The sequence below is a fragment of the Roseibium marinum genome, assembly GCF_002906165.1.
Taxonomy (GTDB): Bacteria; Pseudomonadota; Alphaproteobacteria; order Rhizobiales; family Stappiaceae; genus Roseibium; species Roseibium marinum.
On record NZ_PPCN01000001.1, the window covers coordinates 1197513 to 1254647 of the forward strand.

55 protein-coding genes (2 of these 55 running past the window's edge) are annotated in these 57135 nt (G+C 61.0%); 25 read left to right on the forward strand and 30 right to left on the reverse strand.

Annotation, left to right across the window (positions count from 1 at the left end; genetic code table 11):
- The 4 genes from groL to CLV41_RS05645 all read right to left on the reverse strand — a co-directional run.
- Positions 1-366: the 5' portion of a chaperonin GroEL gene (gene groL / locus CLV41_RS05630; RefSeq protein WP_103221213.1), read on the reverse strand. The gene continues 1278 nt to the left of window position 1, outside the view; the window shows 366 of its 1644 coding nt (coding positions 1-366); the start codon lies at positions 364-366; its stop codon lies off the left edge, out of view.
- Positions 367-422: 56 nt separating this feature from the next.
- Positions 423-710 (reverse strand): co-chaperone GroES, encoded by a 288-nt coding sequence (groES, locus tag CLV41_RS05635; protein ID WP_068407444.1) that lies wholly within the window; start codon positions 708-710, stop codon positions 423-425.
- A 293-nt stretch (positions 711-1003) separates the two neighbouring features.
- Entirely contained in the window at positions 1004-1570 is a 567-nt protein-coding gene (locus tag CLV41_RS05640; protein WP_146048514.1) for a hypothetical protein, read from the reverse strand.
- A 184-nt stretch (positions 1571-1754) separates the two neighbouring features.
- Complete coding sequence (locus tag CLV41_RS05645) at positions 1755-3260, reverse strand: sigma-54 dependent transcriptional regulator (RefSeq protein ID WP_103221215.1); 1506 nt, start codon at positions 3258-3260, stop codon at positions 1755-1757.
- Between the two features lie 690 nt (positions 3261-3950).
- Between CLV41_RS05645 and CLV41_RS28060 the strand changes: the two genes are divergently transcribed.
- The gene (locus tag CLV41_RS28060; protein ID WP_235867060.1) at positions 3951-5594 is read left to right on the forward strand and encodes an EAL domain-containing protein; all 1644 of its coding nucleotides are present in this window, start codon (positions 3951-3953) and stop codon (positions 5592-5594) included.
- Between the two features lie 269 nt (positions 5595-5863).
- Here the strand turns inward: CLV41_RS28060 and CLV41_RS05655 are convergent, their stop codons facing one another.
- The 8 genes from CLV41_RS05655 to CLV41_RS05690 form a co-directional block, all read right to left on the reverse strand.
- A complete protein-coding gene (locus tag CLV41_RS05655; RefSeq protein WP_208987286.1) occupies positions 5864-7204 on the reverse strand; it encodes a M16 family metallopeptidase in 1341 nt (446 codons plus the stop codon).
- Between the two features lie 3 nt (positions 7205-7207).
- The gene (locus CLV41_RS05660) at positions 7208-8632 is read right to left on the reverse strand and encodes a M16 family metallopeptidase (RefSeq protein WP_456238939.1); all 1425 of its coding nucleotides are present in this window, start codon (positions 8630-8632) and stop codon (positions 7208-7210) included.
- A 234-nt stretch (positions 8633-8866) separates the two neighbouring features.
- The gene (locus CLV41_RS05665; RefSeq protein ID WP_146048515.1) at positions 8867-9577 is read right to left on the reverse strand and encodes a hypothetical protein; all 711 of its coding nucleotides are present in this window, start codon (positions 9575-9577) and stop codon (positions 8867-8869) included.
- A gap of 89 nt (positions 9578-9666) precedes the next feature.
- Positions 9667-10224, reverse strand: coding sequence for a signal peptidase II (gene lspA / locus CLV41_RS05670; protein ID WP_235867061.1), 558 nt, complete (start codon positions 10222-10224; stop codon positions 9667-9669).
- Positions 10211-13171, reverse strand: a complete 2961-nt coding sequence (gene ileS / locus CLV41_RS05675) for an isoleucine--tRNA ligase (RefSeq protein ID WP_103221217.1) — start codon at positions 13169-13171, stop codon at positions 10211-10213. The genes lspA and ileS overlap by 14 nt, the downstream gene beginning before the upstream one ends.
- A gap of 296 nt (positions 13172-13467) precedes the next feature.
- On the reverse strand, positions 13468-14367 hold the full coding sequence (locus CLV41_RS05680) for a DMT family transporter (protein WP_208987287.1): 900 nt from the start codon (positions 14365-14367) through the stop codon (positions 13468-13470).
- A 23-nt stretch (positions 14368-14390) separates the two neighbouring features.
- Positions 14391-15389 (reverse strand): bifunctional riboflavin kinase/FAD synthetase, encoded by a 999-nt coding sequence (locus CLV41_RS05685; protein WP_103221218.1) that lies wholly within the window; start codon positions 15387-15389, stop codon positions 14391-14393.
- Between the two features lie 175 nt (positions 15390-15564).
- Positions 15565-16014, reverse strand: coding sequence for a MaoC family dehydratase (locus CLV41_RS05690; RefSeq protein WP_103221219.1), 450 nt, complete (start codon positions 16012-16014; stop codon positions 15565-15567).
- Between the two features lie 518 nt (positions 16015-16532).
- Between CLV41_RS05690 and CLV41_RS05695 the strand changes: the two genes are divergently transcribed.
- Both CLV41_RS05695 and CLV41_RS05700 read left to right on the forward strand, forming a co-directional pair.
- On the forward strand, positions 16533-16916 hold the full coding sequence (locus tag CLV41_RS05695) for a response regulator (protein WP_103221220.1): 384 nt from the start codon (positions 16533-16535) through the stop codon (positions 16914-16916).
- Between the two features lie 171 nt (positions 16917-17087).
- Positions 17088-17780, forward strand: coding sequence for a protein phosphatase CheZ (locus CLV41_RS05700; protein ID WP_208987288.1), 693 nt, complete (start codon positions 17088-17090; stop codon positions 17778-17780).
- A 57-nt stretch (positions 17781-17837) separates the two neighbouring features.
- Here CLV41_RS05700 and CLV41_RS05705 read toward each other — a convergent pair whose 3' ends face one another.
- Positions 17838-18713 carry a TIGR01459 family HAD-type hydrolase gene (locus tag CLV41_RS05705; protein WP_103221221.1) on the reverse strand — a complete coding sequence of 292 codons (876 nt, stop codon included), beginning with the start codon at positions 18711-18713 and terminating at the stop codon, positions 17838-17840.
- Positions 18714-18826: 113 nt separating this feature from the next.
- Here CLV41_RS05705 and mutL point away from each other — a divergent pair, with 113 nt between their 5' ends.
- Positions 18827-20713 carry a DNA mismatch repair endonuclease MutL gene (gene mutL / locus CLV41_RS05710; protein ID WP_103221222.1) on the forward strand — a complete coding sequence of 629 codons (1887 nt, stop codon included), beginning with the start codon at positions 18827-18829 and terminating at the stop codon, positions 20711-20713.
- A gap of 62 nt (positions 20714-20775) precedes the next feature.
- Positions 20776-21645 carry an alpha/beta hydrolase gene (locus CLV41_RS05715; RefSeq protein WP_103221575.1) on the forward strand — a complete coding sequence of 290 codons (870 nt, stop codon included), beginning with the start codon at positions 20776-20778 and terminating at the stop codon, positions 21643-21645.
- A gap of 88 nt (positions 21646-21733) precedes the next feature.
- Here CLV41_RS05715 and CLV41_RS05720 read toward each other — a convergent pair whose 3' ends face one another.
- Positions 21734-22921 (reverse strand): porin, encoded by a 1188-nt coding sequence (locus CLV41_RS05720; RefSeq protein WP_103221223.1) that lies wholly within the window; start codon positions 22919-22921, stop codon positions 21734-21736.
- A 224-nt stretch (positions 22922-23145) separates the two neighbouring features.
- Positions 23146-23613 carry a nucleoside deaminase gene (locus tag CLV41_RS05725; RefSeq protein ID WP_235867062.1) on the reverse strand — a complete coding sequence of 156 codons (468 nt, stop codon included), beginning with the start codon at positions 23611-23613 and terminating at the stop codon, positions 23146-23148.
- A gap of 193 nt (positions 23614-23806) precedes the next feature.
- Here CLV41_RS05725 and CLV41_RS05730 point away from each other — a divergent pair, with 193 nt between their 5' ends.
- Entirely contained in the window at positions 23807-25342 is a 1536-nt protein-coding gene (locus CLV41_RS05730) for a pseudouridine synthase (RefSeq protein WP_146048516.1), read from the forward strand.
- Positions 25339-25902, forward strand: a complete 564-nt coding sequence (rsmD, locus tag CLV41_RS05735) for a 16S rRNA (guanine(966)-N(2))-methyltransferase RsmD (protein WP_103221224.1) — start codon at positions 25339-25341, stop codon at positions 25900-25902. Before CLV41_RS05730 ends, rsmD begins: the two co-directional genes overlap by 4 nt.
- Before the next feature lie 10 nt (positions 25903-25912).
- On the opposite strand, the gene CLV41_RS05740 is transcribed toward rsmD, so the two are convergent.
- From CLV41_RS05740 to CLV41_RS05770, 7 genes are all read right to left on the reverse strand, one after another.
- Positions 25913-26773 carry an MBL fold metallo-hydrolase gene (locus tag CLV41_RS05740; RefSeq protein ID WP_208987289.1) on the reverse strand — a complete coding sequence of 287 codons (861 nt, stop codon included), beginning with the start codon at positions 26771-26773 and terminating at the stop codon, positions 25913-25915.
- A gap of 238 nt (positions 26774-27011) precedes the next feature.
- Positions 27012-27353: a hypothetical protein gene (locus CLV41_RS05745; RefSeq protein ID WP_208987290.1), complete on the reverse strand. Its 342-nt coding sequence runs from the start codon at positions 27351-27353 to the stop codon at positions 27012-27014.
- A gap of 114 nt (positions 27354-27467) precedes the next feature.
- Entirely contained in the window at positions 27468-28370 is a 903-nt protein-coding gene (locus CLV41_RS05750; protein ID WP_328590031.1) for a patatin-like phospholipase family protein, read from the reverse strand.
- A 74-nt stretch (positions 28371-28444) separates the two neighbouring features.
- Positions 28445-31648 (reverse strand): putative bifunctional diguanylate cyclase/phosphodiesterase, encoded by a 3204-nt coding sequence (locus tag CLV41_RS05755; RefSeq protein ID WP_208987291.1) that lies wholly within the window; start codon positions 31646-31648, stop codon positions 28445-28447.
- 276 nt (positions 31649-31924) lie between these two features.
- Complete coding sequence (locus CLV41_RS05760) at positions 31925-32830, reverse strand: alpha/beta fold hydrolase (protein ID WP_235867063.1); 906 nt, start codon at positions 32828-32830, stop codon at positions 31925-31927.
- 77 nt (positions 32831-32907) lie between these two features.
- Positions 32908-34185, reverse strand: coding sequence for a phosphoribosylamine--glycine ligase (purD, locus tag CLV41_RS05765; protein WP_103221228.1), 1278 nt, complete (start codon positions 34183-34185; stop codon positions 32908-32910).
- 176 nt (positions 34186-34361) lie between these two features.
- Positions 34362-35129, reverse strand: coding sequence for a hypothetical protein (locus tag CLV41_RS05770; RefSeq protein ID WP_208987292.1), 768 nt, complete (start codon positions 35127-35129; stop codon positions 34362-34364).
- A gap of 144 nt (positions 35130-35273) precedes the next feature.
- On the opposite strand from CLV41_RS05770, the gene ubiA reads away from it, so the two are divergent.
- Positions 35274-36218: a 4-hydroxybenzoate octaprenyltransferase gene (gene ubiA, locus CLV41_RS05775; protein WP_103221580.1), complete on the forward strand. Its 945-nt coding sequence runs from the start codon at positions 35274-35276 to the stop codon at positions 36216-36218.
- 315 nt (positions 36219-36533) lie between these two features.
- Here ubiA and CLV41_RS05780 read toward each other — a convergent pair whose 3' ends face one another.
- The 3 genes from CLV41_RS05780 to CLV41_RS05790 form a co-directional block, all read right to left on the reverse strand.
- The gene (locus CLV41_RS05780) at positions 36534-36896 is read right to left on the reverse strand and encodes a type II toxin-antitoxin system RelE/ParE family toxin (RefSeq protein WP_103221230.1); all 363 of its coding nucleotides are present in this window, start codon (positions 36894-36896) and stop codon (positions 36534-36536) included.
- Positions 36883-37158, reverse strand: a complete 276-nt coding sequence (locus tag CLV41_RS05785) for a ribbon-helix-helix domain-containing protein (RefSeq protein ID WP_103221231.1) — start codon at positions 37156-37158, stop codon at positions 36883-36885. Before CLV41_RS05785 ends, CLV41_RS05780 begins: the two co-directional genes overlap by 14 nt.
- 66 nt (positions 37159-37224) lie before the next feature.
- Positions 37225-37815, reverse strand: coding sequence for a DUF6101 family protein (locus tag CLV41_RS05790; protein WP_208987294.1), 591 nt, complete (start codon positions 37813-37815; stop codon positions 37225-37227).
- A gap of 421 nt (positions 37816-38236) precedes the next feature.
- Here CLV41_RS05790 and CLV41_RS05795 point away from each other — a divergent pair, with 421 nt between their 5' ends.
- The 6 genes from CLV41_RS05795 to lpxK all read left to right on the forward strand — a co-directional run bounded on the left by CLV41_RS05795 (position 38237) and on the right by lpxK (position 43843).
- On the forward strand, positions 38237-39580 hold the full coding sequence (locus CLV41_RS05795) for a TldD/PmbA family protein (protein ID WP_103221581.1): 1344 nt from the start codon (positions 38237-38239) through the stop codon (positions 39578-39580).
- Positions 39581-39608: 28 nt separating this feature from the next.
- Complete coding sequence (locus CLV41_RS05800) at positions 39609-40385, forward strand: 3'(2'),5'-bisphosphate nucleotidase CysQ (RefSeq protein WP_103221233.1); 777 nt, start codon at positions 39609-39611, stop codon at positions 40383-40385.
- 30 nt (positions 40386-40415) lie between these two features.
- Entirely contained in the window at positions 40416-40655 is a 240-nt protein-coding gene (locus CLV41_RS05805) for a DUF4170 domain-containing protein (RefSeq protein WP_103221234.1), read from the forward strand.
- A gap of 28 nt (positions 40656-40683) precedes the next feature.
- Entirely contained in the window at positions 40684-41391 is a 708-nt protein-coding gene (locus tag CLV41_RS05810) for a lysophospholipid acyltransferase family protein (protein WP_103221235.1), read from the forward strand.
- Between the two features lie 117 nt (positions 41392-41508).
- Positions 41509-42831: a 3-deoxy-D-manno-octulosonic acid transferase gene (locus tag CLV41_RS05815; protein WP_103221236.1), complete on the forward strand. Its 1323-nt coding sequence runs from the start codon at positions 41509-41511 to the stop codon at positions 42829-42831.
- Positions 42815-43843: a tetraacyldisaccharide 4'-kinase gene (gene lpxK / locus CLV41_RS05820; protein WP_103221582.1), complete on the forward strand. Its 1029-nt coding sequence runs from the start codon at positions 42815-42817 to the stop codon at positions 43841-43843. Before CLV41_RS05815 ends, lpxK begins: the two co-directional genes overlap by 17 nt.
- On the opposite strand, the gene CLV41_RS05825 is transcribed toward lpxK, so the two are convergent.
- Positions 43840-44061: a DUF2093 domain-containing protein gene (locus CLV41_RS05825; protein ID WP_103221237.1), complete on the reverse strand. Its 222-nt coding sequence runs from the start codon at positions 44059-44061 to the stop codon at positions 43840-43842. The two genes, lpxK and CLV41_RS05825, sit on opposite strands and share 4 nt — an antisense overlap.
- Before the next feature lie 133 nt (positions 44062-44194).
- Positions 44195-44572: a hypothetical protein gene (locus CLV41_RS27470; RefSeq protein ID WP_146048517.1), complete on the reverse strand. Its 378-nt coding sequence runs from the start codon at positions 44570-44572 to the stop codon at positions 44195-44197.
- A 166-nt stretch (positions 44573-44738) separates the two neighbouring features.
- On the opposite strand from CLV41_RS27470, the gene tldD reads away from it, so the two are divergent.
- From tldD to CLV41_RS05840, 3 genes are all read left to right on the forward strand, one after another.
- Entirely contained in the window at positions 44739-46163 is a 1425-nt protein-coding gene (tldD, locus tag CLV41_RS05835) for a metalloprotease TldD (protein WP_103221239.1), read from the forward strand.
- An 18-nt stretch (positions 46164-46181) separates the two neighbouring features.
- Complete coding sequence (locus CLV41_RS28280) at positions 46182-46316, forward strand: hypothetical protein (RefSeq protein WP_268952618.1); 135 nt, start codon at positions 46182-46184, stop codon at positions 46314-46316.
- A 248-nt stretch (positions 46317-46564) separates the two neighbouring features.
- Positions 46565-48352, forward strand: a complete 1788-nt coding sequence (locus CLV41_RS05840; RefSeq protein WP_103221240.1) for a monovalent cation:proton antiporter-2 (CPA2) family protein — start codon at positions 46565-46567, stop codon at positions 48350-48352.
- Between the two features lie 48 nt (positions 48353-48400).
- Here CLV41_RS05840 and CLV41_RS05845 read toward each other — a convergent pair whose 3' ends face one another.
- Positions 48401-48961 (reverse strand): invasion associated locus B family protein, encoded by a 561-nt coding sequence (locus CLV41_RS05845; RefSeq protein WP_408013548.1) that lies wholly within the window; start codon positions 48959-48961, stop codon positions 48401-48403.
- A gap of 518 nt (positions 48962-49479) precedes the next feature.
- Here CLV41_RS05845 and coxB point away from each other — a divergent pair.
- From coxB to CLV41_RS05880, 8 genes are all read left to right on the forward strand, one after another.
- Positions 49480-50406, forward strand: a complete 927-nt coding sequence (coxB, locus tag CLV41_RS05850) for a cytochrome c oxidase subunit II (RefSeq protein WP_408013550.1) — start codon at positions 49480-49482, stop codon at positions 50404-50406.
- Positions 50407-50482: 76 nt separating this feature from the next.
- Complete coding sequence (gene ctaD, locus CLV41_RS05855; protein ID WP_103221241.1) at positions 50483-52078, forward strand: cytochrome c oxidase subunit I; 1596 nt, start codon at positions 50483-50485, stop codon at positions 52076-52078.
- A gap of 155 nt (positions 52079-52233) precedes the next feature.
- On the forward strand, positions 52234-53169 hold the full coding sequence (locus CLV41_RS05860; protein WP_103221242.1) for a heme o synthase: 936 nt from the start codon (positions 52234-52236) through the stop codon (positions 53167-53169).
- Positions 53170-53173: 4 nt separating this feature from the next.
- The gene (locus CLV41_RS28065; protein ID WP_235867064.1) at positions 53174-53335 is read left to right on the forward strand and encodes a hypothetical protein; all 162 of its coding nucleotides are present in this window, start codon (positions 53174-53176) and stop codon (positions 53333-53335) included.
- A 10-nt stretch (positions 53336-53345) separates the two neighbouring features.
- On the forward strand, positions 53346-53951 hold the full coding sequence (locus tag CLV41_RS05865; protein WP_235867065.1) for a cytochrome c oxidase assembly protein: 606 nt from the start codon (positions 53346-53348) through the stop codon (positions 53949-53951).
- Positions 53952-54001: 50 nt separating this feature from the next.
- Positions 54002-54874 (forward strand): cytochrome c oxidase subunit 3, encoded by an 873-nt coding sequence (locus tag CLV41_RS05870; RefSeq protein ID WP_103221244.1) that lies wholly within the window; start codon positions 54002-54004, stop codon positions 54872-54874.
- 120 nt (positions 54875-54994) lie between these two features.
- Positions 54995-55384, forward strand: a complete 390-nt coding sequence (locus CLV41_RS05875; protein ID WP_103221585.1) for a DUF983 domain-containing protein — start codon at positions 54995-54997, stop codon at positions 55382-55384.
- 41 nt (positions 55385-55425) lie between these two features.
- Positions 55426-56190, forward strand: coding sequence for an SURF1 family protein (locus CLV41_RS05880; RefSeq protein WP_103221245.1), 765 nt, complete (start codon positions 55426-55428; stop codon positions 56188-56190).
- A gap of 97 nt (positions 56191-56287) precedes the next feature.
- Here CLV41_RS05880 and CLV41_RS05885 read toward each other — a convergent pair whose 3' ends face one another.
- Positions 56288-56776: a peroxiredoxin gene (locus tag CLV41_RS05885; RefSeq protein WP_103221246.1), complete on the reverse strand. Its 489-nt coding sequence runs from the start codon at positions 56774-56776 to the stop codon at positions 56288-56290.
- A 156-nt stretch (positions 56777-56932) separates the two neighbouring features.
- Positions 56933-57135, reverse strand: partial view of a protein-disulfide reductase DsbD domain-containing protein gene (locus CLV41_RS05890; protein WP_103221247.1) — the 3' portion only. 619 nt of this gene lie beyond the right edge of the window; only the last 203 of its 822 coding nucleotides appear in the window; its start codon lies off the right edge, out of view; it ends in the stop codon at positions 56933-56935.

Consider the following 57135-nt stretch of genomic DNA (forward strand, 5'->3'; position numbering starts at 1 on the left):
CATGTCGACGCCGCGCTTCAGGTCCATCGGGTTCATGCCGGCGGCAACTGCCTTGGCGCCTTCCTTGACGATGGACTGGGCCAGAACGGTTGCGGTGGTGGTGCCGTCACCGGCGATGTCGTTGGTCTTGGAAGCCACTTCGCGCACCATCTGGGCGCCCATGTTTTCGAACTTGTCTTCCAGTTCGATTTCCTTGGCAACGGAGACACCGTCCTTGGTGATGCGCGGTGCGCCGAATGCCTTGTCGAGAACGACGTTACGGCCTTTCGGGCCGAGGGTCACCTTGACGGCGTTTGCGAGCGTGTCCACGCCGCGCAGCATGCGCTCGCGGGCGTCGGAACCGAATTTTACTTCTTTAGCAGACATAGTATCGTCTCACTTGTTTGTGGAATTTGGTTGAGATCAGAAGCGGTTCGCTGGATTTAAGCGATCACGCCCATGATGTCGGATTCCTTCATGATCAGGAGGTCTTCACCATCGATCTTGACTTCGGTGCCGGACCATTTGCCGAACAGGACGCGGTCGCCTGCCTTGACGTCGAGCGGGATCAGCTCGCCGCTGTCCTTGCGGGCGCCGGTGCCGACGGCGATGATTTCACCTTCCTGCGGCTTTTCTTTCGCGGTGTCCGGAATGATGATTCCGCCTGCGGTCTTCGCTTCGGAGTCTACGCGGCGAACAACGACACGGTCGTGCAGTGGACGAAATGCCATAAGACTGTTTCCTCTCATGAGCGCGCCCCACGCATTTAGGCAGCGCGCGAGACATGATAATTAGGTTGAACTGCACGGGAGCAGGTTTGTCTCCCGTCGCCAATTAGCACTCCCTTGAGGCGAGTGCTAACAGCGCCTTGGATTTATGCATCCGCGCGCCTGTTGTCAATGCTTTGTGAGGAGAATTCATGCACCGATTGCCGCCGCGGCCGGCGAAATTGCCGATGGGACGTCGATCCGGCCACATTGCCTTCAAATGATGGCGGCAATGTGCGTGCTCCGGTTCGGCCGGGTCAGTTTGCCGCGGTGACGGAAAAGGGCAGGGTAAAGCCGGCCTGTTTGCCGCCGACGGTGTCGGTGAAGTTGGCTTCCAGCTTGTAGTCGCCTGCGGGCAGGCCGCTGAACTGGAAATTGAGTGAAGCGGAGAGTTCCCGCTTTTTCGAGCGGCCGCTGCCGGAGAAGGTCGCGAAATTGCCCTGTTCGGCCAGAACCTGACCCGAAAGGTTCAGGAGCTTGTAGCTCGCGGTCAACTCGTAGGCATAGCCGTCACCGGTCTCCCGAAAGCCGTAACCCACCGGTTCGGCATAAACGGAGAGGGTTTCGCCATCGGCATAGGCCGAACTGGCGCGCGGGGTGTATTGCCCGTAGCCCTGGCTGCTGCCGTCGGTGAGCGTCACCGTCTCGAACGCAAGGCCGGACGTTTCCCAGGCGGTGTCATAAGCGGCGCGGGCCTGAAGGAATGTTGGTGACGGGGCTGAGCCGGTTTCCGACTGGGCCTGCACGGACAGTATACCTGTCAGTGTTGCGATCACAAAGAGAACGGCGGATGCGATCCACCGTGGTGCAAATCTTCCAGCCAACAATGTCATCGTTCCCCGCACGCCCTTAAGTCTTATCTTTTCTTAGCGATTTTGCCGATATAGACAGAATTCGCACATATGACAAGGAAATGCGTGCGATGCGGTAAACGCCGTCGCGTCCGGCTGGCTGAAATTTATCCGTGAAAGCATTACGCCGGTGTTCCTGGTGGCGTCGATGAAAGTGTCAGGACATCAGCGGCAGCAGGCTGCGTTCCGTCCAGGACTGCCGCTTGCGGTAGATGGTGGACGGGCTGATCTCCAGCGCGGCGGCGGCCATGGCGATATTGCCGTCGAACGCGTCCAGCGCATCCTCGATGATCCGCCGTTCCTGGGCCCAGAGCGGTTCAATCGAACCGAAGGGCCGGCTCGGCGCCGCGGTGCGCGAGCGTTCGCGGGACAGATCGATGATGGCGTTCGGACGGCTGCTCTGGTCGCGGATGACCATCGGCAGCATGTCGAAGGTTATGGCGGCGCCGTCATTCATGACCACCATCTGCCGGATGGTGTTTTCAAGCTGGCGGACATTGCCCGGCCAGCCATAGGAAACGATCCGCGCCTCCGCATCGGCATCAAAGCCCTTGAAGCCGCGCCGTTCTTCCTTTGAATAGCGCTCCAGAAAGGTTTCCGCCAGGGGCAGAATGTCGTCGCGGCGTTCCCGCAGCGGTGGCAGGTGGATCGGCAGCACATGAAGCCGGTAGTAGAGATCCTCCCGGAACCGGCCGGCCGATATTTCGGCCACCGGATTGCGGTTGGTCGCACAGATGATGCGCGCATCCACTTTGCGTGACTGGGTATCGCCAAGGCGCTGGAACGTGCCGGTCTGCAGGAAACGCAGCAGCTTGCTCTGCAGCAGAAGGTCCATCTCGCCGATTTCATCCAGAAACAGCGTTCCGCCGTCCGCCTGCTCCGCGGCGCCGGCCCGGTTGTCCACCGCGCCGGTAAAGGCGCCCCGGACATAGCCGAAGATTTCGCTTTCAATCAGATCCCGGGGAATGGCGGCGCAATTCAGCGTCACGAAGCGGCTCGGGCGGCGCTCGGACAGGTCGTGAACCGCTTTTGCGCACAGTTCCTTGCCCGTACCGGATTCACCGGTGATGAAAACCGGCGCCTGTGACGGCGCCATGCGCCTGATCTGGTCGTGAATGTCGCGCATTTGCGCCGAGTGACCGACTAGACGGTTCATTCCCTCCGGCGCCGGGTCCACCGGATTGCTCGCTGGGAGCGGATCGGAAATTACGGAAGCCGACCGGAAATCCTGTGGCTCGGAGCGGGCAGGCGCCGCGGGGGCCGGAACGGGGCGGCGCTGTTCGAGCTGGAAGGTTATTTTCGAGGCAAGCGCGTCCAGTGAAAACGGCTTGGTCAGGAAATCATGCGCTCCGGCCCGCATGGCGCTGACGGCGCGCGAAACGGACCCCCTTGAAGAGACCGCCAGGATAACCGCCTTCGGGCACCTGACGGCGTAGGCTTCCAGAGCCTCGTCACCGCCTATGGTTTCCAGATCGATCACGAGTATGTCGGTCGATTTGTCTGCAAGATCCTGCAGACAGGAGGCTGATTCCGTATAGAGGATTGGGTCCGTGCAGGAGTGAGACAGTTTCGCACACACAGCGGATGTGCGGGCGGCTTCGGAAGCCGATGCATCCAATACGCGTACAATCACTGGCAAGGCATTGCCTTCATTACTCCCCATTGCTGGGTAACTCCCATCGCTCGACCGGTCATTCGGAAATCGAAAGATTCGTCAATCTGATAATTCTCCGAACAGGGTAAACAAAGCGTTGTCAGTTCGCGCATTTTGCATTTAGCCCAAAGAGAAAGCGCTGAACCGGCGAATTATAGCCCTGAATGTTGATATCGAACCTGCCAGGTAGCCGGTCAGCAGGCAGACAGCCGCGAAAGCCGCCAAGGCAGCCGCCATGACAGGCAGGGAAAGGCTCTGCGTCAGCGCGGCGTCCACAGTGCCGGCTCCCCCGGGGCGGGAACGGGAAATCGCAAGGGCAGGCGGTTCTTCGCATGGCGTGATGAAGGTTTGCGGTCGCCCGGCGCTTTGTGCCGGCCGGCATTCTTCATACCGGTCCCCCTTTATATTTCGATGCCCGCGACCTTATATTCCCTTACGGAAGATTATCGAAGCCTATGTCGAATGCAAAGCTGAAGAGGCAGCGGTGCAACCAGACAAGAACTCTATACGCAGGGGGATTTGAGCCATCGCGACCGGCCGCGACGGCATTTGAATTACCGTAAATGCGGATCTGACCGAGCATAGTAGGGGACAAGTCACGGATTCTACACTGCAAACTGGTTGCGGATTCGGAGGCCGCCGTTTCTTAAGGCATGATTAAACGGTAATTTTTGATTCGAGTTGGAACAGTCACGCTCCATGGGCCGCACAGGGACCATATTCGTAGCAATCTGCATGGGCGTTATCGCGCTGTCATCGGCAACGGTTCTGGTGTTCCAGTTTGGCCGTCCTTTCGGCGAGTCCATGTCCCTGTCGCTCGCCCTCATGTGCACCATGATCCTCGTACATCTCCTGATCGGCCGGGCACGCGACCGCAGCGCCGTCGGCGAGGCGGTTGACCGTCTGGAAGACAGAATGGCCGACCTCGATGAGGATGTCGGCAACCTGGAAGGCCGGCTGACCGGCATGGAACACGCGGTTCCCCGCCGCACCCGGGCGGAAATCGATCCCCTGTTCGCCGAAGTGGAGGTTCTGGGCACCCTGGTGAAACAGATGGCCGAAGCCATGGCCGATCTGGAAACCAAGGTGGAAGACCAGCAGGCCCTGACGCCGCCGCCCCGGATGCAGAGCCTGCCGCGCTATCCCCAGGGGCAGCAGCCCCAAGGATACCAGCCCCAAGGACACCAGCCCCAAGGACACCAGCCCCAGGTGCATCAGCCTGTGCAGGGTTATCCTGGCGAGTCTCAACCGGCTCATCAGCCCGGGTATCCGGCAGGACCCTATCCGGCGCCGGACCACATGGTGGAGCCGCAGCAGGGCTACGGACAGTTTCCGCCATCCGGTGACGGGCATGGCGGGCCGGCAGAGGCTTACTCGGGTAGCCGGGCGACGGGGCACAGCGACATGGCTGAACTGGACCGCCGCTACGGGGTCCATGCGCCCAGACACCCTGAGGACGCGATGCGCGCGCCGGATGTCTACGCCGCCGACCCGAAAGAACCGGGCAGGCTGTCCGGGGAGCGGGCCGTGACGCAGCCGAACCGGCCGGGACCGGATATGGCGATGCGGGAACTGGTTGCCTCGGCCCTGAACGCAAATCGCGTCGAACTGCATCTGCAGCCGATCGTCTCCCTGCCGCAGCGCCAGGTGAAATACTACGAGGCTTACACGCGTCTGCGCGATTCCGCCGGAAATCTTATCGAGGCCTCCAGGTTCCTGCCGGAAGCCGTTCAGTCAGGCCAGATTGCCCGCATCGACAATCTTTTGCTGTTCCGTTCGATCCAGGTTATCCGCAGGCTGACATCGCGCAATCGCAACGCGGTCCTGTTCTGCAATATCTCCGCGCTGTCGCTGGTCGACGAGACCTTCTTCCCGGGCTTCCTGGAATTCGTCAAGTCAAACCGGATTTTTGCCGACGCACTCGTTTTTGAGTTCTCCCAGTCCGATGTCGCCGATATGGGGCCGATGGAACTGGAAAGCCTCAGCGCGCTTTACGAAGCCGGTTTCCGCTTCTCCATCGACCAGATTTCCGACATGAAGATGGATTTCAACTCGCTGGCGGGACGCGGCTTCAAATACGGCAAGCTTCACGCGGACTATCTGATCGGCCGGCGGGAAGCCAAGCACGGCCATATCCATCCCTCCGATTTCGGCGATCTTCTGCACCGCTACGGCATGGAACTGATCACGGATCACGTGGAAACCGAGTCCCAGGTCCTGGAACTGCTCGACTATGACGTGAAGCTGGCTCAGGGAAACCTTTTCTCGCCGCCCCGGCCGGTCAAGGCGGAGGTCCTCCAGGGCACTCCCGCGCCGGGCCCGAGAAAATCAGCGGCGGGCTGAACAGCGGTTCGGCATGCCGGACGGCATGCCTCAATCCCTGTTGAAAATATAACCTCACGCTGAGAAAGGCTGAAGACCTCTCTCCAGGCATGGCACTTGCGCAGCAGCATGCGGCCCGACAAAGCAGGCGTCCGTCAGACACAAACCCTGAAAGGCCGGGCCGGTTTGGCCCAAAGCCTGCGGGCTTTGCCTCGACCGTGCGTAGGAATGAAATTGGAAGAGAGGCGGGCGGCGGGAAGAGCCCGCCGCTTCTGTCTTTCGAGCCGTTCTCAGCCCTGCTTCGGGCCGACCATCACGATTGTCGGTTTCTTTTCCGCGAGCAGCCGCTTTGCGACGCGTTTGACGTCGTCCAGCGTGACTGCCTCGATTTCGCTGTTGCGGCGGTCGAAATAGTCGATGCCGAGATCCGAATTCTGCAGGGCGACGAGCTGGCGGGCAATCTTGCCGGAACTGTCGAAGCGCAACGGATAGGATCCGGTGATGAACTGTTTCGCGGAGTTGAGCTCTTCCGCGCTCGGACCATCGGTGGCCATGCGCCGGAACTGGTCCAGCATCACTTCGACGGTCTCGCCGGCGCGGTCGGCCTTCGTGGCCGCCGAACCGATCAGCAGGCCCGCATGCCGGTAGGGTGAGAGCGATGTGCTGGCGCCGTAGGAAAGGCCGCGTTTTTCCCTCACTTCCTCATACATCCATGAGGTGAAGGTGCCGGCGCCGAGAATGTGGTTCATCACATAGGCGGCCTGATAGTCCGGATCGTCCCGCTTGAGGCCCGGCAGTCCCAGCAGAATCGTGGTCTGGGGAACCGGCAGCTCCTGGTAAACCTCCTTGCCGAACTCCGGCTCAAGGTCGGACACCGCGACGAGTTCGCCCGTTTCGGCAAGCGGTGCGAAAACATCGTCGAGAAGGGATTTCAGCGTCTGCGCATCGATCGCGCCGACAACACCGATAGTAAGACCGCTTCGGGCGACGATTTTGGCGTGCTGGACGGACAGGTCTCGGGCGCTGAGACCGTTGATCGTCTCGTCCGTGCCGAGGGTCGGCCGGGCATAAGGGTGGCTGGCGAACATCGACTCGGCTAGCGAGCGGCCGGCAATCGCATCCGGGTCGCTTTCGTTCCGTCTGGCCTGGGCCGAGAGCTGGGTTTTCATCCGCTCGACCGCGTCGGCATCGAACCGCGGCTCATTGACCGCCATCGCCAGCAACCGCGCGGCTTCAGTCAGGGTCGGGGTGAGCGTCCGCAGACTGCCGTAGAACCTGTCCTTGCCGGTGCTGAAACTAATGCTGACCGCCAGTTCCTCCATCCGTGCCTGGAAAGCCTCGGAGTCCAGGTCGCCTGCGCCTTCGTCCATCGTCGCGGCGAGCAGCCGTGTCAGGCCTTCCTTGCCTTCGGGGTCCTGGGCCGATCCGCCTTCGAAGGAAAAGTTCAGCGCAATGATGGGCACCGTGTGGTCTTCCACCAGCCAGGCTTCGATCCCCTTTTCGCTGGTGACCTTCTGGATCTCCACTGCACCCGCGAACCCGGTCAGCCCAAACGTGACAAACAGGACCATGACCAGGGGAAAAAAGACCAGGCTCGAGAAAAATTGCGGGAATATGGTTGTCTTGGTCATGGATCAGGACTTGCCTTTGAGGGGAGTGGTTTCGGTCAGGGCGGCGGCCGGTTCTTCCGGTGCCATCCGCAATTCCCCGACAACCGGCAGCGCCGTCAGATAGGCGCGTGCGGCATCGAGCACATCCTGCGGCGTCACGGCCTTGACCTGCGACGGCCAGCTTTGAACGTCCTCGATCGTCTGGCCTGTCGCCAGCGCTCCACCGAAAAGACGGGCCAGCCCGGACTGGCTGTCCTGGGCATAGATCGCGCTCGCGATCATGCTGTTTTTGGCGCGCTCGACCTCCGCTTCGCTCACACCCGTTTCCAGAAGCTGCTGAAGCTCCGCCGAAATGAGCTGCTCCAGCTCTTCCAGCGTGTGGCCCGGACGGGGGGTGGCGTAAACCCCGAACCGGCCGTCGTCCAGCGCGCTGCCCTGGTAGTATGCGCCGGCGCTGATGGCTGCTTCCAGGTCAAGGACCAGAGATTGGTGCAAGCGGCTCGAGGGGCCTTCACCCAGGATGTAGGCAAGGACGTCGAGAGCTTCCGGCGTATGCCCGGCGCCGGTGCTGCTGCTCGGGACGACCCAGTTTTCCGACAGGGACTCCTGCCGCACCCTTGCATCGGAAACCGCGATGCGCCGTTCGCCGGCTAGCGGCGGTTCGGCGGGCCGGACACGCTCGCCGGGTTCCGCCCGCCTGGTAACCTTGCCGTAGGTGTCGGCCGCCAGCCTGCGCACGTCGTCGATGCCGACATCTCCGGCAATGACCACCACGGCATTGTTGGGAGTGTAGAACCGGTCGTAGAACGCGATCGCCGCGTCCTTGTTCAGCGCTTCTATCTCGCTTTGCCAGCCGATGACCGGGGAACCGTAAGGGTGGTTGACGAAGGTGATGGCGTTCAGCGCCTCGCGCAGCCGGGAGCCGGGATTGCTGTCGACCCGCATGCGCCGCTCCTCGAGGACCACATCGCGTTCGGGAGAAACGACCGCGTCGCTCAGCACCAGATTCTCCATCCGGTCGGCTTCCAGTTCCATCATCAGTGGCAGGTGCTGTTTCGCGACCCGCTGGAAATAGGCCGTGTAGTCCGTGCTGGTGAAGGCGTTTTCCTGACCGCCGCGCTCGGAGACGATTTTCGAAAATTCACCGTTCGGATGTTTATCCGTGCCCTTGAACATCAGGTGTTCCAGGAAATGCGCGACGCCGGACTGGCCCTCCGGTTCGTCGGCCGACCCGGCCTTGTACCAGATCATATGGGTCACCACCGGCGCACGCCTGTCCGGAATGACAACGACCTGAAGCCCGTTGTCCAGCGTGAAGCTCTCCAGATTGGGGGCAATCGCCATGTCGCCGGCCGAAACGATTTCGGCGCGCGCCGTGTCCGCGGGCAGCAAGGATGCGGCCCCGAACACCAGCGCCGGCAGCAACAACAGACCGGCGGATTGTTTCAGCCGCGAGCGAAGGGATGGGCGACACTTCTTGATGGGCAGGTTCACGTGCAACTCCCGTTTTGGGTCTTTATGTGAGTATTTTCTCGTCCGCGAAGCCGGTTGATCCGAATTTCCTGTCTGCACGCGAAAGCTGGCCCAAGAGGTCCAAATGCAAAAAACCTCCGGGCATTCTCTTCCATATAGGAAGCGACGCCCGAAGGTCTCATTACAAATTCGTCATGGATGGCCGGAGCGTCAGTTGCAGTATTCGGTCTCGCCTTCCAGGCAACGCGGATGGAGCGGTTTGGAATCGTAGATATCACGATTGCCCGCACGCTTGCTTTTCTTCACCACCTCGGGCATCGGTGCATCCGGCGAGGGGGTGCTGTAGTCCGTCGGCGGCTCGGTCAGGAATTTGCGGGAGGCAATGCCATTCTGGTCAATCCCGGCCTGTTGCGCTTTCAGCTTCTGCAGGCGCTCCCATTCCGCGCTCTGTTCGGCGCGCGTCAGTTTGCTGCCTTCGGTGATGTCGCCGTCGCGGCGGTCAGCCAACACATCGCGCGGCTGACCGGTTACGCCGGTGATCTTGAAACCGCGCATCTGCTCGGGCGTCAGGGGCTCGCTGTTCATGCTGCCCGACTTGCCCGAACTGGCAAAGACTTCCTGGATCTCGGTGAGCTGCGGGTTTTCCCGCTGCTTCGGCCATTCGGCGGAATTGACGCCAGCGACATTTGTCTCCGGCGAGGGAAGTGTGGCCATCTCGGAGGGCATCGCCAAGGGCGCGCGTGGCTTGTAGTCGATCGGTTTTTCTTTCGGATCGACCGCGCCGAGCCCCTTCATCACCGAATTGACCAGGGCAATATCAGGTGCCTGGCTTGTTCCGTCCGCGGCCTGACAGGCGGCCAGTCCGGCGAGTATCGCCAGCACCGCAGATTTCTTCACCAAAGCAACACTCGTCCGCAGCACGGCAGACTCCCCGATTTCTCGATCACATACCGGCAGCGTCCTGCCCGCAATCCTTTAATCCTGCCATAAACCGCTATTTTGCGGCTGAATTAGGACCGGTTTCGGAAACTGTCATACAGGAGAGCGGCGACGCCCGCAACGATCCACACATCGGCGAGGTTGAAGACATACCAGGAAAAGCCGCCGGCGTGGAAATACACGAAGTCGACGACCGCGCCAAAAGCCAGCCGGTCGATCCCGTTGCCGAGGGCTCCGCCGATGATAAGTGCCAGGGCCAGGGCCACCAGTCTGGTTTGGCAGCGGGTGGACCAGATCCAAAGCCCCACCGTGACGATCACGGTCAGACCGGCGAGCAGCCAGCGCCCCAGATCGCTGTGTTGCTGAAACAGTCCGTAGGAAATCCCGCGGTTCCACACCAGAACGATGTCGAGGACGGGCAGGAGCTGAACCGGACCGGCTTCCGCGAGCCCGAACCCGTGCACGAGCCACAGCTTGGTTGCCTGGTCCAGAACAAGCCCGGCCAGTGCGACCAGTAAAACGAGCCCACTGAAACGGCCCCACAGGAGGGGCCGTTTCGGCTGTTTTTCAGATGTCTCTTGAGGATCGCTCATGTCGGGTCGCTGGTCCGCCGCATCACGCGGCGGCATGTGCGGCGTCCCATTCCCGCAGCGCTTCCGCATCGCGCAGGGTGACGTCCGGATAGTCGGGATTCGATCCGACCTCCGGCAGGATCTTCCACGACCGGGCGCATTTGCGTCCCTCCGCCAGAGACGGAACGACGGCAACATCCTTGGTGTCGTCCAGCGTGAACGCGTCTTCGGGAGCGGGGTCGGCGGAAAGCGTCAACTGGCTGGTGATGGCGATATCCGCCATGTCCCTGCCTTCCAGAGCGGCCATCAGCTCCGGATCGGTGACATGCACGACCGGGTGCGCTTCCAACGACGAGCCGATGCGCTTTTCCCGGCGTTCGATTTCCAGTGCTCCGGTGATCACCCGGCGCACGGTCTTGATCTTTGCCCATTTGGCCGCGAGCGCATCGTCTCTCCACTCTCCCGGCACGACCGGGAACTGTTCCAGATGGACGCAGCTTTCTTCCCCATACCGGGAGGTCCAGGTCTCATCCATGGTGAACGGCAGCATCGGTGCGAGCCAAGTGACCAGGCAGTCGAATATCTTGCCGATCACGAATAGCGACGCCTTCCTGCGCATGGAAGACGCCGGGTCACAGTAAAGCGCGTCCTTGCGGATATCGAAATAGAATGCCGACAGTTCCAGCGTCATGAAGCTGAAGAGCTGATGGAAGATTTTCTTGTAGTCGAATTCCCGATAGGCTTCGCGGACCATCGCGTCGAGCTCCACCAGCCGGTGCAGCATCAGCCGTTCCAGTTCCGGCATGTCGGCGTAGGCAACCTCTTCGCCGGACGCATGGGCCAGGGAGCCGAGCATCCAGCGCAGCGTGTTGCGCAGCTTGCGATAGCTGTCGACATTGGTCTTGATGATCTCCTGACCGAGGCGCTGGTCTTCCCAGTAATCGGTCGAAGCCACCCACAGGCGCAGGATATCGGCGCCGTATTGCTTGATGATGTCCTGCGGAAACACCTGGTTGCCGAGCGACTTGGACATCTTGCGCCCGTCTTCGGCCATGGTGAAGCCATGGGTCAGCACAGCGTCGTAGGGCGCATGGCCTCTGGTGGCGCAGCTTTCCAGCAGCGACGAATGGAACCAGCCGCGGTGCTGGTCGGATCCTTCCAGGTAAAGCACGTAGTCGTTGCCGCCCGCGGGTTTGCGCTTCGGGTTCAGGTCTGCGCGCTGTTCCAGCACAAAGGCATGGGTCGAGCCGGAATCGAACCACACATCCAGGATGTCGGTGACCATGTCCCAGTCTTCGCTCGAATAGTCGTTGCCGAGGAAACGCTCTTTCGCCCCCTCATCGAACCAGGCATCGGCCCCTTCGCTTGCGATCGCATCGTGAACGCGGGCGTTCACCTTTTCATCCTTGAGGATCTCGCCGTTTTCCTTGTGGATGAAGACGGTGATCGGCACACCCCAGGCGCGCTGGCGCGACAGCACCCAGTCCGGACGGTTCTCGATCATCGACCGCAGGCGGTTCTGTCCGCTGCCCGGCACGAAGCGCGTCTCGTCGATGGCTGTCAGGGCACGGGTCCGCAAGGTGTCGCCTTCTGCGCTCAGTGCCTTGTCCATATGGACGAACCATTGCGGCGTGTTGCGGAAGATCACCGGTTTTTTCGAGCGCCAGGAATGCGGATAGGAATGGCTGAGGCGGCCGAGGCCGATCAGGTTGCCGCTTTCCTTCAGCTTCTCGATCACCGCTTTGTTGGCCTTGCCCTTTTCACCCTTGTGGGTGATGACTTCATAACCCTCGAAACCCGGCGCGTCCTTTGTATAGAACCCGTCATCGGCGACCGTGAACGGGATGGCGGTGTCGATGCCGCGCGCTTCCAGCGCGGCGCGGTTGTCCATCCAGATTTCAAAGTCGTCCGTGCCGTGACCCGGCGCCGTGTGCACGAAGCCCGTGCCTGCGTCGTCCGTGACGTGATCGCCGTTCAACAGCGGAATGTCGAATTCGTAGCCGCCAAGGTCCATGCCCGCGAAAGGATGAGCGCAGGTCAGCGCCGCCAGTTCATCCGCGGTGACGGCGCGCAGACGGTTGAAATCGGTGATCCGGGCATTCTCGAAGACATCGTCGGCAAGCGCGTCGGCCAGGATCAGCTTGTCGCCCTGCTGAACCCAGTTGTCGTCCGGCAGGCCTTCCTGCGTCACCTCGTAGAGACTGTAGGCGATGCGCGCGGAATAGCTGATTGCCCGGTTGCCGGGGATGGTCCAGGGCGTGGTCGTCCAGATGACGACGGCGGCCTCCAGAAGCTGTTCAACGGCGGCGTCGTCGCTGCCGCCCGCCGTCACCACCGGGAACTTCACCCAGATCGTGTCGGACTTGTAGTCCTGGTACTCGATTTCCGCTTCCGCGAGGGCGGTCTTTTCGACGACCGACCACATGACCGGCTTGGAGCCCCGGTAAAGCTGGCCGGACATGGCGAACTTCATCAGTTCGCGCGCGATGACGGCTTCGCTCTCGAAGCGCATGGTGAGGTAGGGATTGTCCCAGTCGCCCTCGATGCCGAGCCGCTTGAATTCCTCGCGCTGGACCTCGACCCAGTGCTCGGCGAATTCACGGCATTCCTTGCGGAATTCGTTGATCGGCACCTCGTCCTTGTTCTTGCCCTTGGCGCGGTACTGTTCCTCGATCTTCCATTCGATCGGCAGGCCATGGCAATCCCAGCCCGGAACATAGTTGCTCTCGTAGCCCATCATCTGCATGGACCGCGTCACGATGTCCTTCAGCGTCTTGTTGAGGGCATGGCCGATATGGATGTTGCCGTTGGCATAGGGAGGGCCGTCATGCAGGATGAACTTGTCGCGGCCCTTTCCCTGTTCGCGCAGCTTTTTGTAGATTTCCTGCTTTTCCCAGCGGGCCAGGATCTCCGGCTCTTTCTTGGGAAGGCCCGCCCGCATGGGAAACTCCGTCTGCGGCAGGTTGAGCGTTTGTGAATAGTCGCGTTTGCTTGTTTCGGTCATCGTCAATTCGATCCGGTCGTCCGGGCGGAGCGCCCGTGAACTGTCTGCGGATGGGTGCCGGCCTGAAATCAGGTGGCATCGTGAAACTGGAGGGTCCCGGTCCCTGGCGCCGCGCAGGCCGCGTCAGCCGAAGGCCGGGCAGGTAATTCGCGAGATCGCGGTCACCGGTATGCCGATGACTATGAGAGCTTTTTTCTGCATGGCATGGGACATAGCAGCACTTCGTCCGCGAATAAAGATCTTACCGGGGCGCAAAACGGCTTTGTCTGCCGGATAGGGCCGGCTCGGGGCCGGCTTCAGACCGTCGCGGCGGATTTCAGTCTCCGCTCCCTGTAGGTGATATAAAGTCCGCTGCCGACGATGAGGGCGATGCCCAGCCATGTCGGCCCATCCGGAAAATCGGAAAAGACCAGGTATCCGAGCAGCGTTGCTCCGACGATTTCGACATATTGCAGGGGTGCGAGCAGACTGGCATTGCCGCGCTGAAACGCGGCGACGACCAGGCCGTGTCCGGCGAATGAAATCAGGCCGATCAGCATCAGAAGAGCGGATTGCGACGCGCTGGGCGGGACGAATTCAAGGCCTTCGCTGCCGCTGAAAAAGCCGAACAGCAGGACGGCGCCCAGAAACAGCGACCCGGACACGCCGGCGCTGAACTGGATCGTCAGCAGGCTGTCCGTCACCGGATAGAGCCGGTTGATCAGCAGATAGAAGGAAAACAGAAAAGCCGTACATACGGGAAGCAGGCTGACCAGACCGATTTCGGCAAGATTGGGCCTCAGGATGATCACCGCTCCCAGCAGGCCGACGAGGACCGCGCTGATCCGCCGCGGACCGACCTGTTCCTTCAGGAACAGCGCGGCAAGGACCGTCAGCACCATCGGTTCGATAAAGAAGATCGAAATCGCGGTTGCGACGGACATGTATTTCAAGGCCGTGAAAAAGCACAGCGAAGCGGAGGCAAGCAGGAGCCCGCGCACGTAGTTCACGACCGGCTGTTTGCTTTTCAGGCGCATGATGCGGCCCGTGAACAACGCCAGAAAAACGCAGATCAGAAGCTGGCAGGCAAACCGGCCAAAGGTGATTTCAACCGTGGGAAGGTCGGACGACAGGTATTTGGCGATCGTGTCCATGACCGGCAGCAGCAGCATCGACACGGTCATCAGGATAATCGCCAGAAACGGATTCTGGTCCACGGAACTCTGCCCGGCGGCCCGTGTCACGCGGAGAAGTCCAGAAGTATGAAATCGGTTTCCGAGATCGGACGCAAAGACCCCAGCGCGGCTCTGGCTTCTTCGCTGTCCTTGTCCATCTGGCTGATAAGAGCTTCGGCGGATTTGAATTTTTCTTCGCCGCGCAGATAGGAAATCAGGTGAACCCTCAGGGTCTGCCCGTAAAGATCGCCGTCAAAGCCGAACAGATGAACCTCGAACAGCACCGCGCCATTGTCGAAGGTCGGCCGGCGGCCGTAACTGGCAACGCCGTCAAACCATCCTTCCGACGTTTTCACCTTGACCGCATAGATCCCCTGAAGCAGCGGGCAGTCTTCCGCCAGCTGCAGGTTCGCCGTCGGATATCCCAGATCCCTGCCGCGCTTGTCGCCATGGCGGACATCCGCCTCGAAGAACCAGCGGTAGCCCAGCAGACCGTTGGCGTGCACGATTTCGCCCCGGTTCATGTCCTCGCGGATTCGGGTCGACGAAATGACTTCGGCACCCTCATCTTCCTCACGCTGGACAATGGTGACGCCGAAACCGCGATTGGAACCGGCCGTGCGCAGGAAGTCCGGCGTGCCCTGCCGCGCGCGGCCGAAATGAAAGTCGTATCCCGTGACGGCATGGGAAATGGCCAGTGTATCGATCAGGATGTCCTGGACAAACGCATTCGCCTCGATCCCGGCGAATTCCTTCGTGAAGGGCAGGATCAGGACGCCGTCCAGACCGCACAGGCGCAGCAATTCTATCTTTAGGTCACGCGGTGTCAGGCGGAAAACCGGCTTTGACGGATTGAATACGGTCCGCGGATGCGGCTCGAAACTCATGGCGTAGACCGGATGGTGCGTGCCGTGACCGAGACCGAGGGCCGCATCCAGCACGGCCCGGTGCCCCCGGTGCACACCGTCGAAATTGCCGATCGCGACAATGCCGCCTTTCAGTTCCTCCGGAAAGCTGCCCAGATTGTCGACAACCAGGAATTTGGAGGAATCGGACTGGCTCATGCAGCAAACCTTCGCGCAAGTTGCCCGGCGAAAGCCGGGCGGGATCAGCAGGGCGAACGCGTCCGAAAGGGTGACGCGCTCGCGCTGGCGTGGAACCTGCCGTCAAGAAAAGCAAAGGTCAAGTTCAGGTATGCCGCGCCGCCTTCGCAATCAGGGCCGGACCGATCCCTGTCAACTACAGTTGGCTTGACGGATCCGCGCCGCGGCTGGGAACCTTAACGAGCGCTTCTCCTTCCAGAACCACTGTGTCACCGACGCTGCAAACGCAGGAAAGTCTGGCACGGTTTCCCCGTTCCGTCAGTTCCTCCACCGTCACGACGACCTTCACGTCGTCGCCGATCTTCACCGGAGCTTTGAAATTCAGCGTCTGGGACAGGTAGATCGCGCCCGGTCCTGGAAGGCGGGTGCCGAGCACGGCCGATATCAGGCTGGCGGTATAGAGCCCGTGCGCGATCCGGGTCTTGAAGGGTGTTCTGGCCGCAAAATGTTCCGAAAGGTGTATTGGATTGCGGTCGCCCGATACTTCCGCGAAGCCGACGACATCAGAAGAACTGACATGTTTGACCAGTTCCTCGCTCATCCCGGTTTTCAGATCTTCGAAACAGAGTTTTTGTAGTTCCAGCATCGTGATTTCCGTCCTGATCTGTCATTTTCAAGCAATGCGAACGCTAGGGTGTGAACTCATAAAATTATGCTTTCAGGTCGTTCAGAAAATGATTGGCGCCAAGGCGCAAGATCGCAGGAAACCTTTTTGGTTTTCAAGATTTTGCAACGTCGGAGACAGTCGCTTTCTGAACGATCCGAAGGACACCAATCCGGTGGCGAAGAGCCGCGCCAAAGCTCTTGCGCCATGCACCAGCATGGCTCTTCAGGCTTTTCCTTGCTCTTCTTTGCCGGCTTGATGCCTGAAAGTACAATTTTATGGGTCCGTACCCTAGGCATCGTAAGGTTTTCTGACAATTGTGCTTTGGGTGAAGAAAAAAATGCTTGTTATTAACGGTCTTTTCAGGGGCTGCCGTTACATTGCGTTGAGTGTGGGGAGGTGAGGACACAAATAAACGTGTCTCTCTCCTTCAATAGTCATAACGCGTTTCCACCGGCCCACGGCCAGGGGCCACGCCAATTGACATTATGGAGTAGACAATGGCCCTTGATCTTCAGATGCCGGTCCTCGTGGTCGATGACTACAAAACGATGATTCGCATCATTCGAAACCTTTTGAAGCAGCTTGGTTTCGAGGACATCGACGATGCTGCGGACGGCACCGAAGCTTTGGAAAAAATGAAACAGCGCCGTTACGGCCTGGTTATTTCCGACTGGAACATGGAACCCATGACCGGTTACGAGCTGCTCAAGCAGGTTCGTTCCGACAGCGGTCTCAGCAAAACGCCATTCATCATGGTGACTGCCGAATCCAAAACGGAAAATGTCATCGCCGCCAAAAAGGCCGGCGTTAACAACTACATCGTGAAGCCCTTCAATGCGCAGACTTTGAAAGGCAAGATCGAGGCCGTCTTCTCTGATTAATTTCTTGCGCTCAGCGGAGAAAGGCCCTTGGCCGCATCTCCGCTAGCGCGGGACGGATGTTCCAGATCAGCGCGGTTCTGCCGGGCAGGCGGGTCGGGTGAGTTTTGGTGTTTCCGAAAGGTAATAGCGAGGCTGACCTTCAGTTCCGCGTGTCAGGAGGATACATTCAAAATGGAAAGGCTGGACCTCATGGCCAACATGAAACAGGAAAACGTCGCGCGCATTATCGATTTCTTGCAGGAAAACAAGAATCGAGAAGGCGAAGTTTCCCTGACCGACGTAATGCATCTCGCTGAGGTGATGTCGGGGTCAATGGCCGACTTTCTGTCGACCGTGCAGCCTGCCGTTACGGAAGAGCTGACGGCGATTGCCAAGCAGATCACACGCATGAAGGTGGAGATTTCCCAACTGCGTGCGAACGACATGACAACCAACAAGATCCCCGACGCGGGCCGCGAGTTGGATGCCATTGTCGAGGCGACGGAAACCGCCACCAATACGATCATGGAAACGGCCGAAGAAATCATGGGCGCCGACACCAGCGATCCCGAGGCCTATCAGGAGCTGGTCAGCAACAAGATGATCAGTATTTTCGAGGCCTGCACGTTCCAGGACATTACCGGTCAGCGAATCTCGAAGGTTATCGAGACATTTCGCTTCATCGACGAACGGGTGTCGTCCTTCATCTCGCATCTGCGCATCCCGGAAGACCTGGAAGCTGCAATCGAGGAAAGCGACGAGGAGCGCCGCAAGCGCGAACTGATTCTGCACGGACCGCAGCACGGTGGCGAAGGGGTCTCCCAGGACGATATCGATGCCCTGCTCGGAGACGCGCAGTCCGACATCGACAAGCTGTTCGACTGAGCCCCTGTCACGTCAATTTTGAAAGGCTGCCCTCTCGGCAGCCTTTTTTATTTGCGGTCACCACCACAGCCGCGGCAGGGCGGCGCGCGCACGCAGTCCTTCTTCCGTCAGACGGCGGCGGATCAATTGCTCGTCCGGAGCGTCGCTCGGGCCGAAGTCCGAAGCGTGGATGCCTGCGGTGATGAACAGGACATCGATATCCTGGGACACCGCTCCGCGGATATCCGTCGGCAGGCCGTCGCCGATCGCCAGCACATCCTTCTTGCCGATCTTTTCGCCGCCAAGGGTCTCGAAACGCTTCATGGCTGCCTGATAGATCGGAGCATGCGGCTTGCCTAAAATGGTGACATCGCCGCCCAGGTCCTCATAAAGCCGTGCCAGGGCGCCCGCGCACCAGACCAGCCGGTCACCGCGTTCCACGACAATGTCCGGATTGGCGCAGATCATGGGCAGATTTCGGTCGGCCAGTTTCTGCAGGCGTTCGCGGTAGTCGTCGGGTGTTTCTGTCTCGTCGTCGGCAAGGCCTGTACAACTGATCGCCTCAGCCTCCTCGTCGTTGGAGGTGAAGGTCGCCTCGAGATCCCAGTAAAGCGGCTGGTCCCGGTTCGGACCGATATGCAGCAGGGTCTTGCCGCCCTGTGCCATCAGAACATCCCTGGTAACGTCGCCGGAGGTGACGATGCTGTCATAGGCCTGCGCCGGGACGCCCAGAGAGGCAAGCATTTCTCCCACCTGCTTGGCCGGCCGCGGCGCATTGGTGATCAGAACGACCTTGCCTCCGGTTTCCTCGCGGTAGGTCGCCAGCGCCTTGTGCGCCTCCTCGAATGCCGCCACCCCATTGTGCAGAACGCCCCAGACATCACATAAGATGCCCTTGTAGGAGGGCGCGAGGGTGCGGAGCCCATCGGTCAGAAGCGGTGCAGAAGCGGTCATGGAGGGTCACCCGGATCACGAAAGGTCTGATAAGCTTCACAAAGAATCGAAGCAAACTCGGCGCGGACCATATAGGAACATGCCGCAGTGCGAAACCGAGTAGAGAGAGTTTCATGCAGGTCAGGCAACTTGGCGAACAGGTGATCAACCAGATCGCCGCCGGCGAGGTGATCGAGCGCCCCGCCAGCGTGATCAAGGAACTGGTCGAGAACGCTGTGGATGCCGGTGCATCGAACATCGAAATCGTCACTGCCGCCGGGGGCAAGACCCTGATGCGGGTGTCGGATGATGGCGAAGGCATGCGCCAGGACGACCTGAAGCTGGCGATCCGCCGTCATTGCACCTCGAAAATCTCCGACGACGACCTGTTCGACATCCGCTCGCTCGGCTTTCGCGGCGAGGCCTTGCCCTCCATAGGATCGGTCGCCCGCCTGGCTATCCAGAGCCGTCACCGGGAAGAAGAGCACGCCTGGGCGATTGCCGTTGAAGGCGGCAGGGAACAGCCGATCATCCCGGCCGCGCGCACCAGGGGGACACAGGTTGAAGTCCGGGACCTGTTCTTTTCCACACCCGCCAGATTGAAATTTCTGAAATCCGACCGGGCGGAAGCCTCCGCGATCACGGAAATCGTCAAGCGTATCGCCCTTGCTTATCCGCAAATAGGTTTCTCGCTTTCCGGCGCCGACCGCCAGGCGCTAAGCTGGCCGGCGGCCCGCGGGGGCGAGCCGCATCTGGCACGGATCGCGCAGATCCTCGGGCAGGATTTTGTCGACAACGCCATGGACATCGATGCGGAGCGCGAGGGCGTCCGCCTGACCGGATTCGCGGGCCTGCCGACCCATCATCGCGGTAATGCCCAGAACCAGTTCTTCTACGTGAACGGCCGTCCTGTGAAGGACAAGCTGCTGCTGTCCGGCCTGCGCGGTGCCTATGCCGATGTTCTGGCGCGGGACCGCCATCCGGTTGTCGTCCTGTTCCTGGATCTCGATCCGGTGCAGGTGGATGTGAACGTGCATCCCGCCAAGGCGGATGTCCGGTTCAGGGACTCCCAACTGGTGCGCGGACTGCTCGTGGGATCCATCAAACACGCCCTTGTTCAGGCAGGGCACCGCTCGTCCACCTCAAATGCCTCCGTCGCGCTCGACGCGCTGCGGGTACATGCGCCGGGCTATCGCTCACCGTCTTCTCCGGGAGGCGCCCCATACGGGCCTGGAAACGGCTCAGGAGCCCTATACGGTCAGTCGGCCTCGCGCTGGGAGCCGGAGGTTTTTCGGCCGCTGGACGCGGCGGCTGCATCGGCAGCAGGATTTTCCGAACAGCCCCAGGCCCCGTTTGCCGGCCCGACCGGTTTCGACGCCTTTGGCGTGCCGTCGGCGGATGCCCGCGCGCATGAGGTTCCGGTCGAAAGCGAAAAAACCCGGCTGCCGCTTGGCGCGGCGCGCGCCCAGGTGCACGAGACGTATATCATCGCCCAGACCGGCGACGGCGTTGTCATCGTCGACCAGCACGCGGCGCATGAACGGCTCGTCTACGAGCGCCTGAAGGAAGCGCTGGCGAAGAAGGAGGTCGCCCGGCAGATCCTTCTGATTCCCGAAATCGTCGAGCTGCCGGAAGAAGACGCCGCCCGGCTGGCGGAGCGGGCGGAGGACCTTGAAAAGGTCGGGCTCAGCCTGGAAGCCTTCGGCCCCGGTGCGATCGCTGTCAGGGAAACGCCCGCGATACTGGGCGACATGGATATCCAGGGGATGGTCCGAAACCTGGCCGATGAGCTTGCCGAATGGGATACCGCCGATGGCCTGAAGGAAAAGCTCGACCATGTTGCCGCCACCATGGCCTGCCACGGTTCGGTGCGCGCCGGCCGCCGCATGCGTCCGGAGGAAATGGACGCGCTGCTGCGCGACATGGAGGCGACGCCGCTCTCCGGTCAGTGCAATCACGGCCGTCCCACCTGGGTGGAGCTGAAACTGACGGACATCGAGAAGCTCTTTGGACGAAAATGAACCGGCAGAGTGATCGGCTGGAGATTTTGCGCCGTAAGATTGCCGGGCCAGAGGAGACCGGAATGCCGACAAGCGCACACGTTCAGCCTGACCGGAATGGGGACAGCCGCCGAGGAAAGCGGACCAGAGTGTGGCGGCGGCTCGCCGGGTTCGCCATCATTGTGGCAATCGCCTACGGCATGGCGGCGGGTTTCATGTATCTCAACCAGCGCAGCTTTGTCTTCGTGCCGACGGGGGAACTTTCCGATCCTGCCGCAAAGGGTCTGGAAAACGTTACCGTGGACACCGTGGAAATGGCGGATGGGACCAAAGTTACCGTCTGGAGTGCGGCCCCTGCCCGGGAAGGCGCGCCCACCGTGCTGTATTTTCACGGAAATTCCGGCAATGTTTCAAGCAGGTGGGAACGGTTCGGTCAGATCCTCGAAAGCGGTTTCGGATTTTACGCTCCAAGCTACCGGGGCTATGCCGGCAGCGGCGGAAGTCCCTCGGAGGAAGCCTTCATAGCCGACGGGCTGGAACATTTTGACCGGCTGGCAGCCACTGGAACGCCAATCATCGTGCATGGCGAAAGCCTGGGCACCGGCGTTGCGACGGCGGTCGCCGCGCGCCGTCCGCAAGCCGGTCTTCTTGTGTTGGAAGCGCCTTACACGGCGCTCGTCGACATGGCGTATGAGGCGTATCCATGGCTGCCCGTCAGCCTCCTGATGAAGGACCCGATGCCGACCCGCGACCGCATCGCCAATGTCACCGCGCCGGTGCTGATCGTTCACGGTACGGACGACAGGCTCATTTCCCTGAAGCATGGCAAGCTGCTGTTTGACAGGGCCGTCGACCCCAAGCGCATCGTCGTCGTCGAAGGTGCCGGGCATGGTGACTTGTGGGCCAACGGCTTGTGGCCCGCCGTCCTTGAAACGTGGCGGGATGCGCGGTGATGTCTGTCGTCTGATGAACCTGTCTGGAATCGAAAGAGCCCCGGACCGTCCGGGCCGGGGCTCTTTCGTGTTCAGGTCCTTGAACGGTTCAGAACGTCCGCTGGACGCGGAACGTCCCGTAGAGTTCGTAGGTGTCGTCGAGGCCGGAAGACCGGCTGAAGTCCAGATCGCGATACTGAAGTTCCGGACCCATGACGAAGCCGGAAACCGGCTCCCAGACGACGTTGGCTGTGGCGTCCCACTGCGTGAAATCATAGGCGCCGGTCCCGCCTTCCACGTTGTGATAGCCGCCTTCGAGATTGGCTTCGATGGTATTGGTCAGGCCCAGGTTGATCCCGCCGAAGACGTTCCATGTCTTGGTGGTGTCGGTTCCCGTTCCGGTGAAGACGGCGTCGGTGATCCGACTGTTCCAGCCGGTTGAGCCGTAGCCGCTGGCGCCGTCCGTGTAGACACCCTGCACGGCGATGCTGCCACCGTTGGCAAGGCCGCTGAACTTGTATTCGACACCGCCGCCAAGGGCCCAGCCGAGCTCATCTCCACCGCCGCCGGTGACGCCATTATAGGTCGAATCCGGGTAGACCTGATGCAGGGCGCCCATAATCTGGGCTTCGCCCCAACCCTGCTTGAGCCCGATCGCAGCGACAAAGTCCGGCAACCGGGTGCCGCCGTAATCTTCGGTGCCGCCGTTCAGACCGATGCTGGTTTCGCGCGAAGAGCGGTCTTCGATTGCGATCGTTGCGTTGAAACCGTTGCCGTAGGCGAAGGTATAGGCGGCCTGATTGATCTTCTGGTCGCTATAGCTCTCGATCTGGGCGTTAAAGGCATAGCCGGTGAAGAAGTCGAAGTTCGAGCCATTGCGGCCGGCCAGCAGACCGCCCCACTGGATGTAGGCCTTGTCCACCGTGAAGGACGAAGCGTCGTCGTTGGTGGCGGTTCCGTACATCTCGATAAAGGTACGCAACGTGCCGAATTCGGTCGCGGTGCGGGAGTCGAGATAGAGATAACCGCGCGAGCGGAGCTGAATGGCGTCGGAATTGCGGTTACCCCAGGAATTTTCAGCTTCGCCGAAGTTTCTGAAACGGGTGTCGAAGCGGACGCGGCCTCCCACGCGCAGGCAGGTTTCGGTGCCCGGGATATAGTAGAAACGCGCGCCGTAGGCATCGCAGATGCGGACATAATCGACAGGTTCTGGAGCTACTGGCAGATCAGCAGCCTGAGCCGGGTTGGCCACCGCCACGAAACTGGCGAATGCCCCAAGAACAGCAATACGTGTCATGTGATACTCCGAAACGAATTTGGTTTTTACCAACCCGGCAGACAGCTTTAAGGATTGGTACTACCCCCGCCAGGAATATGGTGGCCGCAAATGACAGTTTGGATAGCGCACCGGTCACAAATGTCGTCTGACAAGGCGTTTGGTCGGGTGTGTTGCATTTGCGCTACTAAACAACTTTGCGCTGCATATTGCGTTTATGCAAGTCCACCTGAAAGCCCGCTGGATTATCGCTTTGCCTGGAAGAATGTTTTCAGCAAAGCGACGGCACGGGTTTCGCCGATCCCGGAATAGACGTCCGGCGCGTGATGACAGGTCGGCTGACGGAAAAATCTGGTGCCGTGGTCGACAGCACCGCCCTTTTCATCGCCGGCGCCATAATAAAGACGCCGGATGCGCGCGAAGGAAATCGCGCCCGCGCACATCGCGCAAGGTTCGAGCGTCACGTAGAGATCGCAGTCCGGCAGGCGCTGCGATCCAAGTTCGGCGCAGGCCGCGCGCAGAACAAGAACCTCCGCATGGGCGGTCGGATCGTTCAGCTCAAGCGTCCGGTTGCCGTTGCGGGCAAGGACCCGGTCCCCCAGGACGACCACCGCGCCGACGGGCACTTCACCCCTGGAGGCGGCCTTTTCCGCCTCTTCCAGGGCCAGATCCATGAAGGATCTCTGGCGCTCGCCGGTTTCCGGGCCGCTCATCGGCTCTCGGTTCTAAAGGGGTGAATTGGGTTCATATGGATTTGTTTAGTCGGAATCGCGCATGCCGTCAGCCCCGGCCGGAAAATTCCGCCCGGGATAACAGGGAGATTTGGCGTTCTGAAAAGGTCCGCAATTCGGACATTGCTGAAAACAAGCGATTCCCGAAAGGCCCAAGCTCTGCTATGACGCGCGCATGACGACAAGAAAAACACCTCCCCGGCGCCCGGCCGCCGCAAAAGACCAGGGGCGCGACAAACGCACATCGGAAAAACGCCGCCCGGCACCGAAAGATGCGGTGAAGGCGGCACCGAAAGCCGTTATCCGTGGCTCTGACGCTGCCGTGGACAGCGGTGAGCGGAGCGCCAAAAGAAAAACGTCTCCCGGGCGCCCGGCCTTCACGAAAGATCAGGGGCGTAACAAACGCGCATCGGAAAAACGCCGCGCGGCACCGAAAGATATACCGAAAGCGATACCGGTTGTCGCTCCCGGTGGCTCAGAAGACGCAGCGGGCCGCGGCGAGCGGATCGCCAAGGTCATGGCGCGCGCCGGCCTGTGTTCCCGCCGCGAGGCGGAAACCTGGATCGAAAACGGCAGGGTCGAGCTCAACGGCCAGAAGCTGACCACGCCCGCGATCACGGTCACGCCGAACGACAAGGTGGTCGTGGACGGAAAGCTGTTGCCGACGCGCGAGCGCACCCGCCTCTGGCTCTATCACAAGCCGCGCGGCCTGGTGACGACCAACAAGGACCCGGAAGGCCGGCCTACTGTTTTCGAACGGCTTCCGGCGGAACTGCCGCGGGTGCTGACCGTCGGCCGCCTCGACATCAACACCGAGGGCCTGCTGCTCCTGACTAATGACGGCGGGCTGGCGCGCGTGCTGGAACTGCCGGCAACCGGCTGGCTGCGGCGCTACCGGGTGCGCGCCTTCGGCAAGGTGACACAGGCCGATCTGGACGGATTGAAGGATGGCATCGCCATTGAGGGGGCTCTCTACGGTGCAATTGAAGCGACCCTGGACAAGGAGCAGGGCGGCAACAGCTGGATGACCGTGGGACTGCGCGAAGGCAAGAACCGGGAAGTCAAACGGGTGCTGGAGCATCTCGGCCTGACGGTGAACCGCCTGATCCGTCTGTCCTACGGACCGTTCCAGCTGATGGATCTGCCGGAAGGCGATGTCCGCGAGATCCGCGGACGTGTCCTGCGGGATCAGCTCGGCGACACCCTGGCGGAAGAAGCGGGAGCGGATTTCGATGCGCCCCTGTTCCACGCCCCCAAACCGGAAGCGGAAAAGAAGCCTTCCGGCACGCGGCAGAAGGCCGGCCGTGCCGGCGAAGGACAGCCCGGCGAACGCCGTGAAGCCGGCGGGCAGGGCAAATGGATGACCGCCCGTGAGGGCAAGACCGTGACCGACCGCCACAAGGCGGCCAAGTCCCGGCGCTCGGACGCTGCGCGCCCCGACGGGGAAAAGGACCGCAAGCCCGGCAAGCGCAAGCCGGCCGGACCGAAAAAGGAAAAGGTCTCGCCGCGCTCCCGTTTCCGCATGACCACCGATGCCAAGCCTCGCAGGGACGCCGGTGAGCAACGCTTCAGCGCGCCGCCACGCAAGATCTGGGGCGACGAGGGACTGGTGGAAGACAAGCATCAGGAAAGCCGGAGCGAAGCCGAGAAGCGCGCCCGCAGCGGTCCGCCGAAAGGCGGCAGGGGACCGCGGGGTGGGGGCCGTTCGTGAGAATTGTTGCCGGACGTTTCAGGGGCGCGGCGCTTGCCGCGCCGAAGTCGCAGGCGACCCGGCCGACAAGCGACCGGTTGCGCGAGACGATCTTCAACATTCTCACCCACGGTCTTGAGGTCGATCTGGACGGCATCCGGGTTCTGGATCTGTTCGCCGGCACCGGCGCGCTTGGCTTCGAAGCCATCAGCCGGGGCGCGCGCCATTGCACCTTTATCGAGGAAGGCACGCAGGCACGCGGCGTGATCCGCCGGAACATGGAAGATCTCGGCCTGAACGGTGCCGCGAAGATTTTCCGCCGAGACGCGGCCCGCCTCGGCAGCGCCGGTAACATCGAACCGTTCGATCTGCTGTTCGCCGATCCGCCCTATGACAAGGGGCTCGGTGAAAAGGCGCTTGCCTCGGCCGCGGCCGGAGGCTGGCTGAAGCCGGGCACCATATGCGTACTGGAAGAACGGGCGTCCGCGGATATCGACATCCCTGAAGGTTTCACCGAATGTGACCGGCGGCAGGCGGGCGACAGCCAGGTGGTTTTTCTGAGCTACAGCCTGGGAACGTAACCGATACGACTCAGGCCCCACCGGGCATCATGATATAGACTGTCTTGCGCATGGGCAGACCGGCGCGGGTGACGATCAGCTTCGGAGTGTCGGCTTGGATGATCTCGTATCCGGCTTCCGTTGCCCTCCCCACGAAGCTCTGCAGGGCGCCGGAGAAATGAAAATGCATCGGGATCACCATGGCCGGTCCAATGCTTTCAAGGACGTGCATCAGGCTCTCCAGGCGTAGCGTCGAGGAATTGTCGATTGCGGCAAAGACAATGTCGATCTGTCCAAGCCGTGTCAGGTCCTCCCGGGTCAGCCTGTGGTGCAGATGCCCCAGATGGGCAATGCACAGATCCGCCACCTCGAAAATGAAGATCGAATTGCCCAGCCGCCGGCTCTCTCCGTCCCAGCCGCGAATATTGGTCTGGATATTGCGGATGCGGACATCCTGGACGGTCAGGTCATGGTCTATGGGGCCGCCCTGTGGATTCCAGCCATACAGGAGATGTTCAATGCCGGGGTCGGGACTGACCGCGTAATGCGTGCTGTGGGCACCGTTCATGGTCGCGACGGTCGGCGGCAGGAAAGGCCGGATACTGTCGTTGTAATCGGTTGCGATCCGCACACCCTGCGGCGTTTCCAGTTCGAAAGTGGAGTGGCCGATATAACGGATCTGCACCTCGCCGGCCCCGAGTGCGGCGTGCCACACGCGGGCTTCTCCCGGCGCCGGGCTCCTATAAGGCGCATCGGCGATCAACTGGCAGACGGCGTAAGCCGGTCCCGCCAATGCCAGAGCGGCAACCATCGCGAACAGGAGGGCCGCCAACTGCGTCAGACGCCGCAGAGACGGGTAAGGTCCAATACGTTCGGAAACGGCTGAAGCCATGGTTCACCCCTCCAGATGTCAGTGCGTCCTTTTAAGTGTAGAGGGCGGATCTCCAAGGGCAAGTAACTTTGATGGCGGAACGGCACAAGTTTCAGGCATCGGGCCGTTGGGGGACGGGCTGCCTTGGAGTGACCTGGAGAAAGAAAAAGGCAACCGGCTTGCACAAGGGAGGCTGTGAAGGCGGTTGCCTGAGTTGGGGGCGGGTGGGAGGAAGAACCAGCCCCTGATCGGATGTCTTTTATACGCTGCGGAGGCTGACCTGGGCCTTGCCTCCTCTAGAGACGCCGCTGAAGCGGCTTTCTGTTTCTGTACCGGTGGCAGCCGACTGCAAATGGATCATCTCGCCGGCGTGTCCGGCTTCCATCAAAAGGGATTGCCGGCTGCACAGCTTGGCGAGCGAAAGCCCCAGTTTACGGAAATGAGCGCGCCGGTAACAATATACGGCCAATGCCGCGCGCTGGCCGTCCGGTAACTGGTTACCGACATCCGTCACCGCATTGAAGGTGGCGTCCAGTAACCGTTTCAGTAAATCGTCCGATACCGGACAGTTATCCAAATCCGTTGATCCCGTTGGCTGCATAGCCTTCTCCTAATAGAATAGGAAAAGTATTTATTGGTTGTATTAATGCTTTGTTAAATGGGGCGCGGGATCCAATAAAAAGGATTTATCTCGTGGATTGTACGGGTGTTGCCTCTAGGTAACTAGGGTAGGTTCTTTTAGCAGTCTCTCGAGTTTTTCTTTCGTCGTGTCTTTCAAGGACTCCGCCGAATCCAGAATGCGCTCTGCTTTCATGAAATCGAGAACACGAACCGTGTCGTGAGGTGGCCGGATCAGGATATCCGGTTGATCTATCTTGAGTTTTTGGGTTGTAATGGTTTGCATCAGGATTTGTGAGGCACCGAAAAGCGAATCCAGCATGCTGATTTCGTTCTTGTCGGTGCGCGGAACCGGGGCGCCGACCACATCGACAGCAATGACGATGTCACAATTCGTGCGCAACCCGTCAAACGGCAGTGGATTAACCACGCCGCCATCGATCAGGATTCGGCCGTTCAGCGTGACCGGCCGGAAAATTGCGGGAATCGCGATGGACGCGGCGAGGGCAGGCAGCAGCGGACCCGATTCGAAATCGACTTCCTGACAGCCATAAAAGTCGGTCGCAAGCAGGCGAAGCGGGATTTTGAGGTCCTCGAACCGGTCCGGCAGATACGCCGCTATGAAAACCTCGAGCACGCGTTGCGGATCGAACTGTACGGGGCCGGGGCGGAACATATCGACGAACCGCCGGGGCCTGAGCTGCCAGAGCCGTGACAGCACACTGTTGCGGTCAGCGAAGATTTCCAGCGTCATCTTGCGGATGTCATTGCCGCTGAGGCCCCCGGCATAGGCCGCGCCCATGATGGCGCCTATGGAGGTGCCCGCGATCTGGGCAGGCTTCAGGCCAAGCTCGTCGAGCGCTTCAAGCACCGGTATGTGGGCAAGTCCCCGGGCACCGCCGCCGCCGAGGGCGAGGCCGATCCGGGGTGAGGAGGGAAGATGGGACATCTCGTCAGCTTCCGGCTGCTGTTGTTCGGAGCGTTCAGATCGAGACTCCATGAGTCCGGATCCGGTCTCTTATCGCCGCTACACGGACCGGGCGTCAAACAGAACGCGCCGAAGGTCCGGACCCGTCAGATGACGTAGTAAAGGTCGTCCGCGGATTCTGTCATCCAGTCCGTCATGCGGTCGAATGTCATCGGTCTGGCGATCAGATATCCCTGGATCGAAAAATCGCCCATCATCCGCAGGCGGTCATACTGCGCTTCCGTTTCCACCCCTTCGCAAACGATGCCGATATTCAGGGACCGCGCGAGATGGATGAGCTGGTTGACAACAGCTTCCTTTTTCGGGTCCTGGAGCATCTGGTTGGTGAATGATTTGTCGATCTTCAGTCCGTTTATCGGCAGGTCGGCAACATGGGTCAAAGAGGCGTAACCGGTCCCGAAATCGTCCAGTTCGATATGAACACCGAGATCGTAAAGCTCCTCGAGTGCCTCCAGGTGCCCGGACCGGTTGTCGCTCAGGAAGACGGATTCCAGCACTTCCGCGGTGATCCGCTCAGGTCCGATATTGTATTTCACCATCGCTTCCTTGAAGTGCTCCGCGAGCAGGCCGGAAGCCAGATGGGAGGGGGAAATATTGATGGACACCCGACCGAAGTCGAGACGCGAATCCAGCCAGTGCCTTGCCGCGGCCAGCGCGGTGTCGATGACGATCCTGCCCAGAACGGGTGCGAGGCTGGTCTTTTCGACAATCGGGAGAAACTCGGCGGGAGACAGCAGTCCGCGTTCGGGATGCTCCCATCGGACCAGCGCCTCAACACCCGTGATTGACTGGGACCTGAGATTCACCTGGGGCTGGAAGACCAGAATGAACTGATCGTTCTTGACTGCGTCATGAAGTTCCAGCTCGACCTTTGCCTCGGCCTCGCTGTCGGTTTTCATGTCTGTCCTGAAGAAGGTGTAACGATCCTTGCCTTTTTCCTTCGACTGGTAGAGCGCCAGGTCCGCATTCACCAGCAGGGTGTCGAAATCGTTTCCATCCTCCGGACACAGGGCGATACCCATGCTGACCGTCGGCCAGAACCTTGTGCCGCTGAATTCCATTGGGGCGCGCATGAGCCGGCGTGCGCGTTCGCACAGTTCATTTGGATCCGACGTGCTGCTGTTCGCCAGAATGACGAATTCATCGCCGCCCCAGCGATAAGCCGTACCGAGCCCGCGGCAGACCTGCCGTAACCTGCGGCCGGTTTCCTCCAGGCAATGGTCGCCGGCAAGGTGCCCCAACGTATCGTTGACCCGTTTGAACCCGTCCATATCGACATGGGCCAGGAACGCGGGCCGGTCGGAACGGGAGAAGCGGTTTTTCGCATCCCGCTGGCACCCGGCACGGTTCGACAGCTTGGTCAGCGGGTCGAAATAGGCCAGACGTTCCGCGCGGACCTTTGCCTCACGGGTCTCGTTTTCCCTCTGCACACGTTCGGAAACGTCATTTGCAATGGCGATGAGCAGATCCCTGTCGTCGTTCCTCAAGAGCTGGACCCGCAGGTCGACGGGATATTCCGAACCGTCTTTGCGCTTGTGAAGACTTTCCACGGAGAGACTTTCCCTGGAGCCGGTCAAAAGAGGTGTCACGTCCCTGCGGATCGACTCCGCGTCATAGACCGGATTGATGTCCCAGATATGCCGGGACTTGATGTCCTTAAGCCGGTAGCCGAGGTTATTGAGCGCGCATTTGTTCGCGTATTCGATAAGGAAGGTCTGCGTGTTCAGAATAAAGATCTCGTTCAGCGAGGACTCCAGAATATTCGCCAGCAGATTGTTCCGTCTCTCGGCGAGGCGGCGCTCGGTAATGTCGTGCAGCGTTCCGATAATCCTGGCCGCCTTGCCGTCCGCGCCAGCCAGGACGTATCCGCGCACATGCACGTAGCGGACGTCGCCGTGATCCTGGACAAGACTATGCTCGAAATCGAAGTCTCCGCACACCGCGATCGCCCTCTTGACATGGGCATGTGTCGCGATGAACTCCTTTTCCGGGATCTGCGCATGGACACTGGCCTGGATTTCCTCGGCAGGCAGGTCTCTGGGAATATTCATGATGCGGTAGAACTCGTCGGTTCCATGAAGTTCGTTTGTCGCGATGTCCCGTTCCCAGCTGCCGACGCCGGCAATACGCTGTGCTTCAGTCAGCTGAAAGGCACTGTGTTCCAGCTTCCTTGTATTTTCCCGCACTTCCGCCTCCAGGCGTGATGTCGTCCTTTGAACGGAAGATTGCAGCCTTGACAGCAGACGGTGAATGACGGTCCACGACAGGAGCGCCAGTCCGATGCCCGCCAAGAGCGAAAACAGGGTCTGCTGGGCGAAGACCCAGACATTGCGGGTGACGTCCTTGACCAGGACGAGTTTGACGGGACGGTCCGTTCCTGTCACGGGAACGGGCAGGTCGCGCAACACATAGATCCTGCGCTCGTGCAACAGGACCTTGTTGATGCTGTCAAACCAGCTGAAGCCGGCGATGGAGGCGATATCGGGGCCGCCCGGCACCGGACCGCCGATGTTCTCGTAGTGGAAACTTTGGCCTTTGAGGCCGTAGCTTTCCCCCGCTTCCGCGACCTTGACGATCTGCGCATCCACCGCGGAGCTCGTAAAGGCCAGCGCGCTCTCGATATCGATTGCGAGCTTGAGGTAACCAAGCAGCTTGCCGTTGGAAGTCCATGGACGGAAAACACTGACGACGGCCTCTGCGTCCGGTCCGAGTTCAATTCCGCTGGTCCGGCGGGACAGGTTTGCACTCAGGTCGGACTGAAAGGAGATATCGCGGCTGCCCGGGTGGGGTCCGTGGCGGTCGCCGGCGGTGTCCGGTTCCACCGCACGGAATATGAGCTTTTGATCCGCGCCGTAAATCGTGAATTCGGCAATGTGCAGCCCGTCCGGCTTCCGGGCGAAAACGCCGGCCGCGAGTTTTCTGATTTCGGTAGAATTCTTCTCCCCGATGGCCGTCTGCAGGGCGCTGTCCGTACTGATGGTGCTGACAGCCTGATCGAGCGTTTCGCTACCAAGCGCCTTTTGCCGGGTGAGCAGTCTTTCGACCGTCCGCACGAGCTGCTCCTGCGGTTCGCTCATGCTTCGGTAGGCGGAAACGATATTCTGAATGGTCAGGACGGCGACGGTCAGGGCAAAGATCGACAGAAAGATGTTCCTGAGCGGTTTTTCGAATTGAACATCCTCGCCGCAGCACCACAGCTCAAGAGCCCTGTCGAGGCGCGCGCTGACGCCCGGAAGCCGATGCTTTCTTCCCTGAGGGCCTTGTCTGTCAGCTGTTTCCTGTTTGCCCACTCGAAATACCCGTGCCCCTGAGCAGCGTATGCTGCGCACCTTTCGGCCAGATTGTCCGCTGCGTCGCGTTCCACCGGATCGCGGTAGAATGGCACAAACAGCCAATGCCATTTTTCTCAATAGTCGCGAATGGTTAAATTGTTTTGAACAAGTTTCTTAAAGAGAGTTAATTGGAAGCATTTCAATATTGAAAATTATCGAGAATATTCTCTAATTTCACGGAATTTCAAAGTTAATAATAGGTATTAAATAGTATAACTTTAGGTCAGGAACTGATCAGGTTGTAAAAAAATCCAGCAATGCTTGAGTCGTGTGCTCAGGAGATTCTTCAGGGAGAAAGTGTCCACAGGACAGAACCTCGCCTTTGGCCTGCGGACACCATATCCGCCACATTGCCAGGGGATCCTCCACGCTGCCTGCAATTCCCTTGTCACCCCAAAGAGCGAGCAGGGGCACGCGGATTCTGTTGCCGGCCTCCAGGTCCGTCCTGTCGTGCTGGTAGTCGACTGTCGCACCTGCCCGGTAGTCCTCGCAAGTGGCGGAAATCCGGTCCGGATCGCAGAACCAGTTGCGATTGTGGGCGAGCGCATCCTCTGAAAAGCAGGTCAGGGTCTTGTCGCCGGTCCAGCTCGCCAGAGTATGTTCCAGGAACCGGATCGGAGACGCCGCGATGAGCTTTTCGGGGAAGGGGGCAGGCTGCGCCAGGAACATCCAGTGATATATCTTCAGCCCGAATTGCCGGTCCAGCCTGTCCCAGTAATCGGACGTCGGCAGGATGTCGAGGACCGCCAGTTTTTCGACCGCTTCCGGTTTGTCCAGTGCCAGACGGTAGGCTACCCGTCCGCCGCGGTCGTGCCCGGCGAGAAAGAAACGGCGGTGGCCGAGCACCTGCATCATCTCGGCGACGGCCTCGGCCATGGCACGCTTGGAATAGGCCGCGTGATCGTCGCTGAGGGGCGGAACGGAGGATCCGCCGTAGCCGGGAAGGTCGGGCAGGACAAGTGTGAAGCGATCCGCGAGGCGCGCTGCGATCTTGTGCCAGATGACGTGGGATTGCGGATAACCGTGCAAAAGCAGAAGCGGGGGACCGGAACCGCCGACGCGGCAAAACAGCCGGGCGCTCGCGGTCTCCACGGTGATGCTTTCAAACCCCGGGAACATATCCGGCAAATTACTTTTCAAGCCCTTCTCCCCGCCGCGAGTTCAAGGAAAAACTAGATCTTTTTCCGTGCCGATGAAAGCATCGCGCCGGAGGTGCGCTAGCTGTTGTTCTCGCGTTCGATCGCCCGCCAGCCGATATCGGACCGGCAAAAGCCGTCCGGCCAGTCGATCTTCGAGATCGCTTCATAGGCGGCCTGCCGGGCCTCAAGGACGCTGGATCCGAGAGCGGTCACGTTCAGAACCCGGCCGCCATTGGCAAGCAGGCGTCCACCTTCCCGCTTCGTCCCGGCGTGAAAGACTTCAAGCCGGTCGGAGGAAAGCGGGTCCAGGCCACGGATTTCCGTTCCCTTGTCGTAGTTTCCCGGATAGCCATCGGCCGCCATGACGACGCAGATCGCGGCTTCGTCGCGCCATTGCGCGGAAGCAGTCGCGAGCCTTCCGTCGACGCTGGCAAGGATCAGCTCCAGCAGGTCGCTTTTCAGCCGCATCATCATCACCTGGCATTCCGGATCGCCGAAGCGGGTGTTGTATTCGATGAGTTTCGGACCGTCCTCGGTCATCATCAGGCCCGCGTAAAGCACGCCCTTGAACGGCGTGCCGCGTCCGGCCAGCGTCTCGATTGTCGGTTCGATGATCGTCTTCATGACGTCCGCGATCAGCGGGCCGGTCAGGACGGGCGCGGGGGAATAGGCACCCATGCCGCCGGTGTTCGGGCCCTCGTCGCCGTCGAAGGCGCGTTTGTGATCCTGTGCGGTTGCCAGCGGCAGGGCGTGCGTGCCGTCCGACAGCACGAAAAAGCTGGCTTCCTCGCCCTGCAGGAACTCCTCGATGACGACTTCCGCCCCGGCGGCACCGAACGAGCCTTCAAAACAGGCCGTCACCGCGTCCTCAGCTTCCTGCAAGGTCATGGCGACGACAACGCCTTTGCCGGCGGCAAGCCCGTCGGCCTTGACGACAATGGGGGCCCCTTTTTCCCGGACATAGGCAAAGGCCGCGTCGCGCGTGTCGAAGCGGCCGTAGCCTGCTGTCGGAATGCCGGCTTCGTCACAGACGCCTTTGGTGAAGGCCTTGGAGCCTTCGAGCTGAGCAGCCGCCCTGCTCGGACCGAAAGCCTTCAGTCCGGCCGCTTCCAGATCGTCCACCAGTCCGGCCACCAGGGGGGCTTCCGGTCCGACCACCACGAGGTCGATGCCCTTTGCCCGGCAGAAGTCGATCACTGCCTGATGGTTCGAGACATCCAGATCGCATAGCTCCGCCACCTGGGCGATGCCGGCATTGCCCGGCGCGGCATAAAGCTTGGTCAGCCGTGGAGATTTCGCCAGCGCCCAGGCCAGGGAGTGTTCGCGGCCACCGGATCCGATGAGGAGAAGTTTCATGAGTGTCCAGTCTCAAAAGCAGATTGACGCCGCGCTGAGTTTTGCTGCCCGCGGCGACTTGTCGAATTCGATGCCGCGGGGTCTATCACGCGGACAGGTGAGCTGCAATTCGAGGAGCGGCAAACGGCCGGGATTTCCCGGATGCGACTCTCAGAACCGGAGATCTGCGGCGGCAATCATCCGCCCACGGTCACGCGGCAGTAAAGGATATTGTCCATTTCCAGGTCCTGGCCCCAGATCAATCTGGCGCTGCCGTTCCAGGTGATCCGGTCATAGCCGCCCTTGGGGCTGACATCCCCGGCGCTGTGCACGGTGGCCGCCGGCCAGGAGCTGTCGTCAAAATCCGGGGCCATCCAGTTGGCCGGCGCCGGCGTTACGGTCTGCGCGCAACTGGCGCTGGAGACATCCGGCTTGCGGTCGCTCTCACACGACCGGTCGGCCGGTGCCGACTGAACCGTCAGGCAGCGCCAGTCGGATCCTGTCGCGGCCAGAAACCTGCCTGAGGCGGCATCATGGAACTGGGCGATCGCGCCGCCGTCGCCCATCTGCTGACGGCGGGTGCCTATATATTCAAGGCCGGTATCGTTTTCCATGAAATCGCGGAACTCGAACGCGATTGTCATCGGCAAATCGGCGTTGAATTCGAACCGTTCGGCATTGAAGGAGCGCTCCGTACGGATGGAGACGCTGTCCTCCAGAAGCGGCGACCCGTTGATGTAAAGCTTGAACCAGTTGTCCACCCAGACCCCACCGAGGATCCTGTGCGCCCCAGCGGAACTGATCGTGCTTTCATTCAGGTCCTGTCCCTGGACACCGCGCGGAGGAGGGGCTTTGCCACCCGGTGGCGGCGGCGGCTTCTGTGCGAAGGCTGCAGCCGGGACGGCCGCCAGGGCGACGGCGACGGTGACAGCGAATTTTGAGGTAAGAATTGCGGAAAGCTTCACAACGTGCTCCATCTGTCGGCCACGATATGGTCACTATGACGCTTTGCGGAACGAAATTCACCTCTGCTAGATGTTAAAGTGCCGATGAATACAAGCGGCGGCCGGAAGGGCCGCCGGATCTGCGAATCTCGGATGGGCAGGAAGATGTTTTTTTCAACCAAGGACACAGGCCCGGTCGCCGATGCGGTGAAGCAGCATTGGGTCGACACGCGGCTTCCGGCGGCCCTGCGCCCCTACGCGCGGCTGGCCCGCTGGGAACGGCCCATCGGCTGGTGGCTGCTGCTCTGGCCGTGCTGGTGGTCCGCCGCCCTTGCCGCGATTGCCGCCGGCAACGGCTGGCCGAACCTGTGGCATCTGGTTCTTTTCCTGGTAGGCGCCGTGGCGATGCGCGGGGCAGGCTGCACCTATAACGATCTTGTCGACGTGGATATAGATGCCAAGGTTGCGCGCACACGTTCCCGGCCGATTCCGGCCGGACAGGTGACGAAAAACCAGGCGAGGATCTTTCTTGTGCTGCAGGGACTGATCGGACTGGCCGTCCTGCTGCAGTTCAACAGCTTTACAATCGGTCTCGGCATTGCCTCGCTGATCCCCGTCGCCATCTACCCGTTCATGAAACGCGTCACCAACTGGCCGCAGCTTTTTCTTGGCTTCGCGTTTTCCTGGGGCGCGCTGATGGGCTGGGCGGCTGTGTTCGGATCGCTGGGCTGGGCGCCCGTCCTGCTGTATCTCGGCGGCATCTGCTGGACCATCGGCTACGACACGATCTATGCCCATCAGGACAAGGAGGACGACGCGTTGGTCGGTGTCAGGTCGACGGCGCGGCTATTCGGCACGCGCACCAAACCGGCCCTGATCCTGCTCTACGCTGCCGCCACCGGACTGTTCATGCTGGCCGCCACCGCCGCCGACGCGGGCCCGGCCGCCTTTCTGGGTATTGTGGCGGGCGTCGTCCATCTCGGCTGGCAGGTCATCGTTCTGGACATCGACGACGGCGACCAGTGTCTCAGGCTGTTCCGCTCCAACGGCACCTATGGTTGGATCCTGTTCGCCGGGTTTTGCACCGACGCGCTGATCGGGTGGTTGTGAGGCAAGGGGAGGCAAAAAGAGGCCCCGCCGCGCGGAACCTTTCCATAATTTTGCTTCACAAAGAGGAATGGTTCACGCTCACGAGCGCGCGATGATTTCGCGTTCGTTTCGATGGACAGCCGTTGCCGTTGACGGACAGCCGGGCGCGCGTCTGTTGAGAAAGCGTGGACGGCGGCCTATGAGCATGCGCAATTACCAGCGCTGGGCGTTGCAAACCTTGGAAAACCCTCGTCCAGAAAATCATGGGACTGCATGGCCAGAACAGCATAATCGGAAATTTGCGTGGTCATTCGCTCCACCCCGAGTATCCGGCACTCATTCAGGCTTGCGTGCGGACTCAGCCAGAAGCCTCGTCAGCATTTTCCTGATGTGGTTCTGGGCGCCGAAAAAGACTGCGGCCACGAAGATCCTGTTTTGCTCGGGGTAGGCAACGAACCAGACCGCCGCCTGATCGCGGCGCACGAAGCGCAGACCCGGCAAGATATCGGGCCTGAGCGTGCCGATAAACGGCGTCGCCACGAGGTCGTCAATAGAGGTTTGGATTGCTCTGAGACGTTTCGCTGCGTGTTCGAAAGCGGACTCCCGGTCTTCTCCCAGGTCGACGTAAGTCAGGAACAGATGGTCGAAGATGAGCTCGAAATCGCGTTCCGCGGCAACCGAATAGTCAAGTGTCCACACGCAGGCCACGACGTTTTCGCTCGATCATGGTCTCTGTCCGGCGTTCCATGTCCGCTGCCGGAACAGTCTGCCCATGCAGACGCTGTTCGAGGAGCTCGCGCAAGGCCCGGGCCTCGAGAGACTCCAGCTCGTTTTTTTGACGCAGCAGTTCCAGGCCCTGCTGCAGCACGGAACTGAGGCTTGAGAACTGGCCGGAGTCCACAAGGGACCGCGCGAAGGCGTCCTGTTGTTCTGTCAGCGAAATTGATGATTTGATGCTCATCCGATGCTCCTGGACAACAAGGTGCTACCCAGTAGCATCGATGTCAAGCGCATGTTCCACAGATCTTCACGAGCGCGCGATGATCTCGCGTTCGTTTCCATGCACAGCCGTTGCCTCCGCCGGACGGCCTGGCAGGCGTCTGTTGAGAAAGCGTGGGCGGCGGCCTGTCAGGAGGCGAAGCTTGCGGCGCGGGGCCGGAGTTGCCGAAGGTCTGGCGCTGTAGGCATCAATCGGTTTCACCTTGCCACCCAGGTCACAGACCAGCATCGGCAGGTTCAGGGTCTGCGCCCAGCGGCTCCACAGCGCGGCAAGTTCGTCCGAAGTTTCGGTTTCGGCGAGTGTGATCGACAATGCGCAGTCCGGATGTTTCAGGATCAGCGCCGCCACGATATCCCCGGGAGCAGCCCCCGGCACGATCCGCACCATGACGCCGTCAAACCCGTGTGCGGGAACGACGACGGTGACCGGAACTCCGGCAACCCGGCGCTTGATGATCACCCTGTCGCGATCAAGAATTATGTCTGCGGGAAGAGCAGCGGTTCCCGGCCTGGATTCCAGTCGTTGCTGGAAGTGGGCCGGCAGGCAACCGGGATGCGGCATCGCTTGCGCGCCACTCCCGGTTGCTGCCGTTTCCTGTGTTTCTGTTTGACGTCTCAAATGACTCTCCACCGGACCTTTTGGTCTCTGATGGCCTGAAGGTAGATCAGAAAGGTCGTGAAGCACTTAAGAGACACGGTTAAAAAAGTCTGATTTTAAAGAGGGTTACCGGAATGTAAGCGAAGAGGTAATACCTGATTCAGGAGTGTGGCAGAACACGATGATTACAATCAATGCGCGAATTACCGATAGAGGCGGATCGCTGACCGGCATGCAAGCCTCGGCACCGGATTTGCGCGGGTCGAATTGACCCGCGATCTGATTTGAAAGGATCGGGTTGCGTTATCGTCCTATTTAAAGAGCGGCGGAATTCTCCCGGCCGGACTGAACCGGAATGGCACAGGCTGTTGGCAACCCGCTCCGGTGGTTGCAGGCAGCCGGTGCGAAGCGTAAACAACTGCCGGAGCAAAAGGCGGAACTCATGTCGGAACTGATTGATCAAAGCGAATTGCAGTCACGGGCTGCGCGTCTTGTGGAAGCGGCCCGCAAGGCCGGGGCCGATGCCTGTGACGCGGTGGCGGTCACGGGCGTGTCGCTGGGCGTGGACGTCAGGGAGGGCAAAGTCGAGGAAACCGAGCGCGCGGAAGGCGACGACGTCACGCTGCGCGTCTTCGTCGGCAAACGCACCGCTGCGGTTTCGGCCAACCGTCTGGACGATCCGGCGGGCCTGGCCGAACGCGCCGTCGCCATGGCGAAGGTCGCCCCGGAAGACCCATATGCGGGACTTGCCGATCCGGAGCTGCTGGTGAAGGACTTTCCGGTACTGGATCTTCTCGACACGAAGGAAATGACCGCCGAGGACCTGAGCGAGATCGCGCTGGAAGCCGAAGCTGCCGGTCTTGCCGTCGAAGGGGTCAGCAAATCAGGGGGCGCGGGTGCCTCCTGGCGTCTGGGCGGCGTCGTTCTGGCCACCAGCCACGGGTTCCAGGGCTCCTACATCTCATCGCGCTACGGCATGTCCATGACGGCGGTTGCCGGCGACGGCACGGCCATGGAGCGCGATTACGACTTCGATAGCCGGACCTATTTCGAGGACCTGGAATCTCCGGCCGAAATCGGCCGCCGGGCGGGAGAGAGGGCCGTACGCCGTCTCAATCCGCAGAAGCTGTCCACCCGGACCACCAATGTCATTTATGAATCGCGGGCGGCCCGCAGCATTCTCGGTCACCTGGCGGGGGCGATCAACGGGGCCTCGATCGCGCGCAAGACCAGTTTTCTGAAGGACAGGATGGGCGAGCGGATTTTCGCGCCCGGTATCCAGGTGATCGACGATCCGTTCAAGCGCCGCGGCGCGGCGACCCGCCCGTTCGACGGCGAAGGCACAAAGGCCGACGTCCTCGACGTGATCAGCGACGGCGTGTTGCGGCACTGGTTCCTGGATGGAGCAACCGCGCGCGAACTTGGCCTGAAACCCAATGGCCGTGCCCATCGCGGCGGCAGCGGAACATCGCCGGGCGCGACCAACATCACGCTGATGCCGGGTGACAAAAGCCTGGAAGAGCTTATGGCCGAAGCCGGTGAGGGGCTGCTGGTCACCGATCTCATCGGGCACGGCGTCAACGGTCTGACCGGCGACTACTCCCGCGGTGCCGCCGGGTTCTGGTTTGAACAGGGGAAAATCGTCAAGCCCGTCAGCGAGATCACCATCGCCGGAAATCTCAACGACATGTTCAGGCGGCTGGTGCCGGGCAGCGATCTGGACAACCGCTATTCGACCGCGGCGCCGTCGATCATGATCGAAGGAATGGCTCTTGCAGGAAACTGACAAAGGCAATCCAGGTCCGGAATCGGAGATGGCAACAGATATGCGCCTGCTGGAAACGGCGGCGCGGCAGGCCGGGGAACTGGCGCTGAGCTATTTCGGCCGGGACCCGGAAACCTGGTTCAAGGGCAACAAGTCGCCCGTTTCGGAAGCAGACCTTGCCGTAGACAGGTTTCTGGCGGACGAACTGCGGGCAGCCCGTCCGGATTACGGCTGGCTGTCGGAGGAAACCGCCGACGACCGGCAGCGCCTCGACCGCGAGCGGGTGTTCATCGTCGATCCGATCGACGGAACGCGCGCCTTCCTTGCCGGTGGCAACGAATGGACGGTGTCGATTGCCGTCGTCGAGAATGGCCGGCCGGTTGCCGGCGCCGTGTTCTGCCCGCTCCGCGAGGAAATGTTTCTGGCAAGCACCGGTGGCGGAGCCTGGCTCAACGGCCTGCGGATGTCGGTGTCCCGGCAGGGTAGTATCCAGGGGGCGAGCTTGAGCGGCCCGCATTCGATCATCGCCAATCAGGACGTCATCGCGGCCGGATTTGTCCGCGCGGATATTCTGCGCTCTCTCGCTTACCGCCTGGCAACCGTGGCGGCGGGACGGGTCGATGTGGGCGCGGCTCGTGGTGGACCGAGCGACTGGGACCTTGCGGCGGCCGATCTTTTGGTGCAGGAAGCAGGCGGCCATCTGACCGATCTGTCCGGACAGCACCTGATTTATAATCGCGCGAAGACCGGTCATCCGGCTTTGGTCGCAGCCCCTCAAGCGCTGATCGGGCCAGTGTGCGACGCGCTCGGGAACTTGATCAAATGAGCGGCCGATTGACGAACAGCGAGGATATTCATGAGTGACAACGACACCCCGAAGCAGCTTTTGCACCTCGTGTTTGGCGGTGAGCTGGACTCGCCGGACGGACTGACCTTCCGCGATCTGGACGCACTGGATATCGTCGGCATCTATCCGAACTATGCCGAAGCCTACACGGCCTGGAAGTCGAAGGCACAGTCAACGGTCGATAACGCGCATATGCGTTATTTCATTGTTCACATGCACCGCTTGCTCAATCCGGAAACGGAAGCCTGAGCCGGCGCATCTTCGGGCGACAAGAAAAATGATCAAACGCCTCGGCCGCCATCCCTGGGTCCTGTCGGGTGTGGGCACCTTGCTCGCCGCCTATCTGAAGCTGGTCAACCGCACCAACCGCTTTGTCCTGGACCCCGAAGGGATCTATGACGAGACCGAACCGCATCTTCCGGTTATCGTGGCGATGTGGCACGGCCAGCATTTCATGGTGCCCTTTGCCAAGCCCGCTCACTGGCCGGCGAAAGTCATGATCTCGCGGTCCGCCGACGGCGAGGTCAACGCCATCGCGGCCCGCAAGCTCGGACTCGGCCTGATCCGGGCTTCCGGTGGCAGAAACGCCCGCCAGATCAGGAAACGCGGTGGAATGCGTGGTTTCATCGAAGCGCTGAGAGCCCTGAAGGACGGGTATACGATCGCCATGACCGCCGATATTCCCAAAGGTCCGGCGCGCAAATCCGGCGTCGGCATCGTGCAACTGGCGAAACATTCCGGCCGTCCGATCCTGCCTGTCGCGGTGGCGACCAGCCGCAGCATCGAACTCAACAGCTGGGACAAGGCGAGCGTGAATCTCCCCTTCGGGCGCGGCGGGATCGCCGTCGGCGAGCTGATCCGGGTTCCGGTCGAGGCCGGGGACGATGAACTGGAAATCTTCCGTCAGCAGGTTGAGGACAGCCTCAATACGGTCACCACACGTGCCTATGAACTTGTCGGCAGGGCGGAGAAGTCCGTGACCTAGGTCATTTTGGAAATAGATCGGCTTTTGGACGTTTATTCGGTTCAGATTGAACGTCCGCTGGTCTGGACCATCCCGCGTTCGCTCGAATTGAGGCGCTGGTGGTAAGGAGTGGGAGATATGCAGGCTGGGCGTCGCCCCTTGCTCATCAGCGCCTATCGGGGGCTTTCCCGGGCCCTGACGCCCCTGTTCCACCTTCTCTTCTGGTGGCGCTGCCGCTCCGGCAAGGAGATCGCGCAAAGGAAGGGCGAGCGTTTCGGCCGGCCGCAACAGGCGCGTCCCTCCGGGCACCTCATATGGGTCCACGCGGCAAGCGTCGGCGAGACCATGTCGGTGCTGCCGCTGATCGAGGCCTTGTGCGCTTCGGGCAACAAGGTGCTGCTGACGACGGTTACCGTTACGGCGGCTGAAATTGCCGCGACGCGGCTTCCGCAAGGCGCGTTTCACCAGTTTGTTCCCTACGACGCGCCGGTTCCCCTGACCCGGTTTCTCGATCACTGGTCTCCCGACCTTGCGATGGTGGTCGAATCGGAGATCTGGCCGTGCCAGTTCGATGAATTGCGGAGCCGCAATGTGCCCTTCATATTGCTGAACGGCCGTCTTTCGGACACCTCCCACAGAAACTGGTCACGGCTTCCCGCAGCCTCCCGGTATGTCTTCGAATGCCTGGACCTGGTGCTGGCGCAAAGCGCCGCCGACGCGGGACGTTTCCGCCGCCTTGGCTGTAAAAGGGTGGAAACGCCGGGTAATCTGAAATTCGACGCCAGTGTGCCGGAGGCCGCGGAAACCGAGATAATGGACCTTCGCAGCCAAATCGACGGCCGGCCCGTCTGGCTGGCCGCGCTGACCCATCCGGGTGAGGATGCGATTGCCCTGCGTGCCTTTGAAAAGCTTCTGAAGGAATTTCCCGACCTTCTGCTGATTCTGGTCCCGCGCCACCCGGCCCGCGCCGATGACATCGCGGAGCTGATCGGCGGATACGGCCTGACCTGCACCCGCCGGAGCACGGGTGAAAAAATAACACCGTCCACAAGGATCTATCTTGGGGATACACTTGGCGAGATGGGACTTTTCTACAGGCTGGCGCCGGTGACCTTTCTTGGCGGATCTTTCACTGACGTTGGCGGGCACAACCCGGTTGAAGCGGCTCTTGGCGGATCCGCGCTCGTGACCGGACCGCATGTGGCCAATGCACGTGCTGTCTACAAGGAGTTCTGGGCAGGCAAGGCGGCATTGCGGGCGTCACAGCCCGAAGACCTGACGGATCTGGTCGCCGGTCTGCTGCGCCGGCCGGAAGATGCCCGCGACCAGGCGAGCCGGGCAAGGGCTCTTGTAGAAGCCGGCAGGGGTGTCCAGGAGAAAATCCTGTTGTTGTTGCGGCCCTATCTGAAAGATCGCGCCGATGGGCGGGAACCGGAGGCGGAACGTGGGCAAAGCTCCTGACTTCTGGTGGAAACCGGGACTTTCTCCGATGGCTCTGCTTCTGGCCCCCGCCGGCTGGATCTACGGTCTGGTCGCCGGACGCCGGATGCTCGCAAGACCGAAGGCGAAGAGCAGGCTGCCGGTCATCTGCATCGGCAATTTCGTGGTCGGAGGGGCCGGAAAAACTCCGTTCGCGATCGAACTGGCCTATCGGCTGCGGGAAGAAGGCTACCGGCCCGGGTTTCTCCTGCGCGGCTATGGCGGCAGCGAAAAAGGACCGCTGCTCGTGGCCGCCGACGTCCAGGGAGCCGCCGATGTCGGTGACGAGGCCCTGCTTCTGGCCCGTTACGGGCCGACGGTGATTTCCCGCAACCGCCCGGCGGGCGCGGCGCTGGCGGAAGAACAGCCGGTCGATGTGCTGCTGATGGATGACGGGTTTCAGAATCCCGCCCTCGCCAAGGATCTCAGCCTCGTGCTGGTCGATTGTGCCGCCGGTTTCGGCAACGGGCTCTGTTTACCCGCCGGTCCGCTGCGCGCTCCGGCACACAAGCAGATCCTCAAGACCGACTGCCTTGTGCTGGTGGGCGAGGGCGATGCCGCGGAACAGGCGGCTCATCTTGCCGGGCGCAAGGCGCTGCCGATCCTGCATGCCCACCTGAGGCCGCAGCCGGACGGGGAACTCGAGGGGCGCAAACTCTTCGCCTTCGCCGGGATCGGCCGGCCGCAGAAATTCTTCGGCTCGCTGAAAGAGCTGGGCTATCAGGTGAAACAGACTCGCGCTTTCGCCGACCACCATCCCTACACCGAGGCCGATGTCCGGGCCCTTTTGACGGAGGCGGAAGAGGCGGGGCTGCAGCTCGTCACAACGGCCAAGGATATGGTGAGGCTGGAAACCTCGGACGGAGAACTCTTTCACTGGATCGCGTCCACAGCTCGGGTGCTCGAAGTGCGCATGGACATCGACGACGAGGACCGGCTGATGGGCCTGATCAGGGAAACGCTGCGCAATCGGAGTTTCCACCAGCAAGCTTAGGCAGGCTTGGTTTCCAGATACCGCTTCATGGAAGCCTTGGCATCGACATAGGCTTCCTGGCGCTCGACGGACCAGTATTTCAGTTCATCGAGCGGAATTGCAGTGCCTGTCACGGCGCAGCGCACGAAGGTGCCCGGTGTTTCCACCTGATAGTCGCCGTCCAGATACCGGACGCGGGCTTCGCTCGGAATGCGTGGGTTTTCGTAACGGTTCATCATCTGATCGGTTCCAGGCGGTCTAACGACAGCACCTTCTAAGCCAAAACACCATTTCAGGGCAAGCGGCGCGGTTCCTGACTGTGCTCCAGTGAGGCATTGCCGGTCTTTGGCCCACCGGTCTCCGGGAACCGGATCAGCGTGGCTTGGCGTCTTTTACGGAGGCGGCGGCGCGGCTTGTCATTTTGGCTCCGAACTGCGGCCGAACGATATTCGCGTCGGTCTGTTCGGACGGCGGCGGCGGACCGGAGACCGACCCGGACCGGGCAAGAACCTTCGCCAGCAACGGATGCAGCCCGTCGCCACGCGTGGCGGCAAGAGCATGAAAGGACAGCATCTGGGGAAGGTCATCTGACGCGGACATGGTCTTGCACCCTTTTGTATCCTCTTTCAGGCAAAGCGCCTTACGGGATGGTTTGCGGCAGGCCGAATTCACCGGCGAACGAAATGCATCGCGTTTATTTTGCGTTGCATCATTAATATGAATTTTATATTCAAGTTTAAATTTTCGCAAGTGGAATTCCGAGATTTTCGGATGATTTATGCGTCAGAAACCCTATGTTGGGGATAAACCAGCGATAACAACTCCGGTTATGGCGGCTGAATAATTCCGGGTGGATGCGATCGCATGCCGACCCACAAACACGCCAGGGCCGGCCGGAGGCAGACAGGACGCGCGCATGACAATTTCCACCACAGATCTTATCGAGTCTTCCGGCCTGGGTCTGGAAACAGCCAAGCGGATCACCGCGGAGGCTCTCTCCGGCGCCGATGACGGTGAGCTTTTTGTCGAATACCGGCAAAGTGAAGGTCTGGTGTTCGACAACGGCCGCCTGAAGGGGGCCAATTACGATACGGCGCAGGGATTCGGCCTGAGGTCCGTGGCCGGCGAAGCGGCCGGATATGCCCATGCGGGCGACATTTCCGAGGGTGCTCTGAAACGGGCCGCCGAAGCGGTCAGCGCGGTCAAGAAGGGGTATTCGGGCAGCTATGCCGCGGCTCCGTCCAGAACCAACCAGTCGCTTTATACCGATGCCAATCCTCTTGGCGGGCCGAGCTTTGAGGAAAAGGTCAAGCTGCTGCAGGAAATCGACGCCTATGCACGGGCGAAAGACCCGCGGGTGCGTCAGGTTTCCGCTTCGCTGGCCGGTTCCTGGCAGGTGGTCGAGATCCTGCGCGCCGACGGCCATCTGGTACGCGATGTCCGTCCGATGGTCCGCCTCAGCATCTCGGTTGTCGCGGGCAATGACGAGCGTCAGGAAAGCGGCTCTTTCGGCTGCGGCGGCCGTGAGGGTTTCGGACGCTTCATCACGACGGAAAACTGGCAGGGCGGTGTGGACGAGGCGCTGCGTCAGGCGCTTGTCAATCTGGAGGCTGTCCCGGCACCTGCCGGCACCTTCGATGTCGTTCTCGGCCCCGGCTGGCCCGGCATTCTTCTGCACGAGGCGGTGGGCCATGGCCTGGAAGGCGATTTCAACCGCAAGAAGACCTCCGCCTTCGCCGGTCTGATGGGCCAGCGCGTCGCGTCGCCGGGCGTCACTATCGTCGATGACGGCACCATTCCGGACCGGCGCGGATCCCTGACCGTGGATGATGAGGGAACACCGGCCAGCCGGACCATGCTGATCGAGGACGGTATCCTCAAGGGTTACATGCAGGACCGCCAGAACGCCCGCCTGATGGGTATGGAGCCGACCGGAAACGGCCGCCGCCAGTCCTATGCGCATATTCCCATGCCGCGCATGACAAACACGGTCATGATGGCCGGTGACAAGGACCCGGAGGAAATCCTGAGGTCCGTCAAGGACGGTATCTACGCGGTCTCTTTCGGCGGCGGACAGGTCGACATCACCTCGGGCAAGTTCGTGTTTTCCTGCACCGAGGCCTACAGGGTCGAAAACGGCAAGGTCGGCGCTCCGGTTAAGGGGGCGATGCTGATCGGCAACGGTCCCGATGCCCTGACGCGGGTTGCGATGATCGGCAACGACATGAAGCTGGACCCAGGCATGGGCACCTGCGGCAAGCAGGGGCAGGGCGTGCCCGTCGGAGTCGGCCAGCCCTCCATGCGCATCAACGGGCTGACGGTCGGAGGAACGGCGGTCTGACAGTGGCGGGGCGGTATCATGGCGGGCATCGACTTCGTCATATTCGACATGGATCAGGTTCTCTACGGCTATGATCACCGCACGCGGCTTGCTCTGCTCCATCAACTGGGCGAGATAACCCTCCGCCGAAGGCTTGAAGGCCTTCCTGCATAGGGTTGGACAGGCCTGACGCAACAGGTGTGGTCTTTTCGGGCCGAAGGGCGGCCCCGAAAGGATTTGAGGACCCATTCCTCACTGCCACGCTGGATTTGTTAACGGCAAAGCGCATATTCTTTTCACAAGGAAGATACGCCGGGTCCGCTCGAGGTGGATACCGGCGGGACGTCTCCGATATTTCGAAGTCGATCAATTCCCTGCACGCACGTGCTCCACATGCATGCAGGCTGATCCGGGGAGAGAGAATGGCCGTTGAAGGTGCGCCTCCGTTTTTCGCTGAATCGATAGTGTTTCTGGCGGCGACAGTTGTGGCTGTTCCAATTGCAAAGCGCCTTGGGCTCGGATCGGTGGTCGGCTATCTGGCGGCCGGCGCCATGATCGGGCCGCACGGACTGCGGCTGCTCGGATCGGGGGAAGACGTCCTTCACGTTGCCGAACTCGGCGTTGTCCTGCTTCTCTTCGTGATAGGCCTGGAGCTGGATCCGCAAAAGCTCTGGCGGATGAAACGGGATATTTTCGGCCTGGGAACGGCGCAGGTCCTGCTGACCGGAATAACACTCTACGCCGTGGGCCGGTATGCCGGCTATCCGTACTCGACCGCGCTTGTCGCCGGGTTCGGTCTCGCCTTGTCCTCCACCGCCTTTGCCTTGCAGATCCTTCAGGAACGGGGGCAATTGTCATCGGCCTATGGCCAGCGGGCATTCGGGATACTGTTGCTTCAGGACATCGCCATTGTCCCGCTTCTGGCGATGGTTGCCATTCTGTCCGCGGGCGAGGGACCGGCGACCGCGGCCGATATCGTCCGGGAGGTCGTTATCGTCCTGGCCGCCGTCGCCGCGGTGATCCTGACGGGACGCTATCTGGTTTCGCCGATTTTCCATTTGCTGGCGGCAAGCCGGGCCCGGGAAGTCATGCTCTCGGCTGCGCTCCTGGTCGCGCTGGGCAGCGCGGGCATTGTCCACGCTGTGGGGCTCTCCATGGCGCTGGGCGCATTCCTGGCCGGCGTTCTGCTGGCCGAATCCAGTTTCCGCCATACGCTTGAAGCCGATATCGAGCCCTTCCGCTCCCTTCTCATGGGGCTGTTCTTCGTCGCGGTCGGCATGTCGCTGGATGTCTCTCTCGTCGGCGCGAACTGGGAAATTGTCGCCGCCGGCGTTGCCATCGTCATGATGGTCAAGGGAATTTTTCTCTGGAGCCTTTCGCGCGCGACCGGATCGCCGAATTCCGATGCCTTGCGTATCGCGGTGACCCTGCCGCAGGGCGGGGAGTTCGCCTTCGTGCTGTTCACCGCCGCCGTCAGCAACCGCCTGCTGGACTACCAGACGGCCAATCTCCTGACCGCGATTGTCATTCTCTCGATGCTGTTGACGCCGCTTGCCTGTCTCGGTCTCGACAGACTTGCGGCCAGGGTGAAGGCACGCGGCGTTGAAAACCCCTCGATCGAGACCTTCGAGGAGGCGACACCCGCTGTCCTGGTCATCGGCTTCGGCCGTTTCGGCATGGTCGTCGCGCAGATCCTGACGTCGGAGGGCCTTGAAATCACGGCCATCGACAACCGGCCGGACCGCATCGCCTATGCCCGCAAGCAGGGCTACAAGGTCTACTACGGCGATGCGACCCGCGCCGATGTCCTTGCCGCCGCGGGCGCGGGCAAGGCGGCGCTCGTTGCCATGTGCATCGAGAATGACAAGGTGATGGCAAAAGCCATCGACCTAGTCCGCGAAGGCTTCCCGGACACCCTGATCTTCTGCAGGGCGACGGACCGGGCGCATGTGCTGGACCTCACAAGGCGCGGAGTGGATTTCCAGATCCGCGAGACCTTCGAATCGAGTGTCGTTTTCGGCCGCGCGGCACTGGAGGCGCTTGGCACGCCGCTCGACCGGATCGATCAGATCGAGGAAGACGTCCGCTACCGGGACGATGAGCGTCTGGCAATGCAACTCGCCGACGGAATATATGCGGGTGCCGACCGTCTTCACCGGGTGACCCCGCGCAAGGCCGCCGAAGACAAGCAGGACCTCCCGGCCGAATGAAAAAGGCGCCACAACGGGCGCCTTTGGATTGCGTAAATTTCGCGGATGTCAGGGCAGGGCTTCGAAACCCGCGGAAAACCCGTCCAGCGAGATCGGAATGCCGATCCCTTCCTCGGGGGTCTGGAAGATGATGAAGGTCGCCTGCGCTCCTGTCTGCAGTTTCGTGAGCAGATCCTCTTCGAGGATCACTTCGGCGATGCAGCCGTTCGGCAGGCAGCGGACGAAGCCGGCGCGTCCGATATCCGCGTTGTCGACACGCAGCCCGAGGCCCGAAGGCAGGAGGACACCGAGCGGTGCGAGCACTCTCAGGATACGGGCCTGCTTGTCGGCGGTTTTCAGAATGATTACCGACAGGCCGACATTCTCCCGGTCTGCCGCCGTGACGTTCTGGATCAACGCGCATTGTTCGCTGGAGGCGCCAGGAGGTGTATCGCAGCGCATTTGCCAGTCTCCATGCGCCGAGCGGACCTCTCCCTGTGCCAGAACGGGAAGCGTGCCTTGCGCAAAAGAGGCAAGAACGATTCCCGTGGCGGCGGCGATTTTAAACAAAATCGACCTTGAGCGCCCTGCCGGGCGGGCGGAGATGGGTTTTGGCAAATGGGCTGACAAGAAATCCTCCAGTCAATCGGTGTCCGATCCGTTGAGAGCCGGCCGGCGGAAAAATGTGTCCGGTTCCGCGAATCATGGTGTTATCCCGGCCAGACATTGCCGCATGACGGCGCGCGTTTCCAGTCTCACCGGAGCGGGAAGGTCATGAGTAGGCGGTTTTTTTGTCGAAAATCCGCCTGTCCTTGACGCCCGTCAATCGTGCGGGGGCATTTAGCCGCTGTGAAAAGTAGGAAATTCCGTTGCAGCCTGTCGTATCTTGTGGTTTTTGTGCGGCACGCAGGTGTCGGCGGGGTGATGCGGCACATCGCCGCTCTGGCTGATTGTAGCCATCGCCCTTGATGCCAGTTTGTGGTTATAGTTCCGGCAATCTGATAATCCTGTCCGAGGTTAGGACGCGGTAAAATGGGCTTGCGAAGCTGTGCTAAGCCCGTTACTGCCGCACTGGATTGGACCGGATCTGAAACCGGTGCTTAACGTATGCGCCGCATCTCATGCGGCTGAGGGAAGGGAGCGCGGACGTGAAGGCAGTCTTCAAGCGTCTCATGACTATTGCCGGATTGGCGGCGACAATTGCTGGAGTGTCAACGGCGGCTCTGGCGGCTGAGTCCGGCATGAAAGAGTGGCAGTTCGGGTTTCAGAAATCCGTGACGGACGTGATGGACGACATCACGTGGTTCAACGATTTCACGCTGATCATCATTACGATCGTCACCTTGATGGTGCTGGCGCTGCTCATCATCTGCATTTTCCGCTTCGGCGTGAAATCGAACCCTGTGCCGTCCCGCACCTCGCACAACACGATGATCGAGGTGGTCTGGACGATCGCTCCTATCCTGATCCTGGTCGTGATCGCGATCCCGTCGTTCCGCCTGCTTTACAAGCAGCTGGACATTCCGGAATACGACATGACCGTCAAGGCCACCGGCTATCAGTGGTACTGGGGATATGAATACACCGACGAAGGCATGGGTGAGCTTTCCTTCGATTCGCTCATGATTCAGAACGACGAACGCCAGGCTGTCGCCGATGCGCGCGGCGTCTCCCTGAACGAAGTGCCGCGTCTGCTGGCTGTCGATTACGATCTTGTCATTCCGGTGGAGACAACCGTGAGGATGCAGGTGACCTCGGAAGATGTGATCCATTCCTTTGCAATGCCGTCGTTCGGCGTTAAAATCGACGCGATCCCGGGCCGGTTGAACGAAACCTGGTTCCACGCCCGCCAGGAAGGCGTCTTTTACGGCCAGTGCTCGGAACTGTGCGGCAAGGATCACGCCTTCATGCCGATCGCCATCCGCGTTGTGTCCACGGATCAGTTCCAGACATGGGCTGCAGCCGCTCAGGACGATCTGGACACTGCCAACGAACAGCTCATGGCATCGATTGCAGCGGACAAGAAGCTCGCTGTGAAAGGCAAGCTGGAAGAAATCTCCGTCGCCGCGAAATAACGCGGCGGCGAGCCTTTTGGGCGATGCGCGCGATGACACGCAGCGCCGCTGAGAACGACTAGAGAGGGAGCCGAAAATGGCTGCGACCGAAGCACATGCTGCACATGACCATCCGACAGGATGGCGCCGGTACGTCTATTCGACGAACCACAAAGACATCGGCATGATGTATCTCATCTTCGCGATCATTGCAGGGATCATCGGCGGCGCACTCAGCGTCGGCATGCGATTGGAACTGCAGGAACCGGGGATGCAGATCTTCTCCAATCCGCATATGTTCAACGTCTTCACGACCGCGCACGGTCTGATCATGATCTTCTTCATGGTCATGCCCGCGATGATCGGCGGATACGCCAACTTCTTCGTGCCGATCATGATCGGCGCGCCGGACATGGCGTTTCCGCGGATGAACAACATTTCCTTCTGGCTTCTTCCGCCGGCTTTCCTGCTTCTGCTCCTCTCGCTCTTCGTGGAGGGCCCTCCGGGCGCCAACGGCGTCGGTGGCGGCTGGACCATCTATCCGCCGCTTTCGACCTCCGGCCAGCCCGGCCCGGCCATGGATATGGCGATCCTGTCGCTGCACCTTGCAGGGGCGTCGTCGATCCTGGGCGCGATCAACTTCATCACGACCATCTTCAACATGCGTGCCCCCGGCATGACCATGCACAAGATGCCGCTGTTCGCCTGGTCGGTTCTGATCACCGCGTTCCTGCTGCTCCTGGCCCTGCCGGTTCTGGCGGGCGCCATCACCATGCTTCTGACCGACCGTAACTTCGGAACCGACTTCTTCAATCCGGCTGGCGGCGGCGACCCGATCCTGTTCCAGCACCTGTTCTGGTTCTTCGGCCATCCGGAAGTGTACATCCTGATCCTGCCGGGCTTCGGCATCATCAGCCACATCATCTCCACCTTCTCCCGCAAGCCGATCTTCGGCTACCTCGGCATGGCCTACGCCATGGTCGCGATCGGCGTCGTCGGCTTCATCGTGTGGGCGCACCACATGTACACCGTCGGCATGTCGTCCGATACGCAGGCCTATTTCGTGGCCGCCACAATGGTGATCGCGGTTCCCACCGGGGTGAAAATCTTCTCCTGGATCGCCACCATGTGGGGTGGTTCCATCGAGTTCAAGACGCCAATGGTCTGGGCGATCGGCTTCATCTTCCTGTTCACCGTCGGTGGTGTGACGGGTGTGCAGCTCGCCAATGCCGGCCTCGACAGGTCCTTCCACGATACCTATTACGTCGTGGCTCACTTCCACTACGTCCTGTCTCTGGGGGCCGTGTTCGCGATCTTCGCGGCCTGGTACTACTGGTTCCCGAAAATGTTCGGCTACATGTATAACGAGACGATCGGCAAGACCCATTTCTGGATCACCTTCATTGGTGTGAACCTGGTGTTCTTCCCGCAGCACTTCCTGGGTCTCAACGGCATGCCGCGCCGCTATGTCGACTACCCGGACGCGCTGGCCGGCTGGAACTTCGTTTCCTCCATCGGATCCTACATTTCCGCCTTCGCGGTTCTGGTGTTCCTCTTCGGTATCGTCGAGGCTTTCGCCAAGAAGCGTGCCGTCGGCAACAATCCGTGGGGCGAAGGCGCGACGACACTGGAGTGGACGCTGCCGTCTCCGCCGCCGTTCCACCAGTTTGAAACCCTGCCGCGCATCAAGTGATCCGCGGCCGGAGGACCAGTCCTCCGGGTTGAAATCCGCACCGCGCCGGACCCCGGCGCGGTGCATGCTGTAAATGACTGCCCGGGCGCTGTGCCGCCCATTGCGCCGCCTGAAAACGCGCAAGCTGCTGCAACAAGAAGTCAAAGGACACGCCCATGTCGCTCGTTGAGCGCCAGGATACGATCAGCCAGGACAGTTCCGTCTGGGACGGTGGAATGGGGTCGGTGAGCGACTATGTGGCGCTCCTGAAGCCGCGTGTCATGTCGCTGGTGATCTTCACCGCTTTTGTCGGCCTGATGCTTGCTCCCGGTTCCGTCCATCCGGTGCTCGGCGCGGTCGCGATCCTGTGCATCGCCATCGGGGCGGGGGCTTCCGGCGCCCTGAACATGTGGTACGACGCCGACATCGACCGGATCATGTCGCGCACGCGCAACCGGCCCATCCCGGCCGGAAAAGTCACCGGCGATGAAGCCCTTGCCTTCGGGATCACCCTGTCGATCGGCTCCGTGGTCACCCTCGGCCTCCTGGTCAACTGGTTCGCGGGCGCCTTTCTGGCCTTCACGATCTTCTTCTATGTGGTGGTCTACACCATGTGGCTGAAGCGTTCGACACCGCAGAACATCGTCATTGGTGGCGCCGCCGGTGCCTTTCCACCCATGATCGGCTGGGCCTCGGTCACCGGATCCGTCAGCCTGGAAAGCTTCGTCCTGTTCCTGATCATCTTCATGTGGACACCGCCGCATTTCTGGGCGCTGGCCCTGTTCAAGAGCGTGGATTACCGCGCGGCCGGTGTGCCGATGCTGCCGGTGGTCGCCGGGGAAACCAGCACACGGCACCACATTCTGGTCTATTCCCTGCTGCTCGCTCCGGTCGGTGTCGCGCCTTACCTTCTCGGTTTCGCGGGCCCGGTCTACGGCGCGGCCGCGGCGCTGCTCGGACTGACCTTTCTGGCGCTGGCCGCCGATGTCTGGCGCAAGCGCGATGGCGATGTGGCGCGTCTGGCCTGTGTACGTCTGTTCAAATATTCCATCTTCTATCTGTTCATGCTCTTCGCCCTGCTTCTGGGCGAAAGCCTTGTAGCGGGAGCCTGAACCGATGACGCAAGAAGAGCCAGGCATCACGCTGACGGATGAGCAGAAAAAGAAGCGCCGCTCCAGGTCGATTGCGATCGCGGTGGTTCTGGGAGCGCTCGTCGTCCTTTTCTACGTGGTTACCATCGTCAAGCTGGGACCGGGCATCATGGACCGGGCGCTTTGAGGAAGAGACCGTGAGCAGAACGCAGAGCACTCAGACCCTGTCCCGCAGCAATCGCAAGGTCGCGATTGCCTGCGCGGGTGTGTTCGCAGTGATGGTCGGTGCCGCCTATGCCGCTGTGCCGCTCTACAATCTGTTCTGCAGCGTGACGGGTTTCGGGGGGACGACTCAGGTCGCGGATGCGGAAAGCGACGTGATCATCGACCGGATGATCACTGTGCGTTTCGACGGCAACGTCAATCATGCGCTGCCCTGGAAATTCCGGCCCGTGCACAGGTCCGTCACGCTGAAGATGGGCGAGACCGCAAAGCTTGCCTATGAGGCGACCAGCACCGGCTCGGGGCCGACCGCCGGGACATCGACCTTCAATGTGTCGCCGCCGACGGCGGGGGCCTATTTCAACAAGCTGGAATGCTTCTGCTTCACCGAGCAGAAGCTCGAAGCAGGCGAAACCGTCGAAATGCCGGTCGTCTTTTTTGTCGACCCGGAAATGGACAAAGATCCGGAACTGAAATCGGTGAAGGAAATCACTTTGTCCTACACCTTCTTCCCGGTAGAACAACCGGAACGTCCTGTTGCGGCACGGGCCGATAAACCCGCTGCTGAAACGAACTTGTAAGCAATCGCGCGAGACTGCGCTTGAGATGACTGTGTTTGGGGAGCTTGCCGATGGCTGAGGCACATACCAAGAACCACGATTACCACCTGGTGGATCCGAGTCCGTGGCCATTCATTGCGTCCATGGGCGCATTTATCATGGCGCTCGGGGCCATTGGCTTCATGAAATACAGCCAGGGATCGGAATTCGTGCTGCTCGGCATCGATCTGACGGGCTGGGGCCTGTTCGCTGTCGGTCTGCTGATCGTTCTCTACGTGATGTTCGGCTGGTGGCGCGATACCATCCGCGAAGGCCGCGAGGGTCATCACACCCGCGTGGTTTCCCTGCATCTGCGCTACGGCATGCTGCTCTTCATCGCTTCGGAAGTGATGTTCTTCGTTGCCTGGTTCTGGGCCTATTTCGATGCGTCGCTGTTTGCCGGCGAGGCCATCCAGTATGCCCGCGTCGAAGCGACGGGCGGGCACTGGCCGCCGGTAGGTATCGAGACTTTCGACCCGTGGCACCTGCCGCTGCTCAACACGCTGATCCTGCTGTGCTCCGGCACCACGGTCACCTGGGCGCATCACGCGCTGCTGCATGACGACCGCGAAGGCCTGAAATGGGGTCTGACGCTGACGGTTATCCTCGGTGTGCTCTTCACCATCTGTCAGGCCTATGAATATGCCCATGCCGCCTTCTCCTTCGACGGCAACATCTATGGCGCGACCTTCTTCATGGCGACCGGGTTCCATGGTTTCCACGTCATTGTCGGGACCATCTTCCTGCTGGTCTGCCTGATCCGCGCGCTGATGGGCCAGTTCACGCAGAAACACCATTTCGGCTTCGAGGCCGCTGCATGGTACTGGCACTTCGTTGACGTCGTCTGGCTTTTCCTGTTCGTCTCGATCTACATCTGGGGCGCAGGTACTCCGGCCGCTCACTAGAGCATCTGCGTTCAACTGAACGCCCGATGCTCCTGGGCGGTATCACCAGGGTCGTGAAAGTGCCCGATCCGGTTTCCGGATCGGGCACTTTCGTTTTCGCAACAATTCATGAGGCAGGATATGGAAGACAAGGCACACTTTCCCCCGGTCAATCCGGTGTCCGCGGGCCTCTCGGGCAAATGCCCGCGTTGCGGACAGGGAAAGCTGTTTGAGGGCTTCCTGTCCGTGAAAAAGTCCTGCATGGCCTGCGGCCTGGATTTTTCCTTTGCCGACAGCGGCGACGGCCCGGCCGTCTTCGTCATCATGCTTGTCGGCTTCGTCGTCGTCGGCCTTGTCCTGTTTGTCGAACTCAGCTTCCAGCCGCCGGTCTGGGTTCATCTTGTCTTGTGGCTGCCGTTGACCGTCATCCTGGCGGGCGGCGTCCTGCGGCCCCTGAAAGGCCTGATGATTGCCCTGCAGTTCAGGCACAAGGCCGAGGAAGGCCGTCTTGATGACAGCCAGGACTCCTGAGGCCAAGACCGCGCGCGGCACGCACGAAAGCAGATCCCGTCATGGGGCCAATTAGAAAACTTCTTATTCCCTTCATAGCCGCCGCGCTCGCTTTGCTGGTGCTGCTCAAGCTGGGCTCGTGGCAGCTCGACCGGCTGGCCTGGAAGGAAAACCTGATCGTCCAGGTCGAGGAAGGCGTTTCGAAAGAACCGGTCGATGCGCGCGGCCCGTCAGAATGGCAGCGTCTCGCCGAGACCGACGACTATCGCCATGTCAGCGTGACGGGTAGGTTCCTGCCGGGCGCGGTCTTCTACTACACTGCCTTGAGCGATCCGGCAGGACCTGCGGGAGGGCCGGGCGTGATGACCTACGCGCCTTTCGAAACCACCGGTGGCTGGGTCGTGCTCGTCAATCGCGGGTTCCTGCCCCAGGGTCTCGACGGCGAGCACCGCCGGCTGGCTCTCATGCCGCCGCAAGGCAAGATGGACCTGACCGGCCTGCTGCGGCTCAGCGAAAAACCGAACTGGACGACACCGGAGCCGGACCCGGCCGACAACATCTGGTTCGCCCGCGATACGCAGGCCATGGGAGATGTCCTGAACGTCGGCCCCGCTGACCTCGCGCCATACAGCATAGACCTCGACGCGGCGTTCACACCTCCAGGCGGTCTGCCGCAGGCGGGCGAAACCATTGTCCGTTTCAAGAACGACCACCTCGGCTATGCCCTCACCTGGTTCGGCCTCGCCGCGACGCTTGTCGGCGTTTTCCTGACTTATGCTGCGGGTATCCTCTGGCCGCGAGACCGGCGGGATGCTGATCGATCTTGAGATGATCTGACGTATGGAAATCCTTACGGAAGGGCCCTGATCGCTGGCCGCGATCAGGGCCCTTCCGTGCATCGGAAATATAAACCGGACCCTGGCGTCAGCCGAGCGCTTCCAGAATGGCGGCCGCGCCCGTCTTTGTGGCTTCGCCCGGGCTTTCCTCGATGGCGAGGAAGGTGACGACCCCGTCTTTCGCGATCAGCGCGAAACGCTGGGACCGGACGTGGCCGAAGATCGGCGCCGGGCCGAGCCCGAGGCCGGCGGCTTCGACGAATTCAGCTCCGGTATCGGACAAAAAGGTGATGTTGCCGCCGGTGTTGGACGCTTTCTGCCAGGCGTCCATGACAAAGACGTCGTTGACCGAAACCACCGCGATCGTTTCAATGCCCTTGTTTTTCAGCGTTTCGGCATGTTCCACGAAACCGGGCAGGTGGTTCATGTGGCAGGTCGGCGTGAAAGCGCCTGGAACGCCGAAGAGAACGATGGTTTTGCCGGAGGTCAAATCGCCGGTCGACATCTCGCCGGGCCCGTCGGCGGTCATGATCTTGAACGTGGCGTCCGGAAGGCGGTCTCCAACCTTGAGTGTCATAACAATTATCCCTTGTCTGTGTCGGCTGAATAAAACGGTGCAGTCGGGAGAACAAATAGAACGTTCCGGTGCGTCCGTCGAGGGACGCCCGGGCAAAATGCGGCCTCCGCCGTCTTTCAGGATTTGCATCCTGCGTGAAGGACGCGCCGGAGGGCGCTATTTCACCCAGCCGGGATCTACCGGATGCAGATGCTCGATGGCCCTGCCACCGGCGGACAGGACGAGCCTGAGCATGCTGTCTTCGTCTGAGACCGCAAGCCCCCGGGTTGGCAGCTTCCAGAGGGCCTCGCCATCTGTGTGGCCTGTCAGTTCCGGCAGACCGATGAAGGAGCCTTCCGGGCCGGCTACGAATAGCTCTG

What these genes read in the sequence shown, in the direction of transcription:
- ubiA (WP_103221580.1), top strand. Translation starts at nt 35,274, where the DNA reads ATGTTTTTTTCAACCAAGGACACAGGCCCGGTCGCCGATGCGGTGAAG.
- CLV41_RS28065 (WP_235867064.1), top strand. Translation starts at nt 53,174, where the DNA reads ATGACGCAAGAAGAGCCAGGCATCACGCTGACGGATGAGCAGAAAAAG.
- CLV41_RS05705 (WP_103221221.1), bottom strand. Translation starts at nt 18,713, where the DNA reads ATGACCGCTTCTGCACCGCTTCTGACCGATGGGCTCCGCACCCTCGCG.
- lspA (WP_235867061.1), bottom strand. Translation starts at nt 10,224, where the DNA reads ATGCCGCCGCGTGATGCGGCGGACCAGCGACCCGACATGAGCGATCCT.
- CLV41_RS05795 (WP_103221581.1), top strand. Translation starts at nt 38,237, where the DNA reads ATGTCGGAACTGATTGATCAAAGCGAATTGCAGTCACGGGCTGCGCGT.
- CLV41_RS05875 (WP_103221585.1), top strand. Translation starts at nt 54,995, where the DNA reads ATGGAAGACAAGGCACACTTTCCCCCGGTCAATCCGGTGTCCGCGGGC.
- CLV41_RS05700 (WP_208987288.1), top strand. Translation starts at nt 17,088, where the DNA reads ATGGAAAGGCTGGACCTCATGGCCAACATGAAACAGGAAAACGTCGCG.
- purD (WP_103221228.1), bottom strand. Translation starts at nt 34,185, where the DNA reads ATGAAACTTCTCCTCATCGGATCCGGTGGCCGCGAACACTCCCTGGCC.
- CLV41_RS05825 (WP_103221237.1), bottom strand. Translation starts at nt 44,061, where the DNA reads ATGATGAACCGTTACGAAAACCCACGCATTCCGAGCGAAGCCCGCGTC.
- CLV41_RS05715 (WP_103221575.1), top strand. Translation starts at nt 20,776, where the DNA reads ATGCCGACAAGCGCACACGTTCAGCCTGACCGGAATGGGGACAGCCGC.
- CLV41_RS05645 (WP_103221215.1), bottom strand. Translation starts at nt 3,260, where the DNA reads ATGGGGAGTAATGAAGGCAATGCCTTGCCAGTGATTGTACGCGTATTG.
- CLV41_RS05655 (WP_208987286.1), bottom strand. Translation starts at nt 7,204, where the DNA reads ATGACCAAGACAACCATATTCCCGCAATTTTTCTCGAGCCTGGTCTTT.
- CLV41_RS05800 (WP_103221233.1), top strand. Translation starts at nt 39,609, where the DNA reads ATGGCAACAGATATGCGCCTGCTGGAAACGGCGGCGCGGCAGGCCGGG.
- CLV41_RS05860 (WP_103221242.1), top strand. Translation starts at nt 52,234, where the DNA reads ATGTCGCTCGTTGAGCGCCAGGATACGATCAGCCAGGACAGTTCCGTC.
- mutL (WP_103221222.1), top strand. Translation starts at nt 18,827, where the DNA reads ATGCAGGTCAGGCAACTTGGCGAACAGGTGATCAACCAGATCGCCGCC.
- CLV41_RS05810 (WP_103221235.1), top strand. Translation starts at nt 40,684, where the DNA reads ATGATCAAACGCCTCGGCCGCCATCCCTGGGTCCTGTCGGGTGTGGGC.
- CLV41_RS05885 (WP_103221246.1), bottom strand. Translation starts at nt 56,776, where the DNA reads ATGACACTCAAGGTTGGAGACCGCCTTCCGGACGCCACGTTCAAGATC.
- CLV41_RS05695 (WP_103221220.1), top strand. Translation starts at nt 16,533, where the DNA reads ATGGCCCTTGATCTTCAGATGCCGGTCCTCGTGGTCGATGACTACAAA.
- CLV41_RS05785 (WP_103221231.1), bottom strand. Translation starts at nt 37,158, where the DNA reads ATGAGCATCAAATCATCAATTTCGCTGACAGAACAACAGGACGCCTTC.
- CLV41_RS05815 (WP_103221236.1), top strand. Translation starts at nt 41,509, where the DNA reads ATGCAGGCTGGGCGTCGCCCCTTGCTCATCAGCGCCTATCGGGGGCTT.
- CLV41_RS05880 (WP_103221245.1), top strand. Translation starts at nt 55,426, where the DNA reads ATGGGGCCAATTAGAAAACTTCTTATTCCCTTCATAGCCGCCGCGCTC.
- CLV41_RS05725 (WP_235867062.1), bottom strand. Translation starts at nt 23,613, where the DNA reads ATGAGCGGCCCGGAAACCGGCGAGCGCCAGAGATCCTTCATGGATCTG.
- ctaD (WP_103221241.1), top strand. Translation starts at nt 50,483, where the DNA reads ATGGCTGCGACCGAAGCACATGCTGCACATGACCATCCGACAGGATGG.
- CLV41_RS05840 (WP_103221240.1), top strand. Translation starts at nt 46,565, where the DNA reads ATGGCCGTTGAAGGTGCGCCTCCGTTTTTCGCTGAATCGATAGTGTTT.
- CLV41_RS28280 (WP_268952618.1), top strand. Translation starts at nt 46,182, where the DNA reads ATGGCGGGCATCGACTTCGTCATATTCGACATGGATCAGGTTCTCTAC.
- CLV41_RS05805 (WP_103221234.1), top strand. Translation starts at nt 40,416, where the DNA reads ATGAGTGACAACGACACCCCGAAGCAGCTTTTGCACCTCGTGTTTGGC.
- ileS (WP_103221217.1), bottom strand. Translation starts at nt 13,171, where the DNA reads ATGACCGAAACAAGCAAACGCGACTATTCACAAACGCTCAACCTGCCG.
- CLV41_RS05750 (WP_328590031.1), bottom strand. Translation starts at nt 28,370, where the DNA reads ATGGAGTCTCGATCTGAACGCTCCGAACAACAGCAGCCGGAAGCTGAC.
- CLV41_RS05745 (WP_208987290.1), bottom strand. Translation starts at nt 27,353, where the DNA reads ATGCAGCCAACGGGATCAACGGATTTGGATAACTGTCCGGTATCGGAC.
- CLV41_RS05720 (WP_103221223.1), bottom strand. Translation starts at nt 22,921, where the DNA reads ATGACACGTATTGCTGTTCTTGGGGCATTCGCCAGTTTCGTGGCGGTG.
- CLV41_RS05740 (WP_208987289.1), bottom strand. Translation starts at nt 26,773, where the DNA reads ATGGCTTCAGCCGTTTCCGAACGTATTGGACCTTACCCGTCTCTGCGG.
- groES (WP_068407444.1), bottom strand. Translation starts at nt 710, where the DNA reads ATGGCATTTCGTCCACTGCACGACCGTGTCGTTGTTCGCCGCGTAGAC.
- CLV41_RS05690 (WP_103221219.1), bottom strand. Translation starts at nt 16,014, where the DNA reads ATGCTGGAACTACAAAAACTCTGTTTCGAAGATCTGAAAACCGGGATG.
- CLV41_RS05870 (WP_103221244.1), top strand. Translation starts at nt 54,002, where the DNA reads ATGGCTGAGGCACATACCAAGAACCACGATTACCACCTGGTGGATCCG.
- CLV41_RS05685 (WP_103221218.1), bottom strand. Translation starts at nt 15,389, where the DNA reads ATGAGCCAGTCCGATTCCTCCAAATTCCTGGTTGTCGACAATCTGGGC.
- CLV41_RS05730 (WP_146048516.1), top strand. Translation starts at nt 23,807, where the DNA reads ATGACGACAAGAAAAACACCTCCCCGGCGCCCGGCCGCCGCAAAAGAC.
- CLV41_RS28060 (WP_235867060.1), top strand. Translation starts at nt 3,951, where the DNA reads ATGGGCCGCACAGGGACCATATTCGTAGCAATCTGCATGGGCGTTATC.
- tldD (WP_103221239.1), top strand. Translation starts at nt 44,739, where the DNA reads ATGACAATTTCCACCACAGATCTTATCGAGTCTTCCGGCCTGGGTCTG.